The sequence below is a fragment of the Paraglaciecola sp. genome (assembly GCF_039942875.1).
GTDB lineage: Bacteria > Pseudomonadota > Gammaproteobacteria > Enterobacterales > Alteromonadaceae > Paraglaciecola.
The window spans coordinates 1-57,671 of record NZ_JBDVBQ010000023.1 but is presented as its reverse complement, the minus strand read 5'-3'; the positions used below and the strand labels follow the sequence as shown (position 1 = coordinate 57,671).

The 57,671-nt window shown below is 39.8% G+C and carries 43 protein-coding genes (1 of these 43 running past the window's edge); 28 read left to right on the top strand and 15 right to left on the bottom strand.

Annotation, left to right across the window (positions count from 1 at the left end):
- Positions 1-1,089: the 3' portion of a TonB-dependent receptor gene (locus ABJE44_RS06415; protein ID WP_348110456.1), read on the top strand. It extends 927 nt beyond the left edge of the window; 1,089 of the gene's 2,016 nt are visible here — the last part of the coding sequence; the start codon falls outside the window, past its left edge; its stop codon occupies positions 1,087-1,089.
- A gap of 233 nt (positions 1,090-1,322) precedes the next feature.
- Here ABJE44_RS06415 and ABJE44_RS06410 read toward each other — a convergent pair whose 3' ends face one another.
- A complete protein-coding gene (locus ABJE44_RS06410) occupies positions 1,323-1,937 on the bottom strand; it encodes a rhomboid family intramembrane serine protease (RefSeq protein ID WP_348110455.1) in 615 nt (204 codons plus the stop codon).
- Between the two features lie 89 nt (positions 1,938-2,026).
- On the bottom strand, positions 2,027-2,488 hold the full coding sequence (locus ABJE44_RS06405) for a hypothetical protein (RefSeq protein WP_348110454.1): 462 nt from the start codon (positions 2,486-2,488) through the stop codon (positions 2,027-2,029).
- Positions 2,489-2,591: 103 nt separating this feature from the next.
- On the opposite strand from ABJE44_RS06405, the gene ABJE44_RS06400 reads away from it, so the two are divergent.
- The 6 genes from ABJE44_RS06400 to ABJE44_RS06375 all read left to right on the top strand — a co-directional run bounded on the left by ABJE44_RS06400 (position 2,592) and on the right by ABJE44_RS06375 (position 9,339).
- A complete protein-coding gene (locus ABJE44_RS06400; protein ID WP_348110453.1) occupies positions 2,592-4,574 on the top strand; it encodes a TonB-dependent receptor in 1,983 nt (660 codons plus the stop codon).
- A 55-nt stretch (positions 4,575-4,629) separates the two neighbouring features.
- A complete protein-coding gene (locus tag ABJE44_RS06395) occupies positions 4,630-5,745 on the top strand; it encodes an HmuY family protein (RefSeq protein WP_348110452.1) in 1,116 nt (371 codons plus the stop codon).
- Positions 5,746-5,820: 75 nt separating this feature from the next.
- Positions 5,821-6,675 (top strand): ABC transporter substrate-binding protein, encoded by an 855-nt coding sequence (locus ABJE44_RS06390; protein ID WP_348110451.1) that lies wholly within the window; start codon positions 5,821-5,823, stop codon positions 6,673-6,675.
- Positions 6,662-7,753, top strand: a complete 1,092-nt coding sequence (locus tag ABJE44_RS06385) for an iron ABC transporter permease (protein ID WP_348110450.1) — start codon at positions 6,662-6,664, stop codon at positions 7,751-7,753. Before ABJE44_RS06390 ends, ABJE44_RS06385 begins: the two co-directional genes overlap by 14 nt.
- Positions 7,746-8,534, top strand: coding sequence for an ABC transporter ATP-binding protein (locus ABJE44_RS06380; RefSeq protein WP_348110449.1), 789 nt, complete (start codon positions 7,746-7,748; stop codon positions 8,532-8,534). The genes ABJE44_RS06385 and ABJE44_RS06380 overlap by 8 nt, the downstream gene beginning before the upstream one ends.
- 64 nt (positions 8,535-8,598) lie before the next feature.
- Positions 8,599-9,339, top strand: a complete 741-nt coding sequence (locus tag ABJE44_RS06375) for a DUF2470 domain-containing protein (protein WP_348110448.1) — start codon at positions 8,599-8,601, stop codon at positions 9,337-9,339.
- Between the two features lie 78 nt (positions 9,340-9,417).
- On the opposite strand, the gene ABJE44_RS06370 is transcribed toward ABJE44_RS06375, so the two are convergent.
- Positions 9,418-10,686, bottom strand: coding sequence for a serine hydrolase domain-containing protein (locus ABJE44_RS06370; RefSeq protein WP_348110447.1), 1,269 nt, complete (start codon positions 10,684-10,686; stop codon positions 9,418-9,420).
- Between the two features lie 255 nt (positions 10,687-10,941).
- On the opposite strand from ABJE44_RS06370, the gene ABJE44_RS06365 reads away from it, so the two are divergent.
- Genes ABJE44_RS06365 through ABJE44_RS06345 form a run of 5 tightly spaced genes read left to right on the top strand, consistent with a single transcriptional unit; the run spans position 10,942 to position 18,747 of the window.
- On the top strand, positions 10,942-12,132 hold the full coding sequence (locus tag ABJE44_RS06365) for an efflux RND transporter periplasmic adaptor subunit (protein ID WP_348110446.1): 1,191 nt from the start codon (positions 10,942-10,944) through the stop codon (positions 12,130-12,132).
- A 3-nt stretch (positions 12,133-12,135) separates the two neighbouring features.
- The gene (locus ABJE44_RS06360) at positions 12,136-15,300 is read left to right on the top strand and encodes an efflux RND transporter permease subunit (protein ID WP_348110445.1); all 3,165 of its coding nucleotides are present in this window, start codon (positions 12,136-12,138) and stop codon (positions 15,298-15,300) included.
- Positions 15,293-16,723, top strand: coding sequence for an efflux transporter outer membrane subunit (locus ABJE44_RS06355; protein WP_348110444.1), 1,431 nt, complete (start codon positions 15,293-15,295; stop codon positions 16,721-16,723). The genes ABJE44_RS06360 and ABJE44_RS06355 overlap by 8 nt, the downstream gene beginning before the upstream one ends.
- Positions 16,724-16,738: 15 nt before the next feature.
- Entirely contained in the window at positions 16,739-17,434 is a 696-nt protein-coding gene (locus ABJE44_RS06350; protein ID WP_348110443.1) for a response regulator transcription factor, read from the top strand.
- A complete protein-coding gene (locus ABJE44_RS06345; protein ID WP_348110442.1) occupies positions 17,434-18,747 on the top strand; it encodes a HAMP domain-containing sensor histidine kinase in 1,314 nt (437 codons plus the stop codon). Before ABJE44_RS06350 ends, ABJE44_RS06345 begins: the two co-directional genes overlap by 1 nt.
- A gap of 52 nt (positions 18,748-18,799) precedes the next feature.
- On the opposite strand, the gene add is transcribed toward ABJE44_RS06345, so the two are convergent.
- On the bottom strand, positions 18,800-19,804 hold the full coding sequence (gene add / locus ABJE44_RS06340; protein WP_348110441.1) for an adenosine deaminase: 1,005 nt from the start codon (positions 19,802-19,804) through the stop codon (positions 18,800-18,802).
- A 196-nt stretch (positions 19,805-20,000) separates the two neighbouring features.
- Positions 20,001-20,933: a helix-turn-helix domain-containing protein gene (locus ABJE44_RS06335; protein WP_348110440.1), complete on the bottom strand. Its 933-nt coding sequence runs from the start codon at positions 20,931-20,933 to the stop codon at positions 20,001-20,003.
- 143 nt (positions 20,934-21,076) lie between these two features.
- Between ABJE44_RS06335 and ABJE44_RS06330 the strand changes: the two genes are divergently transcribed.
- The 4 genes from ABJE44_RS06330 to ABJE44_RS06315 all read left to right on the top strand — a co-directional run bounded on the left by ABJE44_RS06330 (position 21,077) and on the right by ABJE44_RS06315 (position 27,951).
- On the top strand, positions 21,077-22,597 hold the full coding sequence (locus tag ABJE44_RS06330; protein ID WP_348110439.1) for an aldehyde dehydrogenase family protein: 1,521 nt from the start codon (positions 21,077-21,079) through the stop codon (positions 22,595-22,597).
- 259 nt (positions 22,598-22,856) lie between these two features.
- Complete coding sequence (locus ABJE44_RS06325) at positions 22,857-26,111, top strand: winged helix-turn-helix domain-containing protein (RefSeq protein WP_348110438.1); 3,255 nt, start codon at positions 22,857-22,859, stop codon at positions 26,109-26,111.
- A gap of 25 nt (positions 26,112-26,136) precedes the next feature.
- Positions 26,137-26,505 carry a DP-EP family protein gene (locus ABJE44_RS06320; protein ID WP_348110437.1) on the top strand — a complete coding sequence of 123 codons (369 nt, stop codon included), beginning with the start codon at positions 26,137-26,139 and terminating at the stop codon, positions 26,503-26,505.
- Between the two features lie 453 nt (positions 26,506-26,958).
- The gene (locus ABJE44_RS06315; RefSeq protein WP_348110436.1) at positions 26,959-27,951 is read left to right on the top strand and encodes a GGDEF domain-containing protein; all 993 of its coding nucleotides are present in this window, start codon (positions 26,959-26,961) and stop codon (positions 27,949-27,951) included.
- A gap of 90 nt (positions 27,952-28,041) precedes the next feature.
- Here the strand turns inward: ABJE44_RS06315 and ABJE44_RS06310 are convergent, their stop codons facing one another.
- Entirely contained in the window at positions 28,042-28,380 is a 339-nt protein-coding gene (locus ABJE44_RS06310) for an FKBP-type peptidyl-prolyl cis-trans isomerase (protein ID WP_348110464.1), read from the bottom strand.
- A gap of 170 nt (positions 28,381-28,550) precedes the next feature.
- Between ABJE44_RS06310 and ABJE44_RS06305 the strand changes: the two genes are divergently transcribed.
- Positions 28,551-29,003, top strand: a complete 453-nt coding sequence (locus tag ABJE44_RS06305) for a hypothetical protein (RefSeq protein ID WP_348110435.1) — start codon at positions 28,551-28,553, stop codon at positions 29,001-29,003.
- A 103-nt stretch (positions 29,004-29,106) separates the two neighbouring features.
- Here ABJE44_RS06305 and ABJE44_RS06300 read toward each other — a convergent pair whose 3' ends face one another.
- The 5 genes from ABJE44_RS06300 to zntR all read right to left on the bottom strand — a co-directional run bounded on the left by ABJE44_RS06300 (position 29,107) and on the right by zntR (position 34,028).
- A complete protein-coding gene (locus tag ABJE44_RS06300; protein WP_348110434.1) occupies positions 29,107-30,399 on the bottom strand; it encodes an outer membrane protein transport protein in 1,293 nt (430 codons plus the stop codon).
- A 255-nt stretch (positions 30,400-30,654) separates the two neighbouring features.
- Positions 30,655-31,554, bottom strand: coding sequence for a hypothetical protein (locus ABJE44_RS06295; RefSeq protein WP_348110433.1), 900 nt, complete (start codon positions 31,552-31,554; stop codon positions 30,655-30,657).
- 5 nt (positions 31,555-31,559) lie between these two features.
- Positions 31,560-32,420 carry an ABC transporter ATP-binding protein gene (locus ABJE44_RS06290; RefSeq protein WP_348110432.1) on the bottom strand — a complete coding sequence of 287 codons (861 nt, stop codon included), beginning with the start codon at positions 32,418-32,420 and terminating at the stop codon, positions 31,560-31,562.
- A gap of 161 nt (positions 32,421-32,581) precedes the next feature.
- Positions 32,582-33,625 (bottom strand): SO_0444 family Cu/Zn efflux transporter, encoded by a 1,044-nt coding sequence (locus ABJE44_RS06285; protein WP_348110431.1) that lies wholly within the window; start codon positions 33,623-33,625, stop codon positions 32,582-32,584.
- Between the two features lies 1 nt (position 33,626).
- Positions 33,627-34,028, bottom strand: a complete 402-nt coding sequence (zntR, locus tag ABJE44_RS06280; protein WP_348110430.1) for a Zn(2+)-responsive transcriptional regulator — start codon at positions 34,026-34,028, stop codon at positions 33,627-33,629.
- Positions 34,029-34,697: 669 nt separating this feature from the next.
- On the opposite strand from zntR, the gene ABJE44_RS06275 reads away from it, so the two are divergent.
- The 4 genes from ABJE44_RS06275 (at position 34,698) to speA (ending at position 40,446) form a co-directional block, all read left to right on the top strand.
- Entirely contained in the window at positions 34,698-35,978 is a 1,281-nt protein-coding gene (locus ABJE44_RS06275; protein ID WP_348110429.1) for a GGDEF domain-containing protein, read from the top strand.
- 49 nt (positions 35,979-36,027) lie between these two features.
- Positions 36,028-36,465 (top strand): nucleoside deaminase, encoded by a 438-nt coding sequence (locus ABJE44_RS06270; RefSeq protein ID WP_348110428.1) that lies wholly within the window; start codon positions 36,028-36,030, stop codon positions 36,463-36,465.
- Positions 36,466-37,052: 587 nt separating this feature from the next.
- A complete protein-coding gene (locus tag ABJE44_RS06265) occupies positions 37,053-37,256 on the top strand; it encodes a helix-turn-helix transcriptional regulator (protein WP_348110427.1) in 204 nt (67 codons plus the stop codon).
- A 1,264-nt stretch (positions 37,257-38,520) separates the two neighbouring features.
- Positions 38,521-40,446, top strand: a complete 1,926-nt coding sequence (speA, locus tag ABJE44_RS06260; RefSeq protein ID WP_348110426.1) for a biosynthetic arginine decarboxylase — start codon at positions 38,521-38,523, stop codon at positions 40,444-40,446.
- A 55-nt stretch (positions 40,447-40,501) separates the two neighbouring features.
- Here speA and ABJE44_RS06255 read toward each other — a convergent pair whose 3' ends face one another.
- Entirely contained in the window at positions 40,502-41,644 is a 1,143-nt protein-coding gene (locus ABJE44_RS06255) for a serine hydrolase domain-containing protein (RefSeq protein ID WP_348110425.1), read from the bottom strand.
- A gap of 247 nt (positions 41,645-41,891) precedes the next feature.
- Here ABJE44_RS06255 and ABJE44_RS06250 point away from each other — a divergent pair, with 247 nt between their 5' ends.
- The 3 genes from ABJE44_RS06250 to ABJE44_RS06240 all read left to right on the top strand — a co-directional run bounded on the left by ABJE44_RS06250 (position 41,892) and on the right by ABJE44_RS06240 (position 44,732).
- Positions 41,892-43,238: an AlkA N-terminal domain-containing protein gene (locus tag ABJE44_RS06250; protein ID WP_348110424.1), complete on the top strand. Its 1,347-nt coding sequence runs from the start codon at positions 41,892-41,894 to the stop codon at positions 43,236-43,238.
- Positions 43,235-43,705, top strand: coding sequence for a methylated-DNA--[protein]-cysteine S-methyltransferase (locus ABJE44_RS06245; RefSeq protein WP_348110423.1), 471 nt, complete (start codon positions 43,235-43,237; stop codon positions 43,703-43,705). Before ABJE44_RS06250 ends, ABJE44_RS06245 begins: the two co-directional genes overlap by 4 nt.
- 133 nt (positions 43,706-43,838) lie before the next feature.
- Complete coding sequence (locus ABJE44_RS06240; protein ID WP_348110422.1) at positions 43,839-44,732, top strand: DMT family transporter; 894 nt, start codon at positions 43,839-43,841, stop codon at positions 44,730-44,732.
- Here ABJE44_RS06240 and ABJE44_RS06235 read toward each other — a convergent pair.
- A complete protein-coding gene (locus tag ABJE44_RS06235; protein WP_348110421.1) occupies positions 44,715-46,139 on the bottom strand; it encodes a diguanylate cyclase in 1,425 nt (474 codons plus the stop codon). The two genes, ABJE44_RS06240 and ABJE44_RS06235, sit on opposite strands and share 18 nt — an antisense overlap.
- A 253-nt stretch (positions 46,140-46,392) precedes the next feature.
- Between ABJE44_RS06235 and glmU the strand changes: the two genes are divergently transcribed.
- The gene (gene glmU, locus ABJE44_RS06230) at positions 46,393-47,757 is read left to right on the top strand and encodes a bifunctional UDP-N-acetylglucosamine diphosphorylase/glucosamine-1-phosphate N-acetyltransferase GlmU (RefSeq protein WP_348110420.1); all 1,365 of its coding nucleotides are present in this window, start codon (positions 46,393-46,395) and stop codon (positions 47,755-47,757) included.
- 212 nt (positions 47,758-47,969) lie between these two features.
- Here glmU and ABJE44_RS06225 read toward each other — a convergent pair whose 3' ends face one another.
- Positions 47,970-51,122, bottom strand: a complete 3,153-nt coding sequence (locus tag ABJE44_RS06225) for a VCBS domain-containing protein (protein ID WP_348120694.1) — start codon at positions 51,120-51,122, stop codon at positions 47,970-47,972.
- Positions 51,123-51,550: 428 nt separating this feature from the next.
- Between ABJE44_RS06225 and ABJE44_RS06220 the strand changes: the two genes are divergently transcribed.
- The 3 genes from ABJE44_RS06220 (at position 51,551) to glmS (ending at position 55,317) form a co-directional block, all read left to right on the top strand.
- Positions 51,551-52,480 carry a polysaccharide lyase family 7 protein gene (locus ABJE44_RS06220; protein WP_348110418.1) on the top strand — a complete coding sequence of 310 codons (930 nt, stop codon included), beginning with the start codon at positions 51,551-51,553 and terminating at the stop codon, positions 52,478-52,480.
- 221 nt (positions 52,481-52,701) lie between these two features.
- The gene (locus ABJE44_RS06215; RefSeq protein ID WP_348110417.1) at positions 52,702-53,469 is read left to right on the top strand and encodes a DeoR/GlpR family DNA-binding transcription regulator; all 768 of its coding nucleotides are present in this window, start codon (positions 52,702-52,704) and stop codon (positions 53,467-53,469) included.
- A 15-nt stretch (positions 53,470-53,484) separates the two neighbouring features.
- A complete protein-coding gene (glmS, locus tag ABJE44_RS06210) occupies positions 53,485-55,317 on the top strand; it encodes a glutamine--fructose-6-phosphate transaminase (isomerizing) (RefSeq protein ID WP_348110416.1) in 1,833 nt (610 codons plus the stop codon).
- Positions 55,318-55,781: 464 nt separating this feature from the next.
- Here glmS and ABJE44_RS06205 read toward each other — a convergent pair.
- The coding region (locus ABJE44_RS06205) for a hypothetical protein (RefSeq protein ID WP_348120692.1) at positions 55,782-57,671 on the bottom strand (1,890 nt) is incomplete at its 5' end.

Genomic DNA, 57,671 nt, shown 5'->3' with positions numbered 1-57,671 from the left:
AATCTTAATATACGTGGCTCAGCCATGCGCCAAGAGCATGACCACCGTTATGGCGAAGTTGAAGAAAGCGACCTTCATCAAAGCTACTTACTTGAGTCCAGTGTGTCGGGTTACAAAGATGCAGTAGCATGGGTGGCGGGCTTGGCCTACCAAGTTGACCGTTTTGAATCAGAAGAGTTTTCTGAATTTAACTACCACTACCAAGTGCCAGGGCTATTCTCGCAAGTAAATTACGAGGCCTATGATGATGTTTCGCTGTCATTAAGCGCCCGTGCTGATTGGCACAGTGAATACGGCACTCAGTTTAGTCCGCGGATTTCAGTGTTATATAATCCAGACAACTGGACCATTCGCGGCGCTTACGGACAAGGCTTCTTTGCCCCTACCCCCTTTATTGAGGATATTGAAGATGCTGGGTTATCACGCTTAGCCTCCTTTGATGATGTCGTTGAAGAACAAGCCACCACAGCCTCTTTAGATATCAGTTATGTATTTGATAGTGTCGAAACTAGCATGGTTTTATTTTCTTCTGATGTTGATAATGTCACTGAGCTTGAAGAAATTGATCCAATTGATACTTTTTCAAACAAGCAAGTGCATATCGTTAATGCTCAGGGAGAGAGCGAAATTCGCGGCGCTGAATTACTGCTTCGCTATCGCTGGCGAGACATTAAACTCACAGGCAGCTATCTGTACACAGATGCCACTAAACAAAGTGAAGATGGCCTTGGACGCGAACCATTGACACTCACCCCGCAACATTCGGCGGGTGCTGTCATCATGTGGGAAGAACATGGTAGTCACCTAGTGGGGTTTGAAGCGTATTACACAGGTACTCAACATCTAGAAGGCAATCCTCTGCGTAATAGAAGCGACGCCTATTGGCACTTAGGCTTACTAGGACAAATTACCATTGGTAAAGTAAGTTACTTTTTAAATGCCGAAAACCTGCTCAATGTGCGCCAAACCAAAGATGAGTCGTTGGTGCTACCAGAACAAGCCCCAAGCGGCCGTTGGACCACAGATATTTGGTCAAGAAACGACGGTTTTACGGTGAATGCGGGGGTTCGTATTCAATTTGGGGATTAAAGATTCAACAAACTGAGTTAGTTGATTATCATCCAGAGTGAGAGACAAATAAGGGTTTCTCACTCCTCCTCATTTCATTCGAAATGCTTATACAAAAGCTAAATTCCCATTAATCTAATTTACTTATTGAGTCATAAAACTCTAATTAGGGCACTGATATGTGGGCTATTTTAGATATTGGAACCTAAGTATTTATATTCCAACAATACGTAGAAAATACTAGATGTTGCGCGTTAACTATTTTCATTACGTTGAGACCTTTTGAACTGTTGAAAGAAAAAATACGCAGCCATTAAAATACCAAAAGCAAAGCTCAATGAGTGGCCTGGTTTTGGATAACCAGTAGTTTTAATATCTAAGTACATTGCTGGTAAAATAGAAAATATGACTGCACACAATAGTAGGTAATCTCGTTTAAACTTAAATAAAAATAAAAACAGTCCAAAGCCAGCAAACCCTAAGGCTGCTTGTGAAGCACCTGAACCAGTATTCCAAGGAGTAGTGCCAAACTGTGTACTGAAAACCGTACCTATTCCCCCTGCAAATAACCAGATAAAAAGCACGTACCAAAACCCAATTTTACGCTCTATTATTGAGCATAAAAACGCGATACTTAAGGCATTATAAATCATATGCTTTTGGTGAACATGGATAAGTTGCGACACAACTAGTCTCCATAGTTCGAATTTTTTTAAACTTTCAACAGTTAATCCTCCGTAGTCTGCAAGATAAATAACTCTTGATTTTCCAAATAGCGAACCAGATATTTGATAAGCGACAAAAAGAGACACAATCACTGTTATCGAAACTATAGCGATAGTGAAAATAGGTTTGTAATTTGACTTCATAATCCCTTTTGAAACATACATTTAAGATTGTGAGTTGATGTACTCTTTTTAAGCGAAATAAGCACCCTCATGATGCCAGTTAAAAACCCTCAATCAGATATCAAGCCTGCGATCACATAAGCATCATTACCAATCGTAATAATAAACCCTAAATCCCAGAACACTGGGTAAAATGGGTAGCCTTTTTTAAGCCAGAATTCTTTTATACTGCTTGCATGGCTGGTTAGACTTTTTAGCTCGCTACCTAGCTCTACCAAATGTTCGCCATGCTCATCAGAGCCAACATAAGCTCTGTTAGGATGGGAGCTGCCAAGCCCCTCATAGCTGAGCATAGCGCTAATCCCTGCTATTAATTCTTGTTGATTGGATATCGCCACCTTCTCAATGATCACCTCACCTTCTAAGGCTTTATTAAGGATGTCTATTGGTGACTTTTCTGCATAATCGAGAACCGGATAAATTTCGAGTTCAGCCACATAATTAACTGAGTCATCATGTAACCTATCTACAACACTCTCAAGTTTAGTCACTAATATATCTATGTTTTGCATACCTTTTACCACTTAAATTATTCCCCCCAAAAGACTTTGCTTGATTTTTATCAGAAACACAAATACCATAAATCTAAATGATACTAATTACCATTTAGATTTAATGTTTAAAATTACAATGTCTGTGCTTTTAGTTGCCGTATCACAGGCAAGTTATGCCAATCAATCATCGATAGAAAAGGTGGTGGTAACCGGCACCCGTTACGCGGTACTGCAGTCTCAAAGCCCTGTGTCTGTGGACGTAATTACTGCAAAAACACTACAAGCCATTAGCCATGGCACCTTAGCGAGCGCCCTAAATTACATTCCTGGCGTGGTGGTAACTCGTAACCAAAAAGATGGTTATACCGTGCAGATGCAAGGTTTTGGTAGTGACCATGTGTTGGTGTTAATTGACAGTCAGCCTTTCGTTTCTCCTACTGGCTCTTCGGTGGATCTCGACCAAATAGGTGTACTTGATATCGAAAGAATCGAAGTCATGCGCGGTGCAGGATCTGTGCTTTATGGGAGCTCGGCTATGGGCGGCGTAATTAATATCATTACCCGTAAGCTTAGGTCAGATCACCTCAAGTTAAACTATCAAGCTGGTAGCTATACCAACAATGCCATCGAATCTGCAGATTTAACCCATTTATTGCAACTTGATGGCAGTAAAAATCTAAACGGTTGGCAGTCATCGTTAAGCTTACAAGCTAGCTCTGATCCCGGCTTTGATTATGAACCAGATACGGTAGCGCAAAGTGCTCCTAGTAGTGACAAATACCTAGTGAACCTTGGCCTAGTAAAAGCATTTGAGAATGACCTCAGCCTTTCAAATAAGCTTCGCTATTTTAACGATGCCAAAGAAAAATTTAGGTATAGCATTCCTGGGCAAGAGCAAGATATTCGCTATATTTCTGATGTTGAGCAATGGCAGTGGGATATGGGGCTGGCAAATGGCCAGAATTGGGAGGTCAAGTCTCGTGTACTCAATCATATTGAAACAAGTGGCGATACCAATGCGTTACGTGATGCAGATATAAGTTTAGCCCAATTAGATGGCCAAATTAATTGGCAGCTTGGAGATATTGACTTGGTCTCAGGCCTAACTGCCCGTCTAGACAAACTCAATCAAACTAAGCAAAACATCACCACAGGCGAAATAGATTCTTACGAAGTCGATGATGAGTCAGCCCAATCAATTCAAGGGTTTACACAAGCAAGTTGGTCCTTAGCTGACCATGAATTAGTATTTGGCACGCAGATACAGCACGACAGTGATTTTGGTTTGCAGTCTGCTTCACGTTTAAACAGTTTATTTAACTTTGGCAATAGCGGTAACGCAAATGGCTTTGCAGAGGACGGCAGTTGGCAACTCAGGTTAGGTTTAGGACAAAGTTATCGCGTGCCTACCCTAAAAGACCGCTTTTATGTGTTTGATCATAGTAATTTAGGTTACATGGTTTTAGGAAACGAAGACCTAATTCCAGAAGAAGCCTTAACGGCAAACGCAGAGCTTAGCTATCGCTTATCGAACACCAAAATATTTGATGTAGCCGTTAACAAGCTATCACTTCGCATGAATTTGCACACCAGTAAAGCAGACAACTTTATTACTACTGTGGTTGACGCAGAAGCCTCAGCCGCAAGTGGCTTGCTAATTAGTCGCTACGAAAACATTGATGGGGCCGACCTAAATGGTTTTGATATCTCAGCTCAATTTGCAATGCATGAACTCGACTTACAATTTAGTTATAGCTATATCAGCGCCAAGGATGACTCAGATGAACATCTAAGTGACCGTCCTACCCATCAATTAAAAGGCAACCTAAATTGGTCGCTGCCATATGACATACACAGTCTTTTGTATGTGGTGTATGAATCTGGCGAATACCCCTCAAGTTCACAAATAGGTGTGGCTCGTGATCACTGGATGACAGTTAACCTGAGCATAAATCAGTCCATTAACCAACACTGGGACTGGCGAGCAGGTATCGACAACATTTTTGACAATCATCAAGACGAAACCTCTATTTCTGCAGGTTTACTTGATGTTCGCCCTTTGTCTAGCAGGTATATCTTTGTAGGTATTTCGTACACCTTTTAAGCAACCAATTTAAAAAAACACATTAAATACAATTGAATACACAGGAACATTACCCATGAAAATAAAATACCTTTCAGCCCTAATCCTTGCCGCCGGGCTATCTGCTTGCGGTAGTTCAGGAAATGATGACGCGACTCCTACAGTAGAAGATGTTGTTGAAGAAGTCGAAGAAGGCACAATTGTTGGGCCTTTTAGTACCGGCAGTACCTCAGAGCCTGAGAGTGTTTATTATGATTTAGATACTGGAGCAGTCGTAGACATAACAGAAGAAGAAGCCGCGATTAATAGCGTATGGGATATTGCTTTCAAGCGCACAGCCATATCACTAAACACCCATGCTGATAACACTGTTGGTATGTACTTTACAGACGTCAACAGTGATTTTTTTGATGCTGAAGGTGTAGCTATTGCAGATTCTTTTATCAACGCCACAGCAGATACTGAGCTAGACGACTATCTAGCCGTAAGTAGTGACTCTATGCCAACAGATGCAGAGTATAGTTATGACGCTAGTGATTATGTGATTGGCGACAAGTTCTATAACTATGATTTTACTACTCATCAAGTAACTGCCGCAGACGATGTCTACTTTATAGTGAGTTCGGATGATGCTTATACAAAATTCAGAGTGACCTCATTAACCACTGCTGGTTTTACTATGTCAAACATCACATTAGAGGTTCAACACCAAAGTAGCCTAGACGGCGAAACCGAGTTTGCTGCAGCTGAAACCATTGATTTAGATTTAAGCGGTTGTACTACGGATATTTACGTTGATTTCGATTTGGCAGAGCAAGTATCAGTAGATGATGCATGGGATATTTATTTGCCATGTATCACGGTCGACCCAGATACAGGTGCTGATTTTTATATTTATATAGCAGATGATGCATCAGCCTTTGTTGATACAGACAACGAATATACAAGCTTAGACGTTGCAGCCCACGCATATTATGGTTTTGAAGCTAACTCCACCTTAATCCGTTCATTTGATAGCAGCCCTTGGTATCAATATGGCTTAAATGGTGGTCACTTATTGTGGTCTCAATATGGCGTGTATCTTATCGAAACCAACTCAGGTCAGTATAAATTGCAGATCACCAGTTACTACGATGAGAGCGGTACGTCTGGCAACTACAGCTTCCGTGTTGATAGTACATCAGCTGAATAATCAACTTTGCATAACCAAACACAGGGCTGAGCATTCAACTAGTCCTGTGTATGCTATCTTCATTCGAGATTTATTATGAACAAACACCTAATTGTAGTCATTTGTATGTCAATGCTTGCACTGTCAACAGCAGCACTTTCCCACAGTGATATGCGGGTCATTAGCTCTGGTGGTAGTATCACAGAAGTTATTTACGCACTAGACAAACAAGACTTAGTTGTAGCTGCAGATAGCACCAGTCATTACCCTAGGGGCGCGACAGCATTACCCAAGCTTGGATATTTTAGGCAGCTTAGTACGGAGGGCGTGTTAAGTTTTCATCCTACTCATTTAATTGGTGCCCAAGCCACTGGTCCAGAGACTCTATTCCCAGAGCTAAAAGCCGCAGGCGTTGAAGTGTCGATATTGGGTGAGCAACGTGATTTAGCAGGGCTAAAACAGCTCATTAGCCAAGTAGGCGAGATAGTCCACGCGCCTGTCAAAGCCAAAGAACTAATTGAACAAATTGATAACCGCGTATCCCAATTAAAAAAGCAGGCTCAGGGACTAAAGCCCATAACGGCACTTTTTATTTTATCTGATAGTGAGCGTGGATTAACCGTAGCTGGAGCTAACACGGTTCCTCAAGCCTTGTTTAACGATGCCGGCATTACCAATGCAGCGCAACAAATGCGTGATTATAAAGTCATGGATAACGAATCCATATTAGCTGCAAATCCAGATATAATTTTTGTTGCTAGTCACAGAATACGCAGTGACCAGGAAGTACAAAGTTTATGCCAACACCCAGCTATTAAAGTCACTACAGCGGGACAAATCTGCAAGCCCGTTGTCATGGAAAGCAGTAGTGCCTTGGGCTTGTCACCTAGATACCCAGAAGCCCTAGAACATATCATCAAGAAGGTACAGGCATTTCATGGCAGAGGCTAACGCATCTCAGCTGCTGCAACTTGATTTAGACAAGCGGCGCAACAAGTATATAAAGCACATACTTTTGGCTTTACTTGGCTGCGGATGTTTAATATTGCTTGGTTTACAAGCGGGCAGCTACGAACATTCTGTTCCTGAACTACTTGATGTCATTAAACAGAAAATAACAGGACAAGAACTGCAAGGTCAGCAACGTATTCAGTGGTATATCTTTTCTGAACTTAGAGCACCGCGTATTGTTATGGCCATAATGGTTGGTGCTCTATTGGCTATGTCTGGCTGCGCCATGCAAGGTTTAGTACGTAACCCCTTGGCAGACCCGGGCTTGATTGGGATATCTGGTGGTGCGGCGGCCGCTGCTGCAACGGCTCTACTGATAATCAACCATCACCCCGAATATGCATTAGGTGGTCCATATTTAATTGCAGGCTCTGCTTTTGCAGGTGCCTTACTCGCCGTGTGGATAGTATTAAAAGTAGCCCAAACCCCAGCAGGCCTTGCGATTACCTCTTTGATATTAGCGGGCGTAGCAGTAAATGCCTTGGCGGGTACCCATATTGGCGCAATTAACTATATAGCCAATGACGATGCCCTAAGGCAAATTACCTATTGGACTATGGGCAGCTTAGCGGGCATTTCATGGGCCAAAGTTTTATTTGTAGGGGCATTAGCCTTACCTGTGATTGGTATGTTTATCCATTTAAGGCAGCCTTTAAACATGCTCGCCTTAGGTGAAAACGAAGCCCAGTGCATGGGCCTAGATGTGTCTAAATATAAGCGCTTAACGTTATGGTTAGTGGCATTTTCTGTAGCTCTAGCCACAGCATTATGCGGCATTATTGGGTTTGTGGGATTAGTGGTACCCCATATTTGCCGCACCCTTTTTGGAGCAGACCATAGATACCTAGTACCTGCCTGTGGGGTATTTGGTGGTGGCTTAATGTTAGTAGCCGACATCAGTTCACGTTCGCTGTTTCCACCGCTAGAAATACCTATTGGTATAGTTACCTCAGCAGTTGGCGCACCGTTTTTCTTGTATCTACTAGCAACACAAAAGGGGAAGTTATCTGGTGTTTAGTATCGACAACCTCAGTGTTAGCTACAGTCAGCAGCCAATACTTAAAAAAATAAATTTGCAAGTTAGCAGCCGCGACTTCATTACTATTATTGGTGAAAACGGCTGTGGTAAATCCACTTTGTTGCGCTGTATAGCTGGGTTACACAGCGAATTTACTGGAAGTATTCAGTTAGACAATAAAGACCTAGGTGATTGGTCAACTAAAGCCTTAGCGCAAAAACGTGCATTTGTGGCGCAAAGTAATCAGGTCTACTTTGCATTTTTAACCGAAGATGTACTAGGGTTGGGCCGAGCCAACCGAGCTGAAACGAATCAATACACCACAACGCTAATCTGTAAAGTTGCTGAACAGGTGGGTATTTCCCACTTATTTGGCCGCGATGTACGTACATTGTCTGGGGGAGAGCGCCAACGGGTATTTATTGCTAAAGCTTTGCTACAACTGATGCCAGATATGAACGACGCCGAAACCCAGCAGCCATTCTCTGGTAAGTTGCTGTTGCTAGACGAGCCAACCTCAGCTTTAGATTTTCGCTTTCAAAAAGCCACTATGGATTTGATGCAGAGGTTTTGTGAGCAGGGTTTAGCAGTGATATGCGTAAGCCATGATATGAATTTAGTTTTACCCTATGCCACCAAAACCTTACTGCTAGCCAATGGCCGTTGTTTAGCTCAAGGTCCTGCAATTGACGTAATTACCGAAGATAATTTACTTAAATGTTTTGGGGTGAGGCCGCGATTAATCCCGCAGGACAATGCCATCCCGTTTGTGACACATTAATTGCTATTCACCTTGATATATAAAAGCCAAGTTAAATAGCACAAGCATATTAGGAAGAATCAAAATGAAAAAAGAGCAACATGTATTTGATGCTAAAACACTTACCCGTCAACAACACTCTGGTGTGTTAAGCACATTGTCCGTGTCTGTGGCAGGTTACCCTTTTGGCTCAATTGTTCCATACTTTATGACCCATGAAGGTAATTTGATTATCTATATCAGTGATATTGCCCAGCATACACGTAATATAAAGGCAGATAACAAAGTCTCTATGACCATTTTTGATAACCTAGCTGATGACTCGCAAGCCTCTGGCCGCGTGACAGTGTTAGGTGATGCTGAGATTATCAAAGATGAAAAAGTTGCCGAGCAATACTACAGCTTGTTTCCCCAAGCCATTGGCTACAAAAAAACTCACGACTTCAACTTTTACGAAATCAAAACCAAACGGGTTCGTTATATTGGTGGCTTTGGTAAAATATTCTGGATAAATCAAGACGAATGGCAAGTTGCAGTAGAAAATTGGCAAAGCACTAGCACAGCGATAGTTGAGCATATGAATGACGATCATTTAGATGCCATGCAGTTAATTGTTGAACATCTATTCAATATAAAAGCCAAACAAGTCAAAATGTTATCCGCCTTTAATGAAGGCGCCCATATTGCCGCCGACGAACAAGTTATATACATGCCCTTCGAGCAAGTATGTCTGGACTCTCAACATGTTAGGCAACAATTAGTCGCAGCCACTCATGCAGCAAGAGCGGCCTTAACGCCAAGTAGCACTGAAAAATCTGAAGCTTAGGCGGTTACCTTAAGCGCCTAGGTTGAGTAGTAGCTAACCATTAGGCGCTTATTTGCTAATTAGATAAAACTGTCAGCTTTACTGCAACAGTTCAGACCTTGATAATTTACGGGCGATTGGCAGTAACTCATGAGTTTTAAATTCAGTATCAGCGGTACCAAACCAAACCATCACCCATTCATGATTGGGCGATATATAAATACCCTGCCCTGAGTAACCTGATTTAAACATGTCGCCATCTTGCCAGATAAGATCCCATTGCCAGCGACTGTGCAGCGGCACATCGCCATCAAAAAGCGAGTTCAACTCTGCAAGGCGACTTTCAGAAAAAAGCGGGCGATGTTTGTTTTTTAAAAAGTTTCGGTGCTGCGTACTCACTTGCCCCCATCCTTGGTTATTGTCTAAAAACATCAAACCAAATCGCGCTATGTCTGCTAGTCGCGCACTCAGCCCTCCCGCGGCATATGGCTCTCCGTAACGGTTAATCACCATAAGTCCATCTGCTTCAGCTCCCATTGGCATCCATAACAATTCAGCAATAGCACGGGCAAGGGGCTTTTGAGTAATCGCCTCAACAACTAAGCCAGAAATATTCGTATTAGAAGACGTATATTCAGTTTCTTCACCGGGTTTACGGTGAGCGGTCATACTTTTTAAAACAGCAACAGAAGTACTTAAGTCTTTTCGAACCGGAGCAACCACACCCAATGCCTCCTCAGCACGGTAAATACAGCCTTGTGTGTTTTGATAGCCATCACTGTCTCGGCAATCAATACCCGAAGTCATATCTATGACATCCTGTAAAACAATATCACCCCACACTGTATTGGCAAACTCTGGCAAGTAGGTTTTTATGGGGGCTTGCATATCAACTTTGCCCATCTCTTCAAGTTTAGCTAAGGCGGTTGCCGTAAACACCTTACTGACAGACCAAGTCATATGTCGCTCAAGTGGCCCAGTAGTTTTAAAGCGCTGATATACAATTTTACCTTGGTGAACCAGCATCACATTGTCTATGCGGTCATCCATAGAGACATAGTCGTCAAAACTCAATGATTTATCATTGACCTTTACCGGCCACTTATCAATTTTTGGATTCAGCTCTATCCCTAGCTCACGGGTTTTATCGTGGTAGATAGTAGTATGGGGAAACAGCCCCGGCATTTCTCGCCAAGCAAAACGACTAGGTTCACCCCCTAAATCAAATTCAACATGCTGATACGTTTTGTACATCTTACTGTGATAATTAATATCAGCATGAGATTGGTTTTCCTGAGTAAAACCAAAGCTAGCGAACACTCCCAAGACACTTAATAATATTAACTTACAACTGTTTTTAATTAACACTGAGGGTTTACTCGCTGAAAAGCATAAGGGCATAGAGAATAAAAACTTATTTTTTTAAAAGCAATGTAAAAACCCAACCTTAGCGGTCCAATTACATACAAAAATATTTTTTATGCTCGTTAACCCCTTCTTAACCATCACCTTGTTATCGTTGATGCAATCGTAGGCTAATCCACTTTATTTTATGCTTCTAGCATGAAAATTGAAGGGATAACAGCCTCAAGTTTTACAGTATTTAACGAGGCAAAATTCATTATGAAATTCTCAACACCCATTGCGGTTTTATTGCTGGCCACAACGGCTCTTGTGGCATGTCAAGAAGAGGCAGCTCCTAAAAAAAGTATGCCAACGCCAGCGGTATCTTATATCACGGTACAAGCTACACCCCACAAAATTGATACCAATATGCAAGGCCGTGTCGCTGCATCTTTAACTGCTGAAGTACGCCCTCAAGTGGGCGGGATTTTAGAACAGCGTTTATTCAAAGAAGGAAGTACAGTCAAAAAAGGGCAGTTACTTTACCAGATTAATGCTGCAACTTATCAAGCTGCCTACAATGAAGCGAAGGCCAACCTAAACAGTGCTAAAGCATCGGTAGAAACCGCCAAGTTAAAAGACCAACGTTACGCAAACTTATTAGAGATAGAAGGTGTATCACAACAAGATGCCGATGATGCTCACGCTACTTACCTCGAAGCAGTAGCAGACATTGAAAAATATCAGGCTGCTTTGGCAACCGCCAAAATCAATCTCAACTTTACTCAAGTAAAAGCCCCTATATCAGGAAATATTGGTATCTCTAGCGTGACTCAAGGGGCTTTGGTTACCGCAGAACAGACCACAGCTTTAGCTACGATACGCACCTTAGATCCTATCTATGTTGATATGACTAAAAGCAGTAAAGAGTTATTAAAACTTCGCCGTTTAATGAACGAAAGTGGTATTACTCAAGGCAATACAGAAGTCACGTTAATACTAGAAGATGGCAGCGAGTATGACTATAAAGGCCAACTTACCATGCAAGAAGTCTCAGTTGATTCATCAACTGGAACGGTAACCCTGCGAGCCGAATTCCCTAACCCAGATGGCATTTTACTCCCGGGTATGTTTGTTCGTGCAGCGGTAAATGAAGCTATAGATGCTAATGCCATTTTAGTGCCGCAACAAGGTGTCTACCATGCCGCTAAAGGTGATGCGTATGTTTATGTCATTAATGAAGACAACAAGGTAGAAAAACGCACTGTGACGACAGTCAATGCGGTAGATAACAAATGGTTTATCGACTCAGGTTTGTCAGTGAATGACAAACTTTTAGTAGAAGGCTCTAACAAAGTACGCCCGGGCAGTACGGTTAATCCAATTCAGGTAGAAATGGATAGCACTGGGACCATGATTACCGTTGCTGACAAACAGGATCAAATTCCTTCACTAGCAGGAGGCTTATAATTCATGTTTGCTCGCTTTTTTATCGACCGCCCCGTATTTGCTTGGGTTATCTCGGTTATTATTATGCTATCCGGTATTGCTTCAATTATGTCGTTACCGATAGCTCAGTATCCAAACGTTGCCCCTCCTGTTATTAGCATTAATACCTCTTACACAGGAGCCGATGCACAGACCGTTGAAAATAGTGTGACTCAAATATTAGAACAACAGTTAACTGGCCTTGACGGCTTATTATACTTTTCTTCTTCGAGCACATCAGACGGCTCAGCTTCGGTAAGTGTTACATTTGAGCTGGGGACCGACCCTGATTACGCGCAAATACAAGTGCAAAACAAGGTACAGCAGGTAACTTCGCGTTTTCCTGAGTCAGTACAAACACAAGGGGTGACGGTAACCAAATCCAATAGTGATTTTTTATTGGTTACCGCTATTTACGATGAAAACGACCAAGTATCTTCATTTGATATTGCAGATTACATCTCTTCAAATATCGAAAATGAATTAGCACGAATAAATGGGGTCGGTGATACTCGAGTATTTGGTTCAGAGTATGCCATGCGTATCTGGCTTAACCCTAACAAGTTAGCTGCTTATGAATTAATGCCATCAGATATTACCAGTGCTTTAAGTGCCCAAAACGTACAAATTGCTGCAGGTAAAATTGGCGCCACTCCAGCATTAGACAATCAAGAGTTGAACGCAACGGTCACCGCTCAGTCTATGATGTCTACCCCAGATGAATTTCGCAAAATCATTGTTAAATACAACAGCAGTGGTGCGAACGTACTTTTAGAAGATGTTGCAAGAGTTGAAATTGGCAGTGAAAGTTACACCAATATATCACGATTAAATAGCCACCCAGCATCGGGTATTGCAGTCATGCTTGCACCCGGAGCCAATGCCCTTGATACCGCAAACTTAGTAAAAGAAAAAGTCTCTGAGCTTTCTAAAAGCTTACCTGATGGTTATCAAGTGACTTTCCCAAGAGATAGTACTGACTTCATTAAAATATCAATCAGTGAAGTGGTTCAAACGTTAATTGAAGCAGTCATTCTAGTGGTGATTGTTATGTGGTTGTTTTTACAAAATTGGCGCGCCACTCTAATCCCAGCTATCGCTGTGCCGGTAGTGTTACTGGGTACCTTTGGGGTGCTTTCAGCATTTGGATTTTCCATAAACACACTCACTATGTTTGGCATAGTGTTATCAATAGGCCTTTTGGTTGATGATGCCATAGTGGTAGTAGAAAACGTTGAGCGCCTTATGCGAGAGAAGAACCTCTCTCCCCGAGATGCGACCATAGAGTCTATGTCTGAAATAAGTAGTGCCCTAATCGGTATTGCGGTGGTCCTTTCAGCTGTATTTTTGCCTATGGCATTTTTTGGTGGCTCTACTGGGGTTATCTATCAGCAATTTTCTGTTGCGATTGTATCTTCTATGACCTTGTCAGTTATCGTAGCCTTGACCCTTAGCCCAATGCTTTGTGCAAGCTTGCTGACCAAAACCGATCACAACAGTGAAAAAGGTTTCTTTGCTAAATTTAACCGCTCGTTTGACCGCTTAACTACCTCTTACACAGGTCATGTTAAACATATCATCAGCCATAAAATACGTTGGATATTGGTATATGGTGTCATCATTGCAATCTTAGGTTTACTCGTAGTACGTATGCCAACTGGTTTCTTACCCCAAGAAGACCAAGGCAGCACTATGTTTCAAATAAGCTTACCATCTGGTGCTTCAATCAAACGTACGACTGCCGTTGCAGAGCAAGTAGAAGAGTACCTGTTAACCGAAGAAGCTGAAGACGTTACCCGAGCATTTACTATTTCTGGATTTAACTTCACAGGAACAGGACAAAATGCCGGAATGGGGTTTGTTGGATTAACACCTTGGAGTGAGCGCCCTTCTGAAGAACAGAGCGCAGATGCGTTAATCGCCCGTATGAATAAAAACCTTTCATCCATTCGTGATGCCAGTGTATTCGCCATGCAGCAGCCTGTAATACGTGGATTAGGTCAAAGCAATGGTTTTACCTTTGAATTACAAGCCGCCTCAGGAACTAGTCGTGAAGAGTTAGTCGAATTAAAAGATGAACTACTTAACAGAGCCAGACAAAGCGAATTTCTTACCGGCGTCCGTGAAGGAGCGCTGAGTAATACTCCTCAGCTGAAAATAGATATAGATAATTCCAAAGCCACTAGCTTAGGCTTAGCACTGTCAGATGTATCAAGTACCTTGACCTCTGCATGGGCCGGCTCATACGTAAATGACTTTATTGACAATGGTCGAGTGAAGAAGGTTTATGTGGAAAGTGACGCACAATTTCGTTCAAAACCAGAAGACTTATACCAATGGCATGTAAGAGGAACAGATACAGATGGCGACGCCACCATGACGCCGTTCTCAGCTTTTAGTTCTTCTTCTTGGTCGATGGCACCCCAAAGCTTATCGCGCTTTAACGGTATTGCTTCTTACCAAATACAAGGCGCCTCTGCTAGTGGCGTAAGTTCAGGCCAAGCTATGGCTGAAATGGAGCGTTTGGCTGCTGAAGTAGGCCAAGGAAAATTAAGTTATGCCTGGAGCGGCTTGTCTTATCAAGAAAAGATATCTAGCGGACAATCAACTGCCCTGTATGCCATCTCTATTTTGGTTGTGTTCTTAGTGCTGGCAGCATTATATGAAAGCTGGTCTGTTCCTTTCTCGGTGATTATGGTTATTCCATTAGGCTTAGTGGGAGCGGCTTTAGCCAGTACAATGCGTGGACTAGACAATGACATCTACTTCCAAGTAGCACTGCTTACCACAATAGGACTGGCATCTAAAAACGCGATTCTAATTGTGGAGTTTGCTGAGGCCTCTTATCAAAAAGGTTCTTCATTAATAAGCGCTGCAACTGAAGCGGCAAAATTACGCTTGCGCCCAATAATCATGACCTCATTGGCATTTATGCTCGGTACCTTACCATTAGCACTGTCTTCTGGAGCCGGCGCAAACAGTCGTATATCCATAGGCACAGGTATTGTAGGTGGGACTTTCACCGCAACTATTTTAGGTATTTTCTTTGTTCCTATGTTTTTTGTATTAATTCGCGGTTTTTTCCCAAAGAGACGACCTGTTTATGAAGACGATAACTCTGTTAAAACATTGGAGACTTCTAATGATTAATGTTTTACCTCGATCCTTCATCCGTATGGGGATTTTACCCACAGTAAGTGTTTTATTTCTAGCTGGCTGTACCTTAGCGCCTGAGTACTCTCGCTCTGAGTTACCTGTACCTACTGAGTGGGAAAATTCAGCCGCAACAAAAATGGCAGGTATGTCTGATCAGCAAGCTGATACTCTACCTTGGCAGCAGTTTATTAAGGATGAACGCTTAACCCAGTTAATTGAATTGGCGCTCAATAATAATAGAAGCTTACGCCAGACATTAGAAGACGTTGAGTCTGCACGGGCAATATATCGCATCCAATATGCAGAATTATATCCGCAAATTGATGCTAACTTAGGTGGTACTCGTAGCAAGGCTTCAAGTGGCGAGATATCTACCGGCTACGAAGCCAGTATTGGTTTAACTAGTTACGAAATTGACTTGTTTGGCAAAAACCAAAGCTTGAGCACGGCTGACATGGAGTCTTACTTAGCAAGTGAAGAAACCGCGAAAGCCGCCAAAATTGCGCTAATTAGTGAAATTGCGAATGCATGGTTAACCTTAGCCGCTGACAACAACCAACTAAGTCTTGCCAAAGAAACCAAAGTCAATGCTCAGAAAACCTTAGATATCACCAATAAGCGTTTAGAATTTGGAGTTGATTCAAAAATTGATGTAGCCAGTGCTGAAACTGTGTATTACAGCGCTGGTTCTGATATTGCCAGTTACAGCACCCAAGTATCTCAAGATTTTAACGCATTGAGGCTGCTAGTGGGTGATGATATTGCACCAGAATTACTGCCAGCCTCCTTACCTGATGACACTGACTTTGTGAGTGACGTACCAGTTGGACTTTCTTCAGATGTATTACTCGCTCGCCCTGATGTATTGGCCGCAGAGCATGATTTAAAATCTGCCAATGCCGATATTGGTGCAGCCCGTGCAGCATATTTTCCTTCTATTAATTTAACGGCTACAGGTGGCCTAGCAAGTTCGGTGTTAGCCGATATTTTTACCGGAGGCGCTAGCTCAATCTGGACTATCGCACCCACCATCAGCTTGCCAATATTTAGTGCAGGGGCCAATGACGCTAATTTAGATTACAGCGAGTCACAGCAACGTAAATATTTAGCCGCCTATGAATATGCGATTCAAAGTGCGTTCTCAGAAGTAGCAGATGCCTTAGCCCGCAGAGCTACAATTCAAGCGCAACTTGATGCAGAAAAAGCATTAGTATCTGCAGCCACGCGAAGTTACGATTTATCGCTTGCGAGATACAAAGGCGGCATAGACACCTTTCAAAGTGCTTTAGAGGCACAGCGAACTATGTATCAAGCCAAACAATCACTTATTATCAGTAAGCAAGCAGACTTAAATAATCGTATTACTCTCTATCGTGTGTTGGGTGGCGGGTTAGCTGAAACAACCAATTCAAACTAAAAAGGAATACACTTTATGATGAATGTACTCTTGGTTGAAGATGACATAGATCTCGCCACAACCATAGTTGAATATCTGGAAATTGAGTCTATTGATTGCGACCATGCTAGTAACGGATTAATGGGTCTACATTTAATCGAAAGCAATCAATATCAAATGATTATGTTGGATATTAACATGCCGAAAATGGACGGTTTAACCTTGTGCAATACCCTGCGTGAAAAAGGCATCGACATTCCTATTTTAATGTTAACCGCACGTGATAGCCTTGAGAACAAGCTTCAAGGATTTGAAGCAGGCACTGATGATTATTTAGTCAAACCCTTTGCCATGAAAGAGCTAGTCGCTAGGGTGCAGGTGTTAGCTAAACGCAAAAGTGGAGAGGTTAAAACCCTTAAACTTGGGGACTTAACACTAGACTTAAGTGAGCTTAGCGCAAATTTAAACCAACACCCCTTAAAACTATCACCCATTGCCTATAAACTATTAGAAGTGCTTGTAAGGGCTAGCCCCAAGACAGCCACCCGTCAGCATATTATGCAAACTGTTTGGGGCGATGAACAACCAGATAGTAATAGCTTGAAAGTACACATTTACCATTTGCGTAAACAACTTGAGAGCGTGCCGAGTAATATTAAATTAGAAACTGTTTCTGGAATTGGCTTTGCCATGAAAGCAGAAGATAAAATGGAAAACCATGGAGTCCAATAGTGAAAATTAGACCAAGCCTAAAGCTGTACTTTTTTATCAGTGTACTTTTACTTGGTTCTGTTATGGCTATTGGCTTTTCATTTTTGAGTGTTAATTACTTCATTGACGGGCTAGACAGAAGCTTAAATGGAGTCATGTTTGAACTAGCCAAGACAGCAGATGTAAAAGATGAACATCCAGTCGACATAGCAGGTATTAATATCGCAAGTCGCTGGCAAGATACGCCAGAAGTCATTCAACGCAGCTTTGTTAATCCGCCTTCAGTGATTGGTGATTTACAAAAGCAAAAAGTCCAAACTACGATTTTCACTATGCCCAAAAGCGTGTACTTTTTAGTGCTATTTGAAAGCCCAGAAGGTGAACCAAGATTCATTTCTAGAGTCATGCTTGAAAAAGACTTTATTGCATCTACAAATGCAATAAAACCAAGCCACCGCTTATTTTGGACGTTTGTAGTGGCCATATTAGCTATCGTTTTATTCGCATTTTTACTCTTCATGATTATGCGAAAAATCGCCAGACCAATAGAATCTTTAAGAAATTGGGCAAAATCATTGAATCCTAAAAATGTCCAAGCTCCACCTCCTGATTTTACGTATAACGAGTTGAATGTACTTGCCTCTTTAATTCAAGGCAGTCTAATTTCAACCCACCAGAGCCTAGAGCGAGAGCAACGCTTTTTAAGTTATGCGAGCCATGAAATACGGACGCCTATTGCAGTGATACGCAGCAACGTAGAGCTACTACAAAGACTTAACGAAAAACAGCCCACCACTGAAAAGCAACACTTAGTGTTAGAGCGTATTCAAAGAGCTGGGCTTACCATGAGTAATTTGACCGACACCTTACTATGGTTAAGCCGTAACGAAGAACTCAATGTAGCGCCCGAACCTTTAAATTTAGAAAAAGAAGTACAGCAAGCCTGTGTGGATTTGGAGTATTTACTGAAAGGAAAAAACGTAGAGGTTACCGTTCAAAGTGAAGCCCATAAGGTGGACACCATAGCCGTAGCTTGCCATATCGTTATTAACAACTTAATCCGCAACGCCTATCAGCACACCCAAGAAGGTCAAGTGCTTATCAAACAACAAGGTAGCCGCATTACTATTCTAAATAGCAATAGTAAAAGTGATACTGGGCAACAAAAATCAGACGCTAATCAAGTCGCCTTTGGAGAGGGTTACGGTTTAGGGTTACAACTAAGTGAAAAAATAGTGCAGCACCATAATTGGTACTATGAAAAAACCAACACTCAAGAATACTATCAAGCGGTAGTCGATTTTGAAAAACAAGGGAATTCTGTAAATGAATAAATTAAGCCTTTTAACAAGGCTTAATTCAATTTTAATCTAGCTACCTAGGGTGCTAATGCTGGGCAACAAAATCATCAACCTGCGCCAGATAGCTGTTTTTAGTTGCCTCATCTAACCATGAAACTTTAAATGCATTACTCACCATAGTGGTAATTTGCTCTTGGTCAAAACCTCCTTCTTTTTGTAACTCTAGAAAATTCTCATTTAAATAAGCACGAAAATAAGCAGGATCATCTGAATTAATTGTCACTAACATGTCTTTATTGAGCATGGTGTGGATCTCATCAGAAGTGAGAGACTGCACCACAAAACGGTTAGATACTGGGCAAACAGTTAAGCCTAGCTTTTTATCTTTAATCATCTCACATAGTGCATCACTTTCTAATGAATTGACGCCGTGATCAATTCGGTCAACTTCAATGGTATTAATGCACTGATCGATATGAGTCAGGGTATTAAGTTGATTTACATCACAGTGCATAGTGAGTTTTAAACCCATTGCTTTTGCTTTAGTAAATACCTCTGCAAACTTAATAGGTGGGTTATTGCGTTCGTCTGAATCCAAGCCCACACCGACTATCCAGTCTAGGTAAGGCTTGGCCATGTCTAAATGTTCCATGGCAGACTTAGCGCTCATATCTCTTAAAAAGCATAAGATGAGTTGGCTCTTAATGCCTAGCTTTTCTTCAGCATCGAGCTGGGCCTTATGGATACCCGTGATCACAGTTTCAAAACTAACGCCCCTTGAAGTGTGACCTTGAGGGTCGAAAAATAACTCTGCGTAAACCACTTCTTGGCTTCGTGCTTTGCTTAAATATGCGTAGGTTAACTGGTAGAAATCGTCTTCATCTAGCAGCACATTCATACCCGCATAATAAATGCTTAGAAACGAAGGTAGATCATGAAAGTCATAGGCTGCAACTAAAGCTTCCGGTGTTTCAAAAGGAATATCTACACCATTCTTTTTTGCCAATGCAAAACTAAGCTCTGGCTCTAAGGTGCCTTCTAAGTGCACATGTAACTCTGCTTTGGGAATATTTTCGATAAAGGATTGCATAAGTGAGTCTCTTAAGTTTTATTCAGTTAACAGATTAAGCAAATTTGGTACCCATGGGTATAACGCTAGGTTTTATAGAAAACATTCAAAAATCGGGTAAGTTAAGCACTCAAAACTGTGTAAAACACAAAAAATACGCACTGTCTAAGTGCAGCACATTGACTCAAAAAGAGAGTAAATACGGCTTGGAGTTTACTTAATGACTAATGTTTTTTCTTGAATATAGCGAAGGCGGCATATTAAATTGAGCTTGAAAGCGGCGGTTAAAGTGACTCAAATTAGCATAGCCCAACGAAAAACATACCTGACTCACTGATTCTCCAGCCTTTAGCCGTTCTGCGGCATTTTCTATACGTAGCTGCTGTTGCAAAGCTAAAGGGGTACAATCTAATTTCTGTTTAAAGCTTTGATAAAAGCGACTACGACTCATGCAAGCTATTTTGCACAAAACATCAATATCTAAATGCTCACTCAAATGGGTTTTAATATAATGAATAGCCGCTTGTAAACCACTGTTATCTGAGTGGGCTTCGGAGTCTGCTAGAGCGAGATCTCTGGCTTGATGCTTGAGTATTCTGGCCACCAGCTCTGATACACCAAAATCGATAACCAAATTTCGTTCGTTTTCATTCTCAACAAAGCAATTAAATAACCGCTCTAATAACATTTGCGTGCCCTCAGAATGTTGGGTGTGTAAATGTTTGTCAGACAATAATTGCCAACTATCCAATGTTAATGGGGCACCAAGTTTCACATCTAACTGCTGTGCTAATAAGGCAATACGCTCACTACTAATTTCTATTGTTAAACAACGGGTGGGTTTGTCCATAGTCGCTTCTGGAAAATCAATAGCGACTGAGGTGTTTGCTGACATCACAAAAGACTGGTGTGGGATAAACTCTTGAGACTGTAAGGTTTGTAATTGCGGGTGCATTCCATGTAACACCTTCTTACCTTGTATCATGCCGCAATACAGTAAACCCGAAGAGTGTAACAACACTTTTTCAGCAGGCAGGTAGGTATCATAAATACTTAATTCAGAATCAGGCCCCGCAAAACTCACTCGGTTCTCAATCAGTTTTTTAGGTTGACTTAAACCTAACCGGCTAACAAGTGCTTCATTATTCATTGTGTACTCACCCAAGTTAATCATGGATTGTCAGACAAGCGATATGTACTCCCAGACAAGTACTACTCAACCACCCTGCATTATATTAACAACTGAAACGACATTAATTAAATATTTTTTAACATTAAAATTAAGGAAACGTCATGATTTATGCTAATCCTGGTTCACCCGATTCGTTAGTCACCTTTAAAAAACAATATCAAAACTTCATTGGTGGTGAGTGGGTAGCTCCCGTTAAAGGACGCTACTTTGATAACCTGAGCCCGATTGATGGAGAAAAGTTTTGTGAGATCCCCCGCTCTAGTGAAGAAGACATCAATCTAGCACTAGATGCAGCCCATAGCGCTAAAACGACTTGGGGCAAAACCTCTGTCACTGAGCGTTCAAATATATTATTGAAAATTGCTGATCGCATTGAACAGAACCTAGAATTATTAGCCGTTGCTGAAGCATGGGATAACGGTAAAGCGATACGTGAAACCCTAAATGCAGACATCCCTCTTGCAGCCGATCACTTTCGTTATTTTGCTGGGTGTATGCGAGCCGAAGAAGGGACCTTGGGTGAAATAGACGCCAACACAGTGTCGTATCATATTAATGAACCTCTGGGTGTGGTTGGGCAAATCATTCCTTGGAACTTCCCTATTTTAATGGCCGCATGGAAACTAGGCCCAGCACTGGTAACAGGCAACTGCGTAGTATTAAAACCAGCAGAACAAACCCCCGCGTCTATCTTGGTTCTAATAGAACTCATTGCCGATTTACTGCCACCAGGGGTCTTAAATATAGTCAATGGCTTTGGTATTGAAGCAGGTAATGCCCTTGCTACCAGTGATCGAATTGCCAAAATTGCTTTTACAGGTTCAACACCCGTTGGTATTCATATTTTAAAATGTGCCGCAGACAATATTATTCCCTCCACTGTAGAGCTTGGTGGAAAGTCTCCAAACCTTTACTTTAACGACATAATGAACTTCGAAGACAACTATTTAAGTAAATGTGTTGAAGGATTGGTACTCGCATTTTTCAATCAAGGAGAGGTCTGTACTTGTCCTTCTAGAGCACTTATTCAAGAAGATATTTACGACCCATTTATGGAGCTTGTTGTTGAGCGAACAAATAGCATAGTGCGAGGCAACCCTTTAGATACCGATACTCAAGTGGGTGCTCAGGTATCTAATGAACAATATGAGAAAATACTTGGGTATATCGATGTGGGCCAAAAAGAAGGGGCAAAAATATTAACTGGTGGTGGCCCAGCCAATCTATCAGGCCCGTTTAATAAAGGGTATTACGTACAACCGACTTTACTTGAAGGTAAAAATGATATGCGAGTCTTCCAAGAGGAAATTTTTGGTCCTGTTGTTGGAGTCACCACCTTTAAAGATGAAGCAGAAGCCATTGCCATAGCGAACGATAGCATGTTTGGTTTAGGTGCCGGGTTATGGACCAGAGACATGAACCGAGCATACAAACTAGGGCGAGAAATTCAAGCGGGACGTATCTGGACTAACTGTTATCACGCCTATCCCGCACATGCTGCCTTTGGGGGTTACAAAAAATCAGGCATTGGTCGAGAAACCCATAAACTCGCGATCGGTAGTTATCAACAAACTAAAAACCTGTTAGTAAGCTACGATACCGACCCGTTAGGTTTCTTCTAAAACATCCCCACTCAATCAAGATTGGCGAACAGAGGTTCGCCAATTTTCTTTATAAGTCAGTATATTAGACATACATACTCTATAACTTTTAAAGCTTAAAAGTTTTTTAATGCATAGGTGATAACTACTCCACAATCGTTTATATTCGCTGTATACATATTTAGTGTTTGTAATGATCAAGCAAACAAGCAGCCCCAATGAATTTGAAAATATCTGTTTTACAACATGCTTTAGCTGTTGATAAAAAGTGGAGTAAAATGTGTTAAAAAAAGGCAAAGACCTTTTCTTTCTGCAAGATTGGCAAGTAAACCCTAGCACCAATACTTTGCAACGGGGCGAGCAAACTAAGCAGCTTGAGCCGAAAGCCATGGATGTATTGTTACTATTATGCAACCAGCAAGGTAATGTATTAAGCGCTGATGAAATCGCTACTCAATGTTGGGGTGGCATTGATATTGGCGATAATCCAGTGCACAAAGCCGTGACACAACTGCGCAAAGCCCTAGGCGACAAAGCCAGTGCCCCTACCTATATTGAAACCATTCGTAAACGTGGCTACCACATTATTGCCCAGCTAGATTTTCCATTAGATGAAGAATTAAAAGCAGCACAATCGACTTGGCATGATGCTTCTCCGTTCCCTGGCTTAGTGCCGTTTTCAGCAAAAGATGCGCAAGTCTTTTTTGGCCGTAATGAACAAATAGCGACCTTATTGGAGCGTATTTCAAACCAGGTAAATGCTAAACATGCATTTACCTTAATTTTAGGTCCTAGCGGTACCGGTAAATCCTCTTTAGTTAATGCTGGTTTGTTACCAAGGCTAACCAATGAGAATGGTTACAATGGTATAGGGGTGGTATCTCATACCAGTATCGATTTTGCCGATATTAGCCAAGAACGTCTATTTATTGATTTAGCCTCAGCCATGCTTGATTGGGATGTAAATGACCACCCTGTTTTCGATGGTATGAGTGCAGAGGACTTGGCAATACAGTTACAAAATAATACCCCTCTATCTATTCAACAATGTATTGAAGCCCTAAAACTGTCTCTAAATGGATATGGCACACCGCAATTTTTACTTTTCATTGACCGCTTAGAAGTACTCTTATCTTCACCCATTTTTAGCGACACTGAACGGCTAACGTTTCTTAGCTTAATTGAAACGCTAACTACCAGTGGAACAATAATTGTTGTCAGCGCATGCCGCAATGACTTCTATCCTTTAGTGGTAAATCATCCAAGCTTAATGGCCAATAAAGGGGCTGGCGGACATTTTGATTTGCTGGCACCAACCCGCGCAGAGTTGATGCAAATGATCCGCCTACCTGCGGTAGCTGCCAACCTAACCTGGTCAACAGACAAAGATAACGCCACCCCACTAGACCAACTTCTTTGTGACGAAGCTGCCCATAACCCTGATGCTTTACCCATGTTGCAATACACCTTACAAGAACTGTACTTACAACGCAGTATTGAAAATGAATTACAAGTTGAAGTATACAAAGCTCTTGGCGGCATTGAAGGGGCCATAGGTAAAAAAGCCGAAGAAGTTTACCAACAATTACCGCCAGCGCATCAACCACAATTGGCCACAGTATTATCGCGACTCATCACTTTAAGCCCAGATGGCGAAACCATCACCAGTCGCGCTGCTCGTTGGTCGCAGCTTACCTTAGAAAGTGAAACAGCCTTAGTTCAAGCTATGGTCGATAGCCGCTTGTTTGTGTCCCATCTACAAAACGGCGAACCGTGTTTTAGTTTGGCCCACGAGGCTTTATTAAGAAGATGGCCCAGAGCCAGCGAATGGATAAATCAACACAAAGACAGCTTGGCTATTAAAAGCCGTTTACAACAACTAACCGAACGTTGGGTTAAAGAAGGCAAAAGTTCCGCGTACTTGTTACCAAAAGGTAAGCCCTTAGAAGAAGCCGTCAGTTTACAATCAATGCCAGTGTTCACATTAGATAGTGATGAACTAGCCCTACTCAAAGCATCACAACAAAAAGTCACAACAAAACGCTGGATCAACCGCTCTATTATAACGCTGCTATGTTTATTGACCTTCACCGCCATATTTATGAGTGTAAAAAGCCAACAAGCCGAAGCTATTGCTCAGCAAAAACGACTAGATGCTGAAAGTCTACTTGGCTTTATGGTGGGAGAGTTTGCCGACAAGTTGCGCAGTGTTAAACGGATGGACTTACTCGATGGTATTAGTAACAAAGCCTTAGAGTATTTTAGTACTGAAATAGACGAAAGCATCAATTTCAATGGGCAGTTTCAGCATGCTCAAACATTAATGGCTATGGGGGAAGTGGCTTATTCACGGGCTAAAAACGATGAAGCGCAACAGGCCTTTACGTCAGCCAAGTTAATCCTCGATAATTTGTTTCAACAGCAGCCTGTAAAGATGGCACTTTTAAAAAACTTGGGGGCAAACGCTTTTTGGTTGGGCCAGCTTAAGTATGATGAGAGTGATTTTGAAGGGGCTCAGCCATTGTTTGAGTTGTATCGAGATTACAGTGAAAAGATGAACGAGCTGGAACCGGATAATGAGGATGGCTGGCTAGAACGGTCTTACGCTGAAGAAACATTAGGCGTTTTATTTATGAAACTTCAAGAATATTCAGAAGCAAAAAATGCATTTCAAGTTTCATTAAAAATGAAGAAAGACTTAATAAAGCATAAAAAACAGGATAATGGATTACGTTTTGATATAGCGAAGAACTTATCTTGGTTAGTTAGTGCAGAATTACATTTAGGGAATTTGCCTTTATCACAAACTCTACATGAACAAGGACAGAGAGAATTAGAGATATTACTCCAAGATTCACAAACAGACGCATATGTTATGGAAATATTAGCTTTGTCCTTTTACATGAAGTCCGTCTATATTCTTGAGTTTCAAGCTAAGTTTACCCAAGCCCTCCAGTACATATCTAAGGCTGAAAGGTTATTAAAACTAGCTTTAGAACAAGACCCGCAAAATGAAGACTGGAAAGCCCAATTGCTCAACCTAGATATCCTGCGTTTTAGATTGTCTTCTAGCAGTAACATCACAAGTACATTCTCAGATAATATCAATGAATCATTTGACAATGTAAACGAAAAAACACTCGGTTTCTCTACGGTAATAAATGACGTTATTGGCTATTTTCAAAATTTAAAAGATTGGAAATCAAGTAGTAAATTTATCACGCTAGGCAATAAATATTATAAGGAGATGGGAGTTTCTTTAAAAAGTAACCCAGAGAAGATTAGAGCGCTTGCAGAGTTTCAGCTGCTACAAGCAAAGCAGTTTTCGTATTCCAATAAAATAGAAAAAAAAATAACAAGCTGTAAAAGTGCTATCCAAGATCTTTTGCCGTTAATACGAAAAAGTCTCAGCCCTCACTATTTGTTACCCTTTGTGAAAGCTCATGATTGTCTGGGAACTACAGATACAGTAAAGGGTGAAATTAATGTTTTGCAAAAAATGGGAATAACCCACATAGATTTTATTCAATCGTAATCAACTGTAAATGGAGAAAAGAACAATGAGCAATCAAAACCCACCAGTTTTTAGCTTTAACGTAAAAGTAATCGTAAATAATAACCAACCGACTTTTAGTTATACAGATATAGACGGTAACCCAAGTGACGGTAATGTGACAGTAAGCGTTGATAATACTAAAATTATTTATCGTCTTGCTACCGCAGTTAACCCAGAAGAACGTTTTGATTTTGACAAACCAGAGATAACAGGTGATACCGGCAGCGATTTAACCTATAGAATATCTGCAGATAAACAAACTATTACCATTGTGGATACTGATGCGGATAAAGAAGATGTTTGTTTAAAATTAGTTGTTAGCAAATCTTACACTAGTCCGGACCCAACAATTACTAATAAAGGTCGAGAGTAAATCCTCTAAAATTTTATAGTGACCCCATCTTAATTGAAATGACAAAACATTGATGATATTTGGGGTCTTTTGCCTAGAACCGTTAGCGTTTTTTGTTGTTTAAAAGCACGCAGAATCCGTTGAATTTTCTGTCTCCGATTTTCCATACCCAACGTATTTAAATGAATTAACTATTCGAGCAGTAGCTTGGCTTTTAAATAGCAGGGTGTATCTGTAAGCCCATGGTTTAAATGGTTATTTATTTATCCATCCCAACATGGCATCTCGGTAAATTAACCACACTCCAAGAAATAAGATTTTTCTTTAACACTAAAAACCAAACCTCAGAGCAAAAAATAAAATCAACATTTTCAACAACTTACAATCAGAAGGTTACCAGAAGGTAAGTGAAAGGTTTTTTCATTAAAGTATTTGACATCAATTGCATACACTTATTACTCATAAGGCTTACAGATGTCTCACTCAAGAAAAACAAGTCAATTAAGCACCCCAGATACCGAGATGTGCTCGATCGTCGATAAGTTTTCAATTCCACTATCTAACGAAAAAATGGGCTCTTTCGTGAATATGATGAATATCATTGCGGAAGGCATTTTTGTTGTAAACGGTGACGGGATAATCGAAATAGTTAACCCAATGGCAGCAAAATTTTTAGGTGGCTCACAAGAATCTCTTGTAGGGCAGCGCTGGTTTAGTTTTCTACATGACCGCTATCGTGAGCAATATGAATACATTTTTCTTAATTGGAAAGATAACAAAAAACCAGCCCTGAGCCATGGCCCTAAAGAAGTGCTATTAACCCGTACCGACGGAACCTGGTTAGAGGTAGATTTATCAATATCTTGTTTACCTGAATCACTGACCGAAGGTAGCCCTATGTTTGTGGGAGTAGTGCATAACTTAACCAAACATAAGACAGAGTATAGTGAGTTGCGTAGGCAAGCCAGTACTGACCATTTGACGGGTTTAGCAAATCGTTACAACTTAGAAAAAACCTTAAATAAAAGTTGGAATGAGAGCATTATTAATAGCCAGCCGATCAGTCTGATTTTAATCGATGTGGATTATTTTAAACATTTTAACGATCAGTTTGGCCATGTTAACGGCGACAAGTGTTTGCAAAAAATTGCCAAGGTTATTGATGGTTGCTTACCTTCAAATGAAAGTTTGGCTGCCCGCTATGGTGGCGAAGAATTTGCCGTCATTTTGCCCCATTGCCATATAGAAGATGCGCAAGCGGTTGCGAGGCATATTCAACAACAAATCAACATTATTAACTTTACGGATTTACATTTGCCTACTACTTTTAGAGTGAGTGTTAGCCAGGGGATTTCGTGTGAACACAATGGCCAATATCGCACCCCTGAAGCCTTAATTTGTGCAGCTGACACAGCTTTGTATCGAGCCAAAGAGGAAGGCAGAAACAGAGTTAACGTGAGTAACTAGGTTACACACAATTTTATACCAAGAAGCGGACAAAAAAACCTCGTATTACGCTTCTTGGCTTTTTATTTCTGTAAGTTTAGTCCTAGTCTTTTAATCTCGCGTTAACACTTCCAATAACTCTATCTCAAAAATCAAATTAGAATTCGCTGGGATCATATTACCGATTTCTCGCTCGCCATATGCAAGATGTGCCGGCACCCATAATTTTCGTTTACCTCCTACCTTCATGTCTTTAAGGCCTAATATCCAACCTTGTATCACCCGCTTATTACTCAATACAGTTTGGAAAGCCGCGCCTTTTTTAAAAGAAGAATCAAACTCAGTGCCATCTTCAAGCCAGCCTTTATAGTGAGCTGTGATTAATGCCCCTCTTTCGGCCGCTTTTCCTGTTCCTAATACTAAGTCTTCTATTTTTAAGTCTTGCTGCATATTGAATTTCTTACAATCTATTTTTAAGTCTAAAGTATAACCGCTAAAACAGGGGGAATACTTCATTAATACCTAATTTAACAATATGAGGTATATATTAGTATTTCCTTCTATGTTTTAAAAAGGTACATTAAATACTCATTGCAATAGCTTGTGTTTAAGGAATTACATTGGGTGAACATGGGCAATATGTGAGTAGTCGTTCACAACAGTTAATGTTGTTTTCAGGCAGAGGGCCTTGGAATGATGAAGCATTAACCTACGGGACAAAAAGCACTCAAGCTGATCTCCAAGCAATAGATCACAACAGACCTTGGGGACAAATAGGCTTTTTGTATGGCGAAAGTTTAATGCCGCCTACAGCTTTTAAGCTATTTTCAGACATTATAAGCCTACGCCAACAAATGGGTTTAAAAGCGATCGCAATAATGATTCAAGATTCGGATATAATCACTACAATTAAAACACAGTTAAAAGTGGCCTATAACAAGGCAGGAATTGAGAGTGAGTTTTTTAATGATTTTGACAGTGCCACTAAATGGCTAAGTCAATTTGATATTGAATTTAACCTAGCAGAAGTCAATAACTTCTATCTAAGCAACCAGTTTATCGGCAACCAGTAGCACTTAAGCTTTCTTATAAAATCGCACTAATTCTAAATTTCAATAAAAAAATGCCAGCTTAGTGAGCTGGCATTTAAATACGATTAACTAACGTTTTATGAATTTAAAACGCGTAATTATATTGTGCAGCAACTAAAGCAGCATCACCTTGGCTGGTGTATTCCCACTCTCCGCCCAGATTGTCAGACTCTACAAACGTGCGCTCTTTACCTTTGATAATGGTAACACCAAGATCAATTGTTGAACTGTCACTAAATGCATAAGTAGCACCTGCGCTTAACCATACTCTATCAGTATCAGGAATAGAGATAGATAAATGATTAGGATCGGTTGGCGTTTTGTCATATGCAATACCAGCACGCAGTTTGGTTTGCTCATTTAACTGATAATCACCACCAATTGAATAACGGAAGCTATTCGAGAAATTCTCTGTTTTAGAAAAAACAGCCGTATCACTTCCTTCAACGTAAGCTTCTAACTGTTCAAAGCTACTCCATTGTGTCCAATTGATACTGTAGTGAAGGCCGTATTTTTCATTCAATTGATGACTACCTGAAAATTCTGCCATAGCAGGTAGTTCTAGATTTAATGAACCAGGTAATACCACACCTTCTAACCCACCAAGTACGGCAGGTAACTCGTTACTGTATTCACCATCAAAAGCAATATCAGTTGAACTGCGGTAATGGAAACCAAAACGAGAGTTTTCATCCAAATCATAAGCCAAACCTATGTTCCACCCGAAACCGGTATCATCGCCTTCTAGATAAACAGCTTCAGTATCACTTGTTACACCCAAAGTTGAACCAAAGTTAGCTTGTAAATAGACTGGGAACCCGACACCAGCATGGCGAGTGACTTCTGCTTCTGCATAAATAAAATTAAGACCAGCCGCAATAGTTAGCGCATCAGTTACTTTATAAGAAGCGCTAGCGTTAAAGTTCACGGTCACAATCTCAGTTTTACCGGCAATTTGGCCTGCATCATAATCTTCAGGAAAATCAGTGGCTAATCCGAAATTAGAAAACACACCGAACCCTACAGCAACCTTGTCATCTATTGGCATAACATAATAGGCAGCAGGTACAAAAGCATTCGGCGCAATACTGTCATCGTCAATGGCTTCAGCTGATGAGTAAGCAGGGGCGCTTTCACCTTCAAGGCTTACATCAGGGAGTACAAAAGTACCGACAATAGATAGCTGGTTTTCAGTAAATTGAGACATCAATGCAGGGTTACGAGCCACGACAGAGGCATTTTCTGCGATTGCGGCATCACCTGCAAAAGCTCTGCCTAAACCAGATGCGCTATGCTCAGCTAATTGAAATGCTGCAGAAAATGCATTAAGTGAAAAAACACTCAAGCCAGCAGTAAGTAAAATGCGATTAAATTTCATGATATCTCCAATACTTTGAACCAAGCATCACTAAGGGTTGCGAGGTTACTCAAAAAAATAGGTAACTCATCCGACTTCTAGTATGAAATTCGGGCAGCGCATAATATAGATTTGCAGGATAAATACCAGAAAAAGTCACAAAAAATGCAAAAAATTCACTAAAAACACCAAAACTTAACAAACACAACCAACACAGTTAACAAAAATAAAACATACGTTTATGAATTGAACTGATTCAGATAATTAGCATTTAAGTTATAAATGACTGCGGTTAACCCTTAACCAGTAGGTCAGATATATAAACCCTATTCCAAGTGCAGTTCCTATTAATGAGATCTTATTCCACAAAGCAGATAGTAAAATAAATTTGGGAGTGCCTACTTGTTGAAAGCTATTTGGTATTAACTCTGTCGCAAGAGCAAAATATTCCAACAATGTCTCTCGTAGAAAGTGTGCATCTAATTTCAAGTAATCTGTAATATAAGACTCAATCACCAATAAAAGCGCAACGGGTAATACGGCCCATAAAAAAGGCGCTTTATTGGCAAACATTGACGCTAACATTAACCAAGAAAATAGCGGAAACATCCACAAGGCATATAACAATAAGCCAGACCAGATCGAGAGCAAATTGCTAAATATATCGGCACTTCCCCACAGCGCCCAAAGAGAAATATCATACCCAAAATCTAATATACAACTGCCAACTAAAGCTAAAAAGACAAAGATAAATACAACTGATGTTGCAGCCAGCATAAATATAGCCGGAACAACCAACGCCCCCGTCAGAAGTTTCACCATAATATTTTGTGCGTCAGATACGGGTAAGGAGCGCCAAAAATAAATAGACATATCTCGCCTTTCATCAAACAAGCAAGTGATAAAATAATAAAGCTGGACCACCAAACCTACTAAAATAAAGGGTGCAAACATTCCCGTAATAGTAGCGAGAAAAAGTCGAGTTAAACCTTGTGCGTTCGTCAGATTATCTGTACTCGAAACGCCCTCAATTACGATACGTATTTGAGCACCTTCCAGTAACAGCAATTTAAGTAAAGGCGCAGCAACCATAAAAATACCAATCAACAATGGCATCCAAAATAAGGTTTTCTTGAACTCCCAAAGCTCTTTTCTTACCCCCATGAAAATTTGCATAACCTTCACAGAGCACCTTCTTGGGTCATAATACCCACAAATACATCCGCTAAACTCGGAGAGCTCACCTGCCCTAAAGATGCCAATGCATCAAGGTCAGCGTCATCAAACAACATACTTGTTAAGCCCATCATATTATTCTCACATAGAGGATTTAGTGCCTGTGCTGCTGCAAGGTTCTCATTTGTAACCGCTAACAACTTAAATCGTGAGCGAATACCCTCGACACTTTCATGCACCACAATCTGCCCATCTCTGATAAAAGCAACGTCAGTTAAAATATGCTCTATTTCTTCAATTTGATGGGTGGTAATAATGATGCACTTGTCATCATTGTGAAAATCTTCTAACAAATGACTATAGAACTGGCGACGAGTTAGAATGTCTAAACCTAAGGTTGGCTCATCTAACACTAGCACTTTTGCATCTACGGCTAATATTAAAGCTAAATGCAATTGTGTCACCATACCTTTAGATAAGGCTTTTACCGTAGCTGACATGGGAATGTTTGTTTTGGCTAAAAAAGCTAAAGCTTTATCACGGTCAAAATTAGGGTGAACACCTTGCATATAAGTTAGAGCCTGACTCACCTTTATCCATTTTGGTAATACCGCGACATCTGCAATATAAGCAACACTCTCCAACATTTTAGTTCTATGTTTAGATGGATTATGGCCCAATACCGTTATATCACCTTTGTAACGAGTTAGACCCAACAAGGCCTGTAAACAGGTTGTTTTACCTGCTCCGTTTGGACCTACCAACCCTAAAACCTGGCCTGCTTCGACATTCAAGTTTAGATTTTGAAGCACATGTTTTTGACTATAGGATTTGTTTAATCCAGAAATAGATATTAAAGGGGACAATAGAAGCGTTCCTCGCAGGCCTATAATGACAGTTCAGTTACTATTTGAACTTCCAGTGATAGTGATATGAAACCAAGATTCTAATATAAAAGCTGCTATAAAGAACTACAAATGACTGAGGTCAATCCAAGTTAACAATAAGGTAGCTTAGTAGACAGACGTTAATGGGAATGGACATTTTCTGATTTAAAAACTTTAACGTGTAACTTTTTAAGGTACTGAAACAATATTAATCCCACCAACACTAGGCCACAAAACTGATAAAGCGCTCCCATCATATCTGAATGCTCACCATGTTCTAATACTAATTGCCAATCGAAAGCGCTTAAAATTTTATCTAACAGTACACCTGATATTAAGGCTCCTGTGGTAATACCTAACAAATACAAGGCTAATTCTTTTTTACCCAACTCATTTTTGATGACCATCAAGGTAGCAATATTAGTTGCAGGCCCAGTTAGCATAAATACCAAGGCAGCCCCCGGGGTGATACCAGACATAAGCAAGCCGACAGCAATAGGAGTAGATGCGGTTGCGCAGACGTACATAGGAATAGAAATCAACACCACTAACAACATGGTTCCAAAACCTTGAGCATATTGAGTAATAAAACCTTCAGGTAAGTAAGTAGTAATTAATGCAGCAAAAAACAAGCCGATTAGAAACCACCCCATAAAGTCTCGTAACAATTGCCCATAGCCAAATTTAAAGGCAGCCATAAATTTTTGGATAAAAGTAAGCGGCTTAGGTTTACCGCCACTGCAGCAAGAAGGCGCGGCTTTATTGTCTTTTTTAGCTAGCGAGGGCGTATTTTCAGTAAATGTAGCAATCAAACTACCGGTGAACATGGCTGAAAATATTGCAGCTATTGGTCTAGCAATAGCCATTACCGGGCCCATTAATGCATAGGTGACGCCTATGGAATCAATCCCCGTCTCTGGTGTCGCCACTAGAAAGCTAGCGGTACTTGCTTTAGAGGCTCCACTTCTTCTAATGCCCATTGCCACAGGAATAACTGAACATGAACATAAAGGAAGGGGGGCACCAATGACCGCAGCATTCAGCACGGATCCTTTCTTCCCTAGTGTTGCCTCAATCCAAGTTTTTGGAACTAATTGATGAATGACACCCGCAATCAGCATACCCAATAACAAATAAGGGGCTGACTCTACAAAAAGAAGAATAAAGTTCGATAACAGCTGCACGTTACACCTCGCTTTCTAGGGTTGAAATTATGGAACAAAACTCAGCGCTTTCTTGGCCACCACAGCAATACCGAGCTAGCTTTTCTAAAGTACTTTGCATTTGTTGTAGCTGTAAGATTTGCTCAGCAACATCTTTAATTTTTGCATCTGTTATTGATTTTGCTTCAGCACAAACATGTTGGCTCTTATCATTTTTTATAGCTAGCAGTGATGCAATTTCAGACAAACTAAATCCACAGGCCTTACTTCTTTTAATAAAGTTTGCAGTTATCAAGTCATCTTCAGAATAAATACGATAGTTACTATGGCTTCGCCCTGAAGGCTTTAATAACCCAGCTTTTTCATAATAACGTAATGTATGCGTATTTAAATTAGATAATTTAGCTAGTTCACTTATCTGCATTTTAGATCCACTTATTGAGCTCTGAGATAGTATGATAAACCTTAAACTAGCATCTAAGGTCAATAGAGTTATTAGCAATAATTTTATTTTTTTGTAAATAAAATGACTTATGGCTTCAGACCAACAGCGTTGTAGTCTAAGTTCTAGATGTAAAACAAACCACTTCCCACAAAAAAGCTATATTGACTAAACCTGTAATGCTCTTGTTCATCATAAAGATATGCGTATCAGTCGCAACCTCAAGCGTGATGTTATTTAAAGATTGGATTTAAAACTCTACATGGCAGCTTTTCCCAAAACCTAATATTTATATCAATAATTATGCAGACGTTGCAGGGGATCCTATTTAAAGAGACAGTCTATTTGGTAATTATTTTCGGTAGCATGAATTTGACTAAGCACCAGGGTGCGACTCAAGTGCGTAAATCAGACTTGTTTAAACATGTATTTTTCATGCAAAAAATATTTTTTACTAGCATCAAGTTAATAACTACCTAAAATAAATATTTATTCTTGTATTCAGTCATCTCAAGAAAACCTAGACTGAAATGCTAAGGGTGATGTTCTTGGGTGAAAATTTTTGCAAGAAAATTGTGCCGTATCAATACACAAACGGGCAACAGCACCTACTATATGATTAACCATTCTTTCCTATGAGCTTATGACTTGATGACAGTTTTTAAGAGAATAACCTTACTACAGGTATTTAAGACTGTAGCTTTTATCATAACTTTAGTGCTTCTCATTTTTTACGAGAGTCTTCCTAAACGTACTATGGCTCTGCATCCAGAGCTAACTAAGAACGTATATGAATCTGTTGACGACACTATTGGCGGGAATTCAGAAATAATTTGGGTCGATAAATCTCAGTTAAGTTGGATCTGCCACCTTAGAGCTGGCACACCTTATCCATATTGTGGAATATATGTAATGTGGTCTAAACCTGCAGCCAAACAACTAGACTTATCTTTATATGATGGGCTAGAAGTAGAATTAGACTATAACGGTCCCGCCACTTATTTAAGGGTTTATCTACGTAATTATTATCCAGCTCCAGACATCTCAGATATTGTAGGAAAAGCTAAATTTAATAGCTTCTCCACCCTCGCCACAGATTTTAAAAGGCCCACTATGATCCCTTTCAAAGACCTAAGAGTTGCTGACTGGTGGATTGACAATAATAAAATACCACCCAAAGAAATAAAAACGGATATTAGTAAAGTCATTGCCATAGGTATAGACATTCCATACCCAAACACATTAGGCCGTCATGAGTTTAAGCTCAAATCTATTAAAGCTACAGGCTATTACTTTTCAAAAGAAACCTTATATTTTTCAATTATTATATTCTGGGCTGCCTTTATTATTTCAGAAATTTTAATACGACAAACAAGATTGCTATCAATGATTAAGGCCAGTGACCAACAATTAAAAGAATTTAGAACAATAAGTGAATTATACCGCGAGAAAGCAGAACATGATCAGTTAACAGACATTTTAAACCGCGAAGGTTTAAATAGAATTGTTGATGATTTATACGCAAAAAAATCTCTAAATAACTATGCTCTTTTAGTATTAGATTTAGACTTTTTCAAAACAATAAATGACGATTATGGTCACGTTGTTGGTGATAATGTACTTCAAGAAGTATCTAACATATTTAAGGTATGTATACGCTCATACGACATAGTGGCAAGATGGGGAGGAGAAGAATTTATCATTCTATTCCATAGTATCAGCAGCGCAAATATTGAGCCTTTTGCCGAAAAAATTCGTAAAACAATTGAATCCACAAGTTTTGTTACTGGAAAAGTTCAGAATATAACAGTGAGCATCGGTGCTACAAAAATCGCTCGCTCAGAGCTATTTGAGAACGCTTTCATTCGTGCAGATAAAGCACTTTATCAGGCCAAAGAAACAGGAAGAAACAAGACAATTATCGAATTGTAATTTTCGGCAACACTATGACAATTCTTTTAACTACTAAATAGGACAAAAAATGGATAAGTTTATGGCAGCTGCAATTGAAGAAGCACAAAAAGGGTTGGACGAAGGTGGCATTCCAATTGGGTCAGTAATTGTGCATAAAGGTAAAATTATTGGCCGTGGGCATAATCGCCGGGTCCAAAGTGGCAGCCCTATTCTCCATGGAGAAATGGACGCCTTCGAAAATGCTGGGCGGCAAACAGCATCGACGTATAGAGAATCAACAATCTATACCACTCTATCGCCATGCTCCATGTGTTCTGGTGCAATTATCTTATATGGGATAACGAAAGTGGTAGTAGGCGAAAATACTACATTTATGGGTGAAGAAGCATTACTTAAATCCAAAGGTGTATCTGTCACCGTTTTACAAGATCAACATTGTATAAACTTGATGGAGAACTTTATAAAAGCTAAACCAGAGCTTTGGAATGAAGATATTGGCGAGTAAAGCAGAAAAAACACAACTTAGAGTTAAAAGCAATCGACTAGAAGTTAAAAATAATTAACATTATGTTATTTAAACCTACCTAAAATACAGCTATTATCAAGTATCTGTGGTTTAAGCAGTAAAAATAATGGCTCATTACCTTTGATGTTTATACTTTATTGCCGGTATCAAATAACATCAGTATTAGTTACAAAAACAGTAAATAATGTATTCGAACATACAGCCAATAAGGATTACTTGCTGTGAAACATTTTAGCGTAAACAGGCCAAATTTATGCTCAATGAAAGTACTAATTTAATTCAACAATAAACATACTAAAAAGCATATTAATTTAGAGATTTAGAGCCCAATTTGGTGAACAAAATTGATGTGATTTTAACAGTTGAACCAGACTTCGAATAAGCTTGTAAATCAAATATCAATACGTTTTATAAAACTAAAAATTAGAAAAATAACCTTTATTATTTACTATGATTCTACCTAAGTCACCTGAATGTTTTCACTAATACAAACTAATTTATAGTTAGATTAGGCAGCAGGCCGCAACCTATTTTATACATTTTTATTATTAATGTGAGTAACCTAAATGATCAAAAATAAGATCCGTGAACTGCGTTTTTTTGCAGATGAAATGACCCAAAAAGAATTAGCTGAATTAGTCGGTGTCACCCGACATACTATAATGGCAATTGAAAAAAGTAAGCACTCACCAACTCTTGAATTAGCCTTTCAAATAGCTGAGATATTTGGGCAGTCTATTGAAGAAGTATTCGAATATCACAGTAGCTAAAAACGTTCTGTTACTACATTTTAAAATACTCAAAGCTGAAAGTTTATCGTAGTCAAGCATGCTGTTTGTTTTCTATTACATGTTTAAATTAAACAATAAAATGTGAATACTCACATACAATATAGAACAACAATAATAAAGAAAGATTAAAAAATTAATTAGTATGTTAGCATTTACTTTAATGTTTAGAATTACCGTTTCATCGCTGCCCAAATAATGATTAATTAAGAGCTTTTACAGTATTCCTAATCTCTACCTAACTTCAAATCAATAAGGTTAAAGAGAGTTTACGTAAAGCCTAAATGTTCGACTGTAGACACTAGGTATAAGGCTTCCTTGTTCTCTAAGTTTGTAAATTTCTTATATGTTCCATAATGTAATTTAAACATTATTACAGTCACTATAATGGTTTGATTGTTGTTAACTATGCATTTGAATAAAGTCTGAAATACCGGCATATCAGACATCATTTAAATGTATCTAGATTTACAAAATCACAGCTACTTGCAATCCGCTAATTTAGTCAGTTTTTTTAGATTATTCTCCTTCCTTTATAGCAGATGAAATAAAACTATTTTGATTACTGGCTAGCATAAAGTCCGAAATAAAAACTCAATGAGTGGCAAATTGTTGCATTGATTAGATTACGTTTAAGAATGTTTATTTTAGAGATTACTAATTATTAAAAAGCCAAAAAACAAGTATGTTTTTCTAGCCTTTTATTTTTAAATGAAACAATAACCAAAGAGATAATTAACCTTCATTATTGACAGTATGAGAGCATCAACATTAGCTAAACCTTATCCTCACAATTCAGCCAACTCTTAGTAATATCAACCCATAACTATTTCTCTCTCATCAAGAGTTTAAATCAGCTTATCAAGGCCCTTAATCAGTTAGAATTGTTGAGCTATATTGGATTTGTCTCTCAAACCAATAAAGTGACATCACAATGTGAGTGTATATGCTAATACCTAAGCTCTTTGGAATTTTTAATATTGTTTTACTTGATCAAGTAAGGAGGGCTCTACTTTAGTCGATTTCATGATTTTAAACACAGTCTTCGATGTAGTGAGACTTTTAGTATTTCTAATGCTTACTTCTCAGTTGTCTATTTAATGTAATAGTAAGTACACCTCACTGATGAAATTTTATATTTGCTATAAATCAATAACCATAATATTTAATCATTAATTGTTAGCTAGTTTAATTGTTGTTATTTATAATTTCGGCCTTTCAGCCTCCCCTAATTTGGTAATGTAAAATGCCTAGAACTAAAAAATGGACTATTGAAGACTCAGAAAACCTATACCGTGTTAGTCGGTGGGGAGCGGGTTATTTTGAAATTGGTGAAAATGGCAATTTACATGTCACACCAGACCCATCTAACACCAGTATGCGTATCGACTTTAACGCTGTTTTAGAAGAGATTAAGCAAGAAGGCATTCAATTTCCTGTGGTGGTTCGTTTTCACGATATTTTACGCACGCAGGTATCTTTACTTAACTCTACCTTTCAAAATACGATTGCCGAAGCTAAGTATCAAGGTCAATACAGAGGCGTATATCCGGTAAAAGTAAACCAAATGCGGGAAGTCGTAGAAGAAATTGTAGATGCAGGCACGCCCTTTAATTATGGTCTAGAAGCAGGTTCTAAAGCCGAGTTACTGACTGCCATGGCGATGAATACCAATCCAGATTCGTTAACCGTTTTAAATGGTTACAAAGACCAAGAGTTTATGCGCCTCGCCTTACTTAACCTAAAGTTAGGCCGCAAAACCATAGTGGTTATTGAAAAGTTCTCAGAGCTTGTATTACTGGTAAAAATCGCTAAAGAGTTAGATATAAAACCTTTGGTGGGTGTGCGTTCTAAAATGACAGTGAAAGGTAGAGGTAAATGGGAAAGCTCAGGGGGCGACAGAGCTAAATTCGGCCTGACCATTAGTGAGATCATTGGCGCAGCTCGTTATCTGGACACCCACGGTATGGCTGAGAGTTTAATTCTGTTGCATTTCCATATAGGAAGCCAACTTACAGATATTCGTGCAGTTAAAGAGTCGATTAGTGAAGGGGCAATGATCTATTCAGAGCTTCACAAAATGGGATATAAACTGGAATATGTAGACGTAGGCGGCGGCTTAGGGATTGACTACGACGGTAGCCAATCAACCAATGACTCATCTCGTAACTACAGTATGCAAGAATATGTGGCTGATATCGTATATGGCATGCAACAGGTATGTGATTTAGAAAATGTACCTCACCCTACCCTAGTCAGCGAGAGTGGCCGCGCAATAACCGCACATCATAGCTGCGTGATCACTCAAGTAGTCGGTGAAATCAAAGCTCACAGCTTAGGGATACCTACAGATAAGCAAGTTGATGAACATGTATTACTGACAGATATTCGTGAGCTTGCAGAATTAATTGATAGCCAAGACAACCTTCAAGAAATTTTTAATGATGCATCCCAATATAAAGAACAAGCTCTAAGTGCCTTTAAATTAAGGGTTATTTCATTAGAAGAACTTGCCAAAATCGAAACCTTATATTGGCAAATAATGGAAACCCTTCAAGTAAGGCTAAAAACTGCAGAGTTTATTCCTGAAGAAATGCAAGAGCTGCCATTTAATTTGTCATCTCAATATTTGTGTAACTTTTCAGTGTTTCAGTCAGCTGCAGATACCTGGGCTATTGACCAAGTGCTTCCAGTTGTGCCATTAACTCGTATGAACGAGAAACCGACTATTAATTGCTCATTAGTAGATATCACCTGCGACAGTGATGGCAAGCTTGATCAGTTTATTAGTGATGACGGCCTTTCTAATGTCATACCTATGCATAGCATTAAGCCCGATGAAGAATATTACGTTGGGCTATTTTTGACCGGAGCTTATCAAGATGTAATGGGAGATATGCATAACCTATTTGGACGCTTAAACGAGGTACATATATTTAGCTATGATGACGATCCTGAAGACTTTTATATTGAAGAAATAGTGGCAGGCTCATCGGTAGAAAACGTGTTATCAATTATGCAATACAATCCTAACTCAATGGCCCAAGGCATCAAAAAGCTCATTGATACTCATGTGTCTAAGGGAGAAATGAAACCAAGAGAAGGGGTTAAATGGACTGATTTTTACGAAAACTGTCTAAAAGGTTACACCTACCTTAAAACTACTGACTAGTTAGTAGCAAGCCTTAGGTAAATAGCTATAAAGCTTTAGTTATTTACCTAAGAGCTTAATCTACATTCTTAGCCGTTAATTGCAGACTCTCTAGGTGTTCAAAACAGCGAGCCCAAAAGTCAGGTGTAAACTCATTAATTAAATTCGATTCAGCATTCATTAACATCACATAGCCCACACCAAACTCTGGCGAAAACGCCACATCAGCCCGATACCCTTTCACCCAACCACCATGATAATTTAATTTGTGGCCTTTAAACTCATAAACGCGCCAGCCCAAACCGTAATGTGCATCTGACAAATAATTGCGCCACTGACGTCTCCAAAGTTCCTTTTTACTTTTTACTCTTGGCTCTGTGACTTGTTCAATTAACTCAGGAGCGATTACGTTAGGCTCTTCACCTAACAAGGCTCGCATCCACACAATCATATCTTCAAGACTCGCATTCACCCCAGCCGCAGGAGAATAACGATAGTAATCATCTCTTACTGAAGTAGAGCGCCATTTGTTCCTAGAAATAGCCACATGGGGCTTTGCCCATTTCTTTGAGCTAATAAGGCCTTGCTTGCCAACACTCGCATTTGGCATACCTAAGGGTTCAATAATGGTTTGAGTTAATGCCTGCTTATATGAAGAGTGTTGCTGGGTAAAGTATTCATCAATCACAGCAAAAAGGGTATTTTGGTAGGTATAGCATTTACCTGGTGAGCAAAGTGGCTCAAGGTCAGACAACATATTAAGCACACGCTTTACCGAATAGTTAGCCTCAATCAAGTTATCGTAAGCATTAGGTGTATACCCACTAGATTGACCAACTACATGCTGCAATAACAGGGGGTTATTGGCACCATGGGAGAAAGGATAATCAGGTACTAAGCTTACTACCGGCATTTGCCAGCTAAGTTGTTTTTGTTCTACATACTTAGCCATTAACATAGACGTAAAGGTTTTCGATACCGACGCCAACCTAAATACAGTATCGATATCAATCGCGGCACCCGAGTTACTTTCGTTTCCATAAACCACTACCGAAGCGGGCCCACCTTTTTCAATGTAAGCAAAAGCATAACCTGGCAAGTTCTTTACCTTAGCTTTACCCTGAATATCAGCAGCAAATTCTGTCAACCATTTATCTGCCGACCAAGCAGGGCTGCAAACCCCAAAGGTAACAAGACATAAGCACACTAGCCTAAACATTATTTGACCAAATAAAAACCATAACTCTCTTTACGCAACCTTATAAGCCATGAACCACAATACGTTAGTACATAAACATCATTTCTGTTATCTCATTATCCTCTGACTCTTATCTATGAATCAACCTACTTCAACAGCTAAGTTGTTACATTTAGTACAGAATAGAGTTCATATTCAGTTCCGATTTTGTCGTATTTTTATCAAAAAAGACATTACAATAATCAATCAAGTCTTGATTAAGAGTCCCATGCAAACCAGTATTTATAAGCAAGCTAGAATCACCCGAGACCCTAGATTTGATGGGGTGTTTTTCATTGCAGTTAAAACAACGCATATTTTTTGCCGATCTATATGCCCAGCAAACTTGCCACATGAAAAAAATGTAGAGTATTTTCAACATGCCCAGCAAGCAATGAATCAGGGTTATAGACCATGTTTACGATGCAGGCCAGATAGCGCACCTCAGTCATACGCTTGGAAAGGAGTCGAAACCACAGTAAATAGAGCCATGAGACTGCTTAGAGAACATAATGACTTGACTATCAAAGATATCACTTTGAAATTGGGGGTATCGGACCGTTATTTACGACAACTATTTGCAAAGTACTTAGGGTTAAGTCCCAAACAATACCACGTATTCAACAAAGTTTTGTTCGCAAAAAAATTATTACATGAAACTGCAATGAACATAGAAAACGTGGCTCATGCTAGTGGTTTTGCAAGCTCTAGGCGCCTACAGCACAACTTCAAACAAATTACTGGTTTAACTCCCTTACAAGTCAGAAAAAACAAGGTTAACCAAAATCAAAACCTTATTTTAAAGTTGCATTTTAGGCCGCCATTTAACTGGCACTATATACAAAATTTTCTACTAAAAAGAGCCATTGATGGATTAGAGACTGTTACCGCAAATAGCTACTCAAGAACCTTTTCAATTGACGGACTTAAAGGTTGGTTTACTGCAAACTATCAGCAAGGTGAAAACTATCTGACACTGGAAATAAACTTACCCAAGATTGAACACTTGAGTATCTTACTGAGTAATATCGAAAGAATATTCGACCTTAATGCGGACATATTGCAGATTCAACAACAACTAGTAAAAAGTGGCATTCCCAAGGATAAATTAACTGGTGGAATACGACTACCGGGAGTTTGGGACACCTTTGAAGCAGGTTGCCGAGCAATACTCGGCCAACAAATATCAGTTAAGGCAGCGATTTCGTTATTATCCCTGCTGACACAGACTTTGGGAGAGAAAATAGCTGACAGATATTATTTTCCTACACCTCAAGCCATCAGTAAAAGCAACCTAGAGTTTTTGAAAATACCCAAGAGTCGCAAACAATGTTTGCAGGACTTTTGTGAATACTATGGTACTTACCCTAATCATTCTCCCGATGCATGGATACAAATTAAGGGGATAGGTCCATGGACAATTTCTTACGCAAAAATGCGTGGTATGTCAGAGCCCGACATCTGGCTAGAAACCGGTCTCATTATAAAGAAACAACTCGACAGATATAAAATTAACTCAACTTTATCTTCACCTTGGCGCAGCTATTTAACTTTTCAACTTTGGAGCATGGCATGACTGAACAAAGTTTTATCCATTACCTAGAAACCAGTTTAGGGATATTAGCAATACGTGCAGATGAAATAGGAATAACGGCAATTAGCTTTGTCACTAAACCAGAATGCGCGAATAATGGAAACCAACATACAGCGCTAGCGGTAACCCAACTGTCTGAATATTTAGCCGGAACCAGAACGCGCTTTACACTGAGCCTTAACCTAAAAGGCACTAAGTTCCAACAGCAGGTATGGGCACAACTATTGAAAATACCCTTTGGCCAAACGTGTAGTTATAAGGACATAGCAGAAAAGATTAACAATCCCAAAGCAGTCAGGGCCGTAGGGGCAGCAAATGGGCGTAACCCTATTACTATTATTGTGCCATGCCACCGAGTTATAGGCAGCAACGGTAAACTCACCGGATATGCTTGGGGCACCGCTATAAAATCAGCATTATTAACCTTAGAAAGCAATCCAGAACCTTAAGTTGAGTGCAAACCGCAAATAAATCACAAGACAAGGCAGCCATAGTTTCGTTATGCTTAAACAGGTAACGTCTTGTATCGCACTCAACTAATCAATTAACACACCAGAGCCCTATCAAAAGGAAAGGTAAGCTATGCCCTTTAAATATTTCTGCGAGCTCGTTTTACTGTCAGCATTATGGGGCGGTTCATTTTTATTTATGCGAACCACTGTTGATGAATTTGGCCCAGTAATGTTAGTGACATTAAGGGTCGGTATAGCAGGTTTGGTTTTACTACCATTATTGTTATTTAAAAGATTAGGTAGAGAATTAATAGAGAATTGGCGGCCCATCATGTTTGTCGGTATCACCAATAACGCTATTCCTTACTTTTTGTTTAGCTATAGCACTATTTACTTAAGTGCTGGGTATGCGTCGGTATTGAATGCCACTGCTCCAATGTTTGCCGCCATCATTGCCTTTTTTTGGTTAAAAGATAAATTGGCCCCAATGGCGCTAATAGGTTTAATAATAGGTTTTTTGGGGGTGTTTGTGCTGAGTATGGCTAAGCTAATCCTGCAAACTGAAAATACATTTCAAGCAATACTTGCAGCACTAGTAGCCACTTTTTTCTATGGCCTTGCGGCGTGTTTTACTAAGCGTTCATTGCAAGGAGTTAAGCCTCTAACGGTAGCGGCAGGTAGCCTAATGTTTGCCACTGTATTTTTATTACCCATAAGTCTTTTTTACTTACCTACAACAACCCCAAGTATAAATAGCTGGCTGAGTGTTTTGGTTTTAGGAGCATGTTCAACTGGCTTTGCTGCCTTATTATTTTTCAGATTAATTGCAAATGTAGGTGCCTACAAAGCAATTACCGTGACTTACCTTGTGCCTGTATTTGGCATTATTTGGGGCATGATTTTCTTAAGGGAGCAATTAACCGTCAACATGTGGATTGGTGCAGCTATGGTGTTAATTGGTGTTGCTCTCACCACAGGAGTGTTCAGAAGACGGCTGATACCAAAGCTAGGAAGACTCAATTAATTTAGTTCTCACTAAGTTTCGACCATCTCTTTTAGCTAAAAATAAAGCATCATCAGCCGCGGCCATAACTTCGGACATACTCCGCGTTATAGCGGTATAGGAAATACCAAAACTAGCAGTAATCTGAATAGATGTAGTGCCGGTTGTAATTGTCATACCTGCTAATTTTTTGCACAACTTTTGGCATAACTCAGCTGCTTCATGGGGCCCTGTTTCTGGTAACAATAGAATAAATTCTTGGCCACTCCAACGTCCTAAAATATCGGTATCCCGCACTTCGTTCTGCAACATACTCGCAATTTGTCGCAATACAATATCCCCAGCTTTTCTGCCATGAGTATCATTTATAGGTTTGAAATTGTCTAAATCAATTAATACTAAACTCACCGGTTTATTTTCATACATCACTTCTTCAAATTTCAAAGTTAAATGACTGCGGTTGGGTAACTCTGTGAGAATGTCTATTTGCTTATTTTTTTGCATATCTTTTTTGAAATAATATAAAAGGTTATATATCAAAATAAATAAGCCAAAAATGATAGCTAGCAGGGTCACTATACTAATGATAAACCCTCGACTAATCTCAGTTTGTCTCGCTTGTAGTGGCGTAATAATATACATAGTCCAGTCAAATGGTTGAATATTAAGCTCTGCTATCAGCGCCTCGTGTCCATTGATGGGTAACAATAAGTTATTCAAAGAAGATTCTTTTTGGTGCGGCGCTAAGTCTTGAAACCAAGAGAGGTCAGTAAGGTTTTTAAAGGTGACGCCTTTGATAAGTAACTCCGGATCTGAGGTGAGAGTGATATCTTTATTTTGATCAACAAAAATGAAGTCATAACCATAGGTTTTTTTATATTCACTGAACACTTCAGTAAAGGCTTTGAGGCTTTTTCCTACGCCAAACACCCCTAAAAAATTATTGTCTGCATCATATATTTTTAAGTCAATATAGAATTGCGGGTTTTGCCATTGTCCAATATCAGCCATGGCATTTTCAGGCTGTGCTTTATAAGAGAAGTACCAATTAACTTTTCCCTCAATCAGATCTATCTGCTGTCTCTCTGAATTATACTGTTTACGACTAATATCACTCGCTATAAAGAAGTTTAAATTGAACTCTCTGTTTAACCTTTCCAAGGTTAAAAATATTTGTTCTTCGTTTTGTTCAGGTCGTTTCATTAGTTCTATCAATTCTTTAGCTTTCGCTAAAGTTTGGGCAATATGCAAAGGTTGCATAAGTTGTTCAACAACAAGTTGAAAGGCCGGAGAGTTAGATTGCTGTTGGGCACGGCTTTGCTCAGCGACAATCTTAGAAATACTAATGTGGGTTAGAGTGACAATGGCGATAACCACGACAGCGAACAGTAGTAAAAAACTTCTATGTAGAGTACGGAAAATATTCACTATAGCCTTGTTCCATTTAAAGTTTCAATCATTGATACTAATTGTAATGATAACTGAAAAAAACCTTTTGAGTCATTATAAGGTAACAATTATTTTTTCATTCACTTAAGGGTTTAATTGTTTAAATCATAAACCCAACCTTAATGTTCACTCATTCGAGAAATTGCATTTTGAACTACTGACACTGTGTTGGCTTATAAGTAGAATAACCCTATCATAAAGATCACTAGACCCAATATTTATAGGAAGACATATGGCATTTTCGGTAGTTGTGTTAGCTGCAGGTAAAGGCACTCGAATGAAATCCAGCTTGCCAAAAGTGTTACACCCGATTGGTGGTAAAGCCATGGTGCAGCACATAATTGATACAGTAAACGAACTAGGTGCTACAAATATCCATTTGGTCTACGGCCACGGTGCTGAGCAACTTAAAGCCCAACTAAATCACAACAAGCTATCTTGGTGTTTACAAGCCGAACAGTTGGGTACAGGCCACGCAGTACAACAAGCAGCTCCTTATATTTCAGATGAAGAGGATGTGCTAATTTTGGTAGGTGATGCGCCGCTCATAAAACCAAGCACTTTACAGCAACTCATCAGCATTAAACAAAAGGCAGATCTTGCTCTATTAACCGTGCATTTAGAAGATCCTACAGGCATGGGCAGAATTATTCGAGAAGGGGAGCAAGTCTCCGCAATTGTTGAGCATAAAGATGCCAGCGAAGCACAAAAACAAATAACAGAAATTAATACCGGCATGATGATCATGGCAGGCAGTGATTTAAAACGTTGGTTAAACAATTTAAACAGTAATAACGCCCAAGGTGAGTTTTATCTGACAGATGTTATCGCCATGGCTGCAGCTGAAGGCAAAACCATTAAAGCGTCACACCCCAGCTCAGCGATAGAAGTTGAAGGTATTAATAACCGTATGCAACTGGCCAATATCGAACGCGCCTTTCAATTCGAACAAGCCCAACAAATTATGGCGAAAGGGGTGAGCTTAGCAGACCCCCATAGGTTTGACGTGCGAGGTGAATTAACAGTTGGCCAAGACATTAATATTGATATTAATACAGTCATTAAAGGCAAGGTATCTATAGGGTCCAATGTCAATATTGGCCCCAATTGTGTGCTCATTGATTGCGATATTGCTGATGGCGCTAGCATAGAAGCCAACTCAATTATCGAACAAGCTCAGGTAGGCGAAAACTGCAGCGTAGGGCCTTTTGCTAGATTACGACCTGGCGCAGTCATGGCTGAAAAGTCCAAAGTGGGTAATTTCGTAGAAATGAAAAAAACAACTTTAGGCAAAGGTTCGAAAGCTAACCACTTTACATACCTAGGCGACACTCAAGTAGGCGAAGACGCTAACATAGGAGCAGGTACCATTACTTGTAATTATGATGGTGTTAATAAATTTAAAACCATTATTGGAGACGGGGCATTTATAGGCTCTAACAGCTCTTTGGTGGCCCCTGCAAACATAGGTAAAAACGCCACAGTTGGTGCAGGTTCTGTGATCACTAAGCAGGTTGATGACAATGAATTAGCTTTGTCACGGGCTAAGCAAAAAAATCTGAGTAATTGGAATAGACCCACAAAAAATTGTAATTAGAGCCAGGCGTGTAAAAAAATTCGCTATTTTTAGTGGGCTTTTTTGTGTCTGAGGTTTAGATTAAAGCCTCAATGAACAGTGTTAATTTGTTAATGAATTTACAACTTAGCCTCTAAATGTAAAAAAAGCCCGAAAGTTTATTTTAACTTTCGGGCTTTCAAAAAAATTAACAACAATGTCAAACTGTTAGTTAACTACATAGTTTAAGAAGCTTACTCTTCGCCAACAGTAACAGAGAAAGAGTTGCTGTTATATTCACTAGGAATAATAGGTGAAGGTGTTTGGTTAAGTTCAAAACCTTCTTTAGTATCCGCATCCGGATCTAATGATTCACCAGCAGTGTAAGCTTCGAAATCATCTTCAAAGGCCACAGATTCTGCACCATCAATAGTTTCATATACAACCAACTCATCAATTCTAAAGTCAGCTCGCGTGATATCGTCGCCATCCGCTACTCTAAACTGAACATATCTGACGCCGTTTTGAGCTTCCTCAAGATTAGTACTTGTAGAACCACCTGAGAACAATGGCACACCATCAATTGTTATTGCAATTGTAGGTGCTGCTTCTGTAGTTGCAGCAGATGCATCCCATGAGATTTCAATGTCATATATTGTTTCAGTATTAAATGTACTTAATTCCGTTTCTCCATTTCGAATATCAAAATGATTACCCGATTGGTCAAGACGTAAATCAAGTATTGATTCTCCACTACCTGTATCTACACCACCAAGTAATATGAAACCGTCAATTCCAGTATTGCTTTCAGTGCCTTTCAACATTTGGAAAGTCATTCGGCCAATTTCAATTGTATTGTCACTGCCTAAGTCTATTCTTAGCTCGCCAGTATCATCAGCTTGTATTGTTGCTGTAATACCATCGACTGTTGCAATAGCATCGTCTGACGTACCTGCTACATCCGTAACGTTTGCATATTGGTTGTTAGACGTACCTAAGCCACTTGCGTCACCAGTATCAACAACAAGAGTTCCTACAACAGTAATAACTAAATCTGCAGTTGTTCCGTCGACAGATTCAATAGTAACTGTTTCTAAAACGAAGTTTCCTTTTTCTAAAACAGAAATCGTTTCATCGTCAGTATTTAGAGTGTAAGTCCATGAACCATCTTCTAAGATTGCTAAAGTACCGTAGTCTCCTGTTATTGTTGACTCAACTATATAGGCTTCGCCTTCATTTGCGTCAACTATAACTACATCACCAGTCAATGAAGTTTCATCACTGTTCATTGTTCCCGTCAAACCAAAGAAGGAAGCTGCAATAGGCGAATCATCATCAGCACCCACATCTAATATAGCTACCTCAGCATCAGCGGCATCAGCGTATATACTAGTTGCTTCATCGTCTAAGGTATCGCCTACATCATAGCTTTCAAAGTCATCTTCAAAAACGCTTACTGTCCCAGCTGTATCTGAATAAATTGCTATATTATCTACATAGAAAGAGCCAAACTCGACTATTCTAGATGAGTCACTGAAGGTGAAGTCGATCCTGCCAATACCATCAACAAACCATTGATCCAAGTCAGTAAAATCGGGATCAACTACTGCGGCTGTAGAAAAGGCTCCACCACTCATCACTTCACCATCAATGGTTACTGTGATTTGGTTAGTCTCATCTAAGTCCCAAGTGATGTCTATTTCGTAGAATTGATCTTCAACAAAATCTGCAGTAATCATATCACCAGGGTAATCGTCACTATCAGTATTTCTAACAAGGAACCTTGGTTCAATAGCGGTTCCATCACTTGCAGTTTGGTCACCCTGAATACGTAAATCGATAAGTGATTCGTGCACACTACCTGATGAACCAAATATAGTGATATAAGCATCTTTAACGTTGCCATCACTACCTACAGCGTTTTCTTTCAAAATAGTAGCGGTTAGCTTGCCTTGACGCGTATCGTCTATATTTATACGTATGCCACCAGAATCACCAGTACTTGTATCTGAAATTTTTACTAGCTTTGCTAATGCAGCTACACGCACCTCAATATCAGCTGTAGTGCCATCGATCGATGAAACTGTCACTGAATCGTTAATACCGTCACCTAGTTCAAGAGCTGCAACGTCATCATTTTCTGTATCCACTGTGTAAGACCAGCTTCCATCAGCAGCGATACTAAAAGTACCATAATCCAAAGCGGCATCAGTTTGAATAATAAAAGCGTCTTCTTCGAAGTTAGGATCAACTATTGTAAGAGTGCCAGTTAATGGGTCAGTAGCCGAACTGTTAACCGTACCGCTTAGTGTACCTTCAATAATAGCAGCCACAGGGTCATTGTTATAACCAACAGCAGAGCCAATTACATCTAATAAGCTTGAGTCTATGTCTGCAGCGACTACTGAAGTGGTTTCTAGGTTTTCTTGAGCAATCTCAAATGCAGCTAGTGTAGCTTCTGAATAAGCACCGTCATCAGATAAGTCAGTAACTAGTTCAGATAAAATAGTAGCAATGTCGCTATCAGCATCATCTGCATCTAATTGTGAAATTAGGGCCAATACCGAGCCATACCTGTCGGCATCTTCAGCGTCATCTGCACCTAGTGCATCTACGCCAACAGTAGTAGGGAAAGTTTCTGTAGTATCAAAACGAATGCCAAAACGCCCGTTGATAATATCAGCTTGCTCAGCATAGTTAGTTAAATCTGCAGAGGCAGCTTGAACTACCATTTCTGTCAATGGCGAAACGATATAGTCAGGCGCTATAATTGCTCCTTCTGCTGTAACATCTGCGTCACTTTCTACAACATCAACCACAGCTCTTAAGGTAGGCGCGTCTAAAGTCTCGCCCGTTGATTCATCAGTGTATGTACCGCCAGTACATGATATTAAGCCTGTGCCTGTAAAATGCACATCTACAAACGAAACCGCGCCGCTTGCATCAGAAGTAGCTGAAGCTTGAACATTTGAATCTGCTACGCCACTATCATCTACTGAGACAATGTCACAGCTAGCACCACTTACAGGCCCTTTAACAACAAAAGCAGATACATCTAATGTTGGAAGTATTTCAGTGGTATCCGCACCAATCGCTTGGTAAAAGCCTGCTTCATCTGTATACAAAGCAGAGGCTGTTAAAATAGAACCTTCATCTTCTTCAGTAATCGTATACGAAGTGCCTGTCGCGACAGTATCACCACTATCTCTTGTCCATGAATAACTAATAGAATCATCTACTATGCCATCAGGATCAGTTAAGGTTAATGATAATGTAGTGCCAGCGATGAAATCGCTACCCACAATTTCGATGGACCCGTTACTATTACCTTGCAACTTCGCCTTGTCGTCTCCACACCCAACTAAGGCTGTCGCAACAACTAGGGGTATTAGTGATTTCTTAAACATGCTTTCTACTCCCGAAAGTTTTACTTATAAAATGGTGCTGCATAGCAAACCAACTGGTAAATGTATCTATAACGAAAACCAAATTGGTATGACAGAAAAGTAGGCTTTTGGTATTACCAATATATTTAACTTAGTTAGATACACCAGATATGAAACCATAAAATTCTGAATCTTACTAGCCAATTTTAACGTATTTATACATTTTTTTTACAAACCACCCCATTACTGGTAACTTACTATCTTCCAGTGGTTAGTGGGCATAGCGGTAAATCACCCTCCCGTGTAATACCAATTTAAAGGATACACCTTGACCAATTGGATCTAGTTGTTCATGTTTACACTCTTACCAACTCATTAAGTTAGGTAGTAAGGCTAAAGTTAAATTGTTCTGTGACAAAAGCTCAAAACTGTTTTTTAAAGGTTGAATTATGTTTTTACGAAAAACTGTGGTGATCTCATCACTATTTCTTTTAATAATCTGTTGTACAACAATAGCTAACGAGAACCTTACACTTAGTGCAGAGCGGCCACCTGGCCATAACTTTGAGCTAATAGACTGGAATATCAGCCTACCTGTAGATACCAATAAAGATGGTCAAGTCGATACCATACCCGCGGTATATTTAGAAAAAGGATTTGAATACAAACCCTACTTTTATACTGCTGATGATGGCGGCATGGTGTTTACTGCATTCGTAGATGGAGTTAAAACATCAAAAAATACTAAATACACCCGTAGCGAATTACGAGAAATGTTAAGAAGAGGTGACAAGTCAGTTAAAGTCAAAGGTGTCACTAAAAACAATTGGGTGTTTAGTAGTGTCAGGGGGAAAACCCAAAGACAAGCAGGAGGCGTTGACGGCACGCTCAAAGCTACCGTTGCAGTCAACAATGTCACTGTAACCGGCGAACCTAAACAAGTTGGCCGCGTCATTATCGGACAAATTCACGCTAAAGATGATGAACCAGCACGCTTGTACTATCGTAAGCTACCTAATAATACTAAAGGTGTGATTTATCTAGCCCATGAACCTCGTAAAGGTGACGAGCAGTACTACGAATTCAATGGCTCTAGAGCCAGTAATATAGAAGATCCAAAAGACGGTATCGCCCTTAATGAAAAGTTCAGTTATACAATTGATGTAAAAGGAAATACCTTAACTGTTTCTCTTATTAGAGAAGGCAAAGAAGATATAACTCACACCGTCGACATGAAAGACAGTGGTTATCACAAGCGTGACCAATACATGTATTTTAAAGCCGGAGTCTATAATCAAAACAACTCTGGTGACCCTAAAGATTATGTTCAGGCTACATTCTACCGTTTAGAAAACAGCCATACAGGTTACGACTATTAACCTATCTCATTAAATGTACGCCTATGCAGTGGATAGAGGTGCGTATCAGCGACCGACTAGAATCTGAGGTTGACTTCATATACTGCTAGGTAAACCAATCATCTATAAATAACAAAAGCAATTAGGTACAAAACCCCATACTTACATTTCGAAAGAAACACTTGACACTCGAAAGATAATTACTAGAATACATTTCAAAATGAAATTTATTATTTTGAAAAATGCAAAAACGTAATACCCAACAAAGACGAAGAGCCATAATCGAACGCCTAAATCATGAAGGCGAAGTCTCTGTTGACGAGCTTTCAAAAGCATTTTCTACCTCAGAAGTCACCATTCGTAAGGATTTAGCCGAACTAGAAAACAATGGCCTGTTATTACGAAAGTTTGGCGGAGCCGTATTGTTACCTAGAGAATCTTCCGAGTTATCTAGCGAAAAAGTTTCGAATCGAAAGATAGCAATAGCAAAACTCGCCGCAACCTTAATTAAAGACCATAACCGAATCATCATTGACAGCGGCAGCACCACCTCAGCACTCATACCCGAGTTAAAAAATAAACTAGGCTTGGTAGTCATGACTAACTCTTTGCATGTAGCAACGTCAGTGTTAGAGCAAGAGAACGAACCCAAAGTACTTATGACAGGCGGCACATGGGATAGCCAATCTCATTCATTTCAAGGGCAAATGGCCGAGCAAATGTTAAAAGCATACAACTTCGACCAAGCTTTTTTAGGGGCAGCAGGTATCGACATTGAAAGAGGCACCACAACCTTTAACGAGCTCACCCACCTTAGTCGTGTTATGGCAGAAGTATCGAACCAAATTATCGTTTTAGCAGAATCAGAAAAATTACAACGTAAAATTCCCAATGTGGAATTACCTTGGCATTCAATTTCGGTGCTCGTCACCGACGACAACATTGATGCAACAACCAAACAGACAATTGAACAATACGGCGTGAAAGTTATGTGCGCCTCAACTCAATAAACACGGAGCAAATTTATGTGTGGAATAGTCGGCGCAATCGCAGAAAGAAACGTAGTCCCCATTCTATTAGAAGGTTTAAGACGCCTTGAATACAGAGGTTACGACTCAGCTGGCGTAGCATTACTAGACGGCCAAGGTAACCTACAACGCACCCGTAAAATAGGCAAAGTAAAAGAGCTTGCTGACGCACTACAAGACTACCCTATAAAAGGCATGACAGGTATTGCTCACACTCGCTGGGCTACCCATGGCGGCGTAACCGAAGCCAACGCTCACCCACACTTTTCAAGCGAACGCATAGCTGTAGTTCACAACGGCATCATAGAAAACTACGAAAGCCTACGAACAGACCTAACAGAAAAAGGGTATGGGTTCACCTCTGATACCGATACCGAAACCATCGCCCACCAAGTGCACTTTGAATTAGACAACTGCAACGACTTGCTCACAGCTATTCAAAATGCAGTTAAGAAATTCCATGGCGCTTACGGCACCGTTATTTTAGATAAGAACGACCCAGACCGAGTCATAGTCGCCCGCTCAGGCAGCCCACTCGTTATTGGCCTTGGCTTAGGTGAAAACTTTATCGCCTCTGACCAAATGGCATTATTCCCCGTGACCCGTCGCTTTATGTTTTTAGAAGAAGGCGACGTAGCCGAAATTACACGTACCAGCATTCAAGTATTTAATAGTGCAGGTCAGCCAGTCGAACGTGAAATTAAAGAATCAAACCTAGAGCACGATGCGGGCGATAAAGCCGGATATCGTCACTACATGCTAAAAGAAATTCACGAACAACCCACTGTTATTCGTAATACGCTTAGTGGCCGCCTAAATGATAATGGTATTAGTGCCAATATATTTGGCCATGGCGCAGACGAAATACTCGCCAACATCAAACATGTACAAATTATAGCCTGTGGAACCAGTTACCACTCTGGTATGACAGCAAGATACTGGCTAGAGCAATACGCTAACGTATCGTGTAACGTCGAAATTGCCTCAGAATTTAGATACAGAAAATCTTTTGTACACCCCAACAGCTTAATTGTGACCATTTCACAGTCTGGCGAAACCGCCGACACCCTAGCTGCACTGCGCCTAGCCAAAGAACAAGGCTACGCCGCAAGTTTAACCATATGTAACGTACCCGGCTCATCATTAGTGCGCGAATCAGACCTTGCCTTTATGACCTTAGCAGGGGCTGAAATAGGCGTAGCCTCAACCAAAGCATTTACCACCCAGTTAACAGGCTTTTTAATGCTAACGATGGCACTTGGCAAGCACAACAACATGGCCCAAGAAGACCACCAGCATATAGTTAAAGCGCTGCACAGCCTGCCTGCAAAACTCGAAGAAACCCTGCAACTGACAGACGGCATCAAAGCCCTAGCAGAAGAATTTGCAGACATGAACCACAGTCTATTTTTAGGCCGAGGCGACCAATACCCCATAGCGATGGAAGGCGCACTCAAACTTAAAGAAATCTCATATATACACGCCGAAGCCTACGCATCAGGCGAACTAAAGCACGGCCCATTAGCCTTAATAGACGACGAAATGCCAGTGATAGTCGTCGCCCCTAATAATGAGTTACTTGAAAAACTAAAATCTAACGTCGAAGAAGTGCGGGCCCGAGGCGGCATTATGTACGTATTCGCCGACAAAGAAGCCAACTTCAAAAGTGACGACACCATGCGCGTAATCAACGTACCCCACTGCGATGAAGCCATAGCACCCATCGTCTACACCCTACCCTTACAACTGCTTTCATACTATGTAGCAGTTATAAAAGGTACAGATGTAGACCAACCCAGAAACCTCGCAAAATCGGTCACAGTCGAATAATTCATTTAGATTTAATGCTTGTTTGAGAGAAGATGCGCAAGCGTCTTTTCTATTTATAACATTAATTTATTGGAGAGTTTGTCGCTTCGAAAAATCAACATAAACGCTTCGCCGCTTTATAAGTAAAATAGATTGCTTTCACGCAGGACTTCTTGAACCAATGTCACCATTTTTATCAAGCCAATACCGGATCTCACATACTCGTAAATACTATTTATATTTTTTTAGTGCCTCGGGTTGCCATGATGCTTGAATACATAGAGACACAAAAGGGAACGATATAAGTGGTGATCACTTTGAACCAATTTAAGCTTAGCTTATTGAATCACTCATAGTAACAATCGACAGAAAAGACTCCCCAGTATCTAAGTGGAAATTACTTAGATACTGTAAAAAAGTATTCGTTTACTTCTTTTAATAAAAAACGGCCAATTAAGGCCGTTTTTTTAATCACCCCAAAATGTCTAGTGCACTGGTAACGTAATCGTACCTGTAAATACTTCACCATTATTCGTTTCATAAGCATACTCAAAAGAAATGCTGTTTTCAGATGAATCTAGATCATCAGACATACTTTCATAAGTATTGATGAAGTAAGCTTTTTGGGAATCTTCCAAACTTGTTCCATATAGAAGTGACCTATTCACAGAATCTTGAGTAACATCTTCATTATTTGCCAAAGAAACCAAACCATATTTATTTAGATTATAACCAATACCATCTTCAACAATTTCAAAAGTATTAGTATCTACGCGAGGCTCGCCATCTTCAATTACTTGTACTTGCCTCAATGTTAATCCTTGAAGTTTTAATACATTATCTGGCAAAAATAAATATACACTACTGTCTCTATCAGAATATGTCGAATCTTCTCCAGCAGTGTTCTGCGGTTTTATAAGCGTGCCATTAGTATTATAATTGTTATTATCTAAGTACAAATCATTTATATCAAAGTCAGCATCTACAGACGCAGGCGCCCATGGATAAAAAGATAGCGCGTCATAACTCACATCAGATTCTAGGCCTGTTGAATCAACTAAAATATTTCCTACTGAATAGTAATATTGGTTTCCTGAGGTTAATTCAGTGACGGGTGTAACCATTAGACGCGTATTGTTTAGAGAAAGCTCGACTGACACTTCGACCTCAATATCACCACTAATTAAAGTTGAACCGGGCAAAACAAAATCATTACTGTCAGCGTCGCCTTTAATAACTTCAAAACCGTCTTCATCTATTAAACTAACATCATCAGCCGTTATCGTAACAGGCTGTGAATAAAACACAGTAAACTGATTATCATAATCAACTTCATTAGCAGCAAACACTACTTCTAATTCATTATCGTAGTTATAGCCTTCATCTGGTTGCACCGCCAAAGTAATAGACTCCGCATTATCTATAAAGTAATTATATGAATCATTGTTAGTATTCGAAAAAGAAACTCTTAATGAACCATTACTTTGCTCATCGATCGAAATAGAAGAGGATTCATAATAGATACCATCAACAGAAAATGCGGCGATTTGTAAATTAATGTAGTCATAAAACTGGGCGATAATAACATGTTGCCCTGTGTCGGCATCATAAGTAGAGCTTATGTTATCGTTTAAATTATCATCTACAGTTATTTGTGCTTCTGGGATAGGCTGACCACTCTCGTCTACAACAGATAACCTATATTCAGTGGCTATACCAGCAGTTACATCAGGTTGCTCTACTTCTGAAACATACAGTATTTCCGATTCAAGGGAAGTAGAACTCACAAGCGTAATCGAGTCATAACCGTAGTAGTAGGTGTAATCCGCAATATCGTCATTATTGATATCTAGAGAAGCTTCAATAGTGGTAGATATGTATTTAGGAATACTAATAGTGTAGTACTGGTTCACTTCATCATAACTCGAGTACTGAATGTACTGGTAAGAAGTCGAACCTTCTCCATATGCAGTACTTGCGCTAAAAAGCAAACCAGTAATAGCTTCATCAGTCTCATCATCAAGCACTGTTAGCGTCACTTCAGTTGACTCAGAAACAGCAAAACTACCAAAATCTTTTTGCGCTTCTCCAGAATTTGAATAACCGGTATTATAATAAAAAGCTCTGGTCATAAACTCTTCAGAGTCACTACTGATGATAATTTCAATATCAGAGTTCGCAGGTAAATCAGTCACTTCAAAAAAACCTGCATTAGCAGTTGTTTCGGTTAAGGTTTGTTCTCCAACTTTCACAGTTACAACCGCTGAGTCAGGTGGTAAATCATCATATTGATCAACTACCCTACCTCTAATAGCAACGGTATTAATTTGCTCTTCTTGTTCACTCAGAATTTGATTTTGTTCTTCAATAGCAGC

Coding starts and splice junctions, on each gene's coding strand:
- ABJE44_RS06410 (WP_348110455.1), bottom strand. CDS start 1,937: ATGAAGTCAAATTACAAACCTATTTTCACTATCGCTATAGTTTCGATA.
- ABJE44_RS06405 (WP_348110454.1), bottom strand. CDS start 2,488: ATGCAAAACATAGATATATTAGTGACTAAACTTGAGAGTGTTGTAGAT.
- ABJE44_RS06400 (WP_348110453.1), top strand. CDS start 2,592: ATGTTTAAAATTACAATGTCTGTGCTTTTAGTTGCCGTATCACAGGCA.
- ABJE44_RS06395 (WP_348110452.1), top strand. CDS start 4,630: ATGAAAATAAAATACCTTTCAGCCCTAATCCTTGCCGCCGGGCTATCT.
- ABJE44_RS06390 (WP_348110451.1), top strand. CDS start 5,821: ATGAACAAACACCTAATTGTAGTCATTTGTATGTCAATGCTTGCACTG.
- ABJE44_RS06385 (WP_348110450.1), top strand. CDS start 6,662: ATGGCAGAGGCTAACGCATCTCAGCTGCTGCAACTTGATTTAGACAAG.
- ABJE44_RS06375 (WP_348110448.1), top strand. CDS start 8,599: ATGAAAAAAGAGCAACATGTATTTGATGCTAAAACACTTACCCGTCAA.
- ABJE44_RS06365 (WP_348110446.1), top strand. CDS start 10,942: ATGAAATTCTCAACACCCATTGCGGTTTTATTGCTGGCCACAACGGCT.
- ABJE44_RS06360 (WP_348110445.1), top strand. CDS start 12,136: ATGTTTGCTCGCTTTTTTATCGACCGCCCCGTATTTGCTTGGGTTATC.
- ABJE44_RS06355 (WP_348110444.1), top strand. CDS start 15,293: ATGATTAATGTTTTACCTCGATCCTTCATCCGTATGGGGATTTTACCC.
- ABJE44_RS06350 (WP_348110443.1), top strand. CDS start 16,739: ATGATGAATGTACTCTTGGTTGAAGATGACATAGATCTCGCCACAACC.
- add (WP_348110441.1), bottom strand. CDS start 19,804: ATGCAATCCTTTATCGAAAATATTCCCAAAGCAGAGTTACATGTGCAC.
- ABJE44_RS06335 (WP_348110440.1), bottom strand. CDS start 20,933: ATGAATAATGAAGCACTTGTTAGCCGGTTAGGTTTAAGTCAACCTAAA.
- ABJE44_RS06330 (WP_348110439.1), top strand. CDS start 21,077: ATGATTTATGCTAATCCTGGTTCACCCGATTCGTTAGTCACCTTTAAA.
- ABJE44_RS06320 (WP_348110437.1), top strand. CDS start 26,137: ATGAGCAATCAAAACCCACCAGTTTTTAGCTTTAACGTAAAAGTAATC.
- ABJE44_RS06315 (WP_348110436.1), top strand. CDS start 26,959: ATGTCTCACTCAAGAAAAACAAGTCAATTAAGCACCCCAGATACCGAG.
- ABJE44_RS06310 (WP_348110464.1), bottom strand. CDS start 28,380: ATGCAGCAAGACTTAAAAATAGAAGACTTAGTATTAGGAACAGGAAAA.
- ABJE44_RS06300 (WP_348110434.1), bottom strand. CDS start 30,399: ATGAAATTTAATCGCATTTTACTTACTGCTGGCTTGAGTGTTTTTTCA.
- ABJE44_RS06295 (WP_348110433.1), bottom strand. CDS start 31,554: ATGCAAATTTTCATGGGGGTAAGAAAAGAGCTTTGGGAGTTCAAGAAA.
- zntR (WP_348110430.1), bottom strand. CDS start 34,028: ATGCAGATAAGTGAACTAGCTAAATTATCTAATTTAAATACGCATACA.
- ABJE44_RS06275 (WP_348110429.1), top strand. CDS start 34,698: ATGACAGTTTTTAAGAGAATAACCTTACTACAGGTATTTAAGACTGTA.
- ABJE44_RS06270 (WP_348110428.1), top strand. CDS start 36,028: ATGGATAAGTTTATGGCAGCTGCAATTGAAGAAGCACAAAAAGGGTTG.
- ABJE44_RS06265 (WP_348110427.1), top strand. CDS start 37,053: ATGATCAAAAATAAGATCCGTGAACTGCGTTTTTTTGCAGATGAAATG.
- speA (WP_348110426.1), top strand. CDS start 38,521: ATGCCTAGAACTAAAAAATGGACTATTGAAGACTCAGAAAACCTATAC.
- ABJE44_RS06255 (WP_348110425.1), bottom strand. CDS start 41,644: ATGTTTAGGCTAGTGTGCTTATGTCTTGTTACCTTTGGGGTTTGCAGC.
- ABJE44_RS06250 (WP_348110424.1), top strand. CDS start 41,892: ATGCAAACCAGTATTTATAAGCAAGCTAGAATCACCCGAGACCCTAGA.
- ABJE44_RS06245 (WP_348110423.1), top strand. CDS start 43,235: ATGACTGAACAAAGTTTTATCCATTACCTAGAAACCAGTTTAGGGATA.
- ABJE44_RS06240 (WP_348110422.1), top strand. CDS start 43,839: ATGCCCTTTAAATATTTCTGCGAGCTCGTTTTACTGTCAGCATTATGG.
- glmU (WP_348110420.1), top strand. CDS start 46,393: ATGGCATTTTCGGTAGTTGTGTTAGCTGCAGGTAAAGGCACTCGAATG.
- ABJE44_RS06225 (WP_348120694.1), bottom strand. CDS start 51,122: ATGTTTAAGAAATCACTAATACCCCTAGTTGTTGCGACAGCCTTAGTT.
- ABJE44_RS06220 (WP_348110418.1), top strand. CDS start 51,551: ATGTTTTTACGAAAAACTGTGGTGATCTCATCACTATTTCTTTTAATA.
- ABJE44_RS06215 (WP_348110417.1), top strand. CDS start 52,702: ATGCAAAAACGTAATACCCAACAAAGACGAAGAGCCATAATCGAACGC.
- glmS (WP_348110416.1), top strand. CDS start 53,485: ATGTGTGGAATAGTCGGCGCAATCGCAGAAAGAAACGTAGTCCCCATT.